The sequence below is a fragment of the Enterobacter sp. BWH64 genome (assembly GCF_001037645.1).
Lineage (GTDB): Bacteria > Pseudomonadota > Gammaproteobacteria > Enterobacterales > Enterobacteriaceae > Enterobacter > Enterobacter hormaechei_C.
On record NZ_KQ089922.1, the window covers coordinates 4,171,075 to 4,228,745 of the forward strand.

Below are 57,671 nucleotides of genomic sequence, written 5' to 3' on the forward strand. Positions count from 1 at the left end.
GGTTGTCTCCCGGCCCGACGGCTGACGATTCACGCAAGATTTTCTGCCAGTCCACCTTATCTCCCAGCAGCGCAAAGCAGGACTGGAGGACAGGCGGCATTTTCTCGTCAACCACCAGACGCGAGAGCGGCAGACACACATGCCCCTCTCCGGCATCTTTACTCAACAGGGCAGCGGCAAGCATCACGGCGGGCTGGTCAGCGGCAATCATCATGGCAAACTGCACGTCCAGCTGACGCAGCACGCGTTGCTCTACCGCATCCAGCAATAAGTCCTGCATCGTCATGCCATCTCCTCCGTGTTTGCTGCAAACAGGTTATCCATTTTATTAATCAATTCCGCATCCGGACGAGTGCTGAAGATCCCGGAGCGCGGATCGGCAGCATCAACCCCGCGCAGGAACAGATAGATGACACCGCCAAAATGATCGTCGTAGCGATAATCCGCAATACGGTGGCGCAAATAGCGGTGCAGCGCCAGGGTATAGAGCTGATATTGCAGATCGTAGCGATGCATTTGCATGGCTGCCGCCATCGCCTGCTGGGTATAGGCTTCGCTGTTCTCGCCCAGCCAGTTCGATTTGTAATCCAGCAGGTAGTACCGTCCTTCGTGACGGAAGACCAGGTCGATAAACCCTTTCAGCATGCCCTGCACCTGACGGAAGTTCAGCGGCGGGCAACCGGCTGACAGCGGATCGTACTGACGGATGAGCGCATCGAGCGCGTCGGCCTTAAGCGGGCCTGCGACGGGCAGATAAAACTCCATCTCAACCTGCTTATTTTTGGCCGTTAACTGGCGAAGAGAGAAGCCCTGCGTCGTCAGCGGCGCCTGCAAAATGGCGTTGATCCAGTCAGTGAGAACGGGCAGCCAGTGCGCGTCATAGCCTCCGCTCTGCAACATCTTCAGCACCCACTCCTCACTGACAGGCTGGGTGAAATCAAGCTCTTCAAAGAGGCTGTGCAAAAAGGTGCCCGGCGACGCGCCGCGTGGGAACTGATGTGGAGTTAACGTCGGTTCAACCGGAACATCGCCCACCCCTGCGGCATCCACGTCCAGCTTCGGCATGAGATCCTGCGCAATACTTTGCCCGTGCTGTTGCAGGCCAGAGTAGCTGGTGACGCGCCAGTCGTCGGCAAGCACCCGTGTGATCTGGCGCGCGTTAAGATCGGTCGCGGGCTCTTGCGCCATTTCCCAGCGGCTGTTGTCTGGCAGAGAAGGGATATGCAGGGCGATATCGTCACCGCAAAGCGACTCAATACAGAGGCGCAACCCCGCCGCATCTTTCGGCTCACCACGCTGGATAAGCCGCCCTAACGCGCTTAAATGGAAATCGCTCTCCCCTGTTTTCTCCCCGCGACGGCGGAAAACCGGCGCGACGCCCAGGCTGCAATGCCAGACAGAGCGGGTCAGCGCCACGTAAAGCAGGCGCAAATCCTCCGCCAGACGCTCCGCTTCCGCCAGCTCAACGCTGGTTTCCGCCTTGCTGAGATCGAGCACCGCATCGAAAGTCTCGCGGTCATGATAATAGGCCTGATCCTGAACGCGGTAGTTGGCGATAAAGGGCAGCCAGACCAGCGGATACTCGAGACCTTTCGATTTGTGAATGGTGACGATTTGCACCAGATGCTTATCGCTCTCAAGACGCATCTGCTGGCTTGAGGCGTTACTGTTTGGATCCGCGATTTGCTGCGCCAGCCAGCGCACGAGGGCATGTTCACTTTCAAGCTGGGTGCCGGCTTCCTGCAACAGTTCGCTGATGTGTAAAATATCGGTAAGACGCCTTTCACCGCCCGATGACGCCAGCATATTTTCGGCAATCTGGCGCCGCGTCATCAATTCGCGCAGCATCGCCATGACGCCGCGTTTTTGCCAGCGTTCACGGTAATGGACAAACTCTTCCACCACCGTATCCCATGCGTTTTCGTCATGGTTGAGCTCATCAATATCGCGCGCGTTCAACCCCAGCATAGAGCTGGCCAGCGCGCTTCGAAGCGTATTTTCGCGCTCCGGGGCCAGCACCGCCTGAAGCAGCCAGAGCATTTCCTGGGCTTCCAGCGTGTCGAACACGCTGTCGCGGTTAGAGAGATACACTGACGGAATATCCAGCAGCGTTAGCGCATCGCGGATTAGCGCCGCTTCCTGACGACTGCGCACCAGCACGGTAATATCAGAGGCTTTAACTGGATTCGCCTGTTCCCCCTTCCACAGCAGCGCCTCGCCGCGCGCGCCTGCGCTCAGCCAGTCACGGATTTGCGCGGCGCAGTGCTGGGCCATCGCCGCCTGATAGTCGGCAACCCCATAGCCTTCCCCTTCCAGCAGCCAGAAGGTCATGGCGGGTTGCACCGCGCTACTGACTTCGAAGCGCAGGGATGCGTTTTTTGGGGCGGATTTCACCGGCAGGAAAGGGATTTCATTGAACATGAACGCCGTCTCCATACGGCTGAACAGCGCATTGACGCTCTCAACCATCCCCGGCGCGGAACGCCAGTTAGTGTCTAACGTGTAATGCGCGACAACCTCACTACGGGCTTTCATATAGGTGAAGATATCTGCCCCACGGAAGGCGTAAATCGCCTGTTTAGGGTCGCCAATCAACAACAGAGCAGTGTCGGGCTGCTGTCGCCAGATGCGGCGAAAAATGCGGTACTGCTGAGGGTCGGTGTCCTGAAATTCGTCAATCATCGCCACCGGAAAACGGGTACGGATCGCGCTGGCGAGCGCTTCACCATTCTCGCTGGACAGCGCCTCGTCCAGGCGGCTCAGCATGTCATCAAACCCCAGCTCGCCCCGGCGACGTTTTTCGCGCGCGACGGCCTGGCGGATCTCCGTCATGGCGCGGGTGATCATCAGGTCATTGAGCGTTAATGGCTCCGCAAGCAGCGCATCAATCGCCACAAACAGGGAATGCTCAGGCACAATGCCGTCGGCTTTGGTTCGCTCGGTCAAAAAGCGCTGCGAAAATTTTTCCAGTGCGTCCGGAAGCTGGTAGCCCCGCGTCTCCTCCTGGGCCCAGACGCTGATCTTTTCGATCCACTTCCCCTGGTTCCCACGGTTGAACTTGCGTCTGTCGATGCCTGAGTTTTCGATGATTGCATCAATTTCACCAACCGACTCATTCCACTTCTGCTTAAGCGTCGCAATTTTGGCGACGATCTTTTCATGGCGCGAGGCCAGCGTTTCATCGGCAGGCGGCGGAGATTTAATGACCGGCGCTTCGCCTTGCAGGTAACGGTCGATGGCGCGAAGAAGCTCTTCCGGACCTTTCCACAGGGCGTGAACCGCTTCGGCAATGTCGCGCTGCAATGGATAACAGTGACGACGCCAGAAATCCGCACAGGCCTGATAGCGAAGCTCGGATTCATCTTCAATAAGCTGCTGCTCAAAGAGCATGCCGGATTCAAACGCATTCAGGCTTAACATGCGCTGACAAAAACCGTGAATGGTGAAGACGGACGCTTCATCCATTTGCCGCTCGGCCAGCAGCAGCCATTGCGCAGCCTGTTGCTTATCCGCAATCTCGTCCAGCAGGCTCGCGTAGAGGGGGTTATCCGTCGTCTGACGCAAACAGGCGATGCGCAGCTCATGAATGTTGCTGCGAATACGGCCACGCAGCTCGGCAGTGGCCGCTTCGGTGAAGGTTACCACCAGCAGCTCTTCCACGCTTAACGGGCGCGAAAAAGCGGCGTTGCCGCCGAGCCCCAACAGCAGACGCAAATAGAGCGCGGCGATGGTATAGGTTTTTCCCGTTCCCGCTGAGGCTTCAATCAGTCGCTCACCCTGTAGAGGTAAACTTAGGGGATCAAGCGGCTCAGCGGTATGGGTCATTCTTTCTTACTCCAGGGCATAGTTTGTTGCAGCGCGCTGACGCTCTTCCAGACGGTCCACTCTTTTGATTTTACGTAGTCCGTTTTCCCGTTCTGGCTGCCAGAAACCTGAGACAGGATGGCCATACCCTGCGGTTTTACTACCGCCTGATGGAAGAAATCGGCAACCTTTTGTGGCGTCAGCTGTTTTATTTCGGCCACTATTTTATCACGCGAATCAAATTTCATATTACCGCGATCAAAATCTTTGCTCAGCTGCGAGGCCTCTTCACCCAGCGTCTGCGGCGGCTGCATCACCTGGGCGATAACCGCCTGCTGGATCTGGGCAAACTCTTCCGGCTTCATGGCGCGCAGTTTTGCTTCCGCCTGCGGGAAGAACGCCTGATAACGCTGCCACAGGTAAGCGGGTTGCTTGTCGCTGCTTTGCAGAAGGAAGCCCAGCCCCCACTGACGGCCCACATTCATAGAGAAAGCGAATACCGCATAGCCCAGCTGCTCTTCGGTGCGCAGCTGGTTGTAAAACCACGGCTGAATAATTTGACCAAGCACCGCACTCTGGGCAGAGCTGGTAAATTCGTCATAACCGACAGGGACAAACACCGCGGCCAGCGCGGAATCCGTGCTGCTTCCAGCTTTTTCGAAGATCACGTTCTGCTTTTTCTCTACCAGCACATCCTGGTTACGGCACCACTCATCGCCTTTTGAACCCAGTTGCGCACGGACGTTTTGCGCCAGCGTTTTAGCCTGATCTTCGCTCATATTCCCTACAACCAGGAACTCCGGACGGGTATTGGTTTTCAGCGCATCACGGTAAGCCAGCACCTCTTTTAAGGTGACTGAGGGCAATAACGCGCGGCGATCTTCGCGCTGGAAGTACGGAATTTGCGACAGCATCTGTGCTGGCATAATCGCCTGATCGTAGGCTTTACCCTTCTCGGCAGAATCCATCATCTGGGCATACCAGGACTTAGCCTGCTCGAGCTGTTCTTCCGTAGGCGTATAGCTGAAATAACCGTCCAGCAGGGCCTGGAACAGCTGCGGCAAACGCTGGGTATAGCCGTTGGCATTCACCATCAGGCCGTTATTGGCGTTGGTGGAGAAACTGATACCACCAACGGCAGCCTGGTTGCTGAGCTGATCGAGAGCAATACCGGCCAGATAATCATTAAGCGCAAACAGCACCTGGTTTCTGGCGCTGTCCATTGCTTTGGGGTTACGCAGCACCACGCTAACATCCGCTTTTGGCTCGTCGGCGAAATAGCGGCTTGGGGTGTAGACCACGCGCAGCGTCGGCTCATCAACAATCAGCTCCGGGTGCGGATACGCCTTTGCGGGTTTGATCAGCGAGAAATCGTCCGGGATGTAGGGGTTAAGTTCCGGTAACGTCAGCGCAATTTCCCCCGCCTTTTTCTGCCAGCCCGCGAAGGTCTGTTCGCTGATTTTTTCAACCTGATACGGGGCATCAACGAAGTAGGCCATTTTGTTATGCGGTTCGTTCGGGCTGATATACCAGACGCGGGCATTCTGCGGAGTCATCATCGCCAGACGCGCTTTGAGCGCTCCGGCGTCATACTGGTCGGCAATATTTACCGCATCCAGCGTATGTTCCACCGGCACGCGGATCATGGTATCTGCCAGCCACTCAACGTAGTCCATATCACGCGTGATAGAGGGATAGCGGAAATCGAGATCCAGCACGTGCGCCAGCTCGTCAAAGTAGCGTTTATCGACGCCTTTATCGCGCAGCAGAGAGAGGTAACTGAAAATGGCCGCAACGACGTCGTCCCGGTGAGCCAGCCCTTTATCGGTCAGCGTCGCGGAGATGGCCAGCACGCCGCTATTCCCATTTACAACGGGATCGGAGTCAGCGCGAATACCTTCCACCAGCCCCTGCTTTTGCAGCCAGTCGGAGAGCGTACCCGGGCTGCGGTTGCCGATAAGATACGTCACCAGCTCGTCGGTTTTGCTGCGGAACTGCGCCGTGTTGTTATCAATACGGAATTCAACGCGTAACACCTTGCGCGGCAAGGCCGGCACATAGTGAATAACAATGCCTTTTTGCGCGTCCGTGACAACCGGCACGTTAATCTGCGGCAGATCGATATTTTTATTTGGCACCCTGCCGTAGGTCTGCGCGGCCATGTTTGCCAGCGTCGGCAACGGTTTATTGCTGTAGATAACCGCTTTCATCAGATTGGCGGAATAGTATTTTTCACGAAACGCATGCAGCGCATCGAGCACCGGGCTACCTGGCTTGTCGCTCAGCGTTTCAAGGTTGCCGCCTGAGAAGCGCGAACCCGGGTGCGCCGGATTGATGGTTTCAGCGCTAACCTGCGCCATGCGCATACCGTCTCGCGTGCGCGCCATCGTCAGTTCGGCGTTCACGGCATTACGTTCACGGTCAGCGTATTTTTTATCCAGCAGCGGTGCGGCGATGGCATCCGCCAGACGGTCCACCGCCCCATCAAGCGCATCATTTTCCACTTCCAGGTAAAACGCGGTGCGATACGGCGCGGTACTGGCGTTGTGGCTGCCGCCATGCATTTTCAGAAATTCGGACAGGCTGTCAGGCTGTGGGTATTTTTTAGAGCCCATCAGCGTCATGTGCTCAAGGTAGTGCGCCAGTCCAGGATGGGCGTCAGGATCTTCCAGCGAACCCACCGGCACAACCAGCGCGGAGAGCGATTTCACCGCCTGAGGATCGGAAACCAGCAGCACGGTCATCCCGTTATCAAGACGAATCGCCTGATACTCACGGGTGTCCTTATCGCTCTTACGGATTGTTTCCTTGACAGGTTGCCAACCGGAATCGGCCTGAGTGACGGGAGCCCAAAGGGCGATAAACAAAACAAACGCTTTGAACAAGGTGCTGCCTGGCATTACGACCTCTTTATCACGGCTACATCATTAACAACGTGCGTGCTGGACACGCCAGCATCTCTTTCTTTGGGTACATCAGTCCGTGATAAGTGGTGCATCATAAATGAACACCTCATACTGCGCAATTTTTATACAGCACTCAGGACTGATTAAATTTGAACAACGGTAACAGGTAGCGTTGCGCCTCATGGGTGATAATGTCGAAATATTCTGGCTCCAGCGTTCGCCATAAACGTTGATACCAGACATCATCACCTTCGCCACGTACCATCATGTTCCCTTCGTAGGCCTGCAAAAACTTGCTGCGCGCTTTCTGGAGCGAAGCCTCATCCGTTAACATGGCATCATTCTGCGCGTCGTAACAGGCTTTTATCCACGCCCCCCCACTTTCAGGCAGCAAAAGCAGAGGTTTGTTCATGCCCTGACGGTAACCTTCAATATAAAGCGACAGATACGTCAACGCCTGCTCAGGCTCCATCGGCGGGAAACGCCATTCGCCGTCCTTACGTACAAACAACCGGCTTTCACCTTCGTGACCACTCGCACTGTAGACAAGATGTTCGAGCCAGAGTTGCAGGCCATGTGAAACGCTGAGCATGGATGGCCGCCAGCGCAGCAGCCCGTCAGACTGCACGTGCGTGAGCCAGCCGCTGAGGTGCATACCGTTACAATCGAGATCGATTTCAATGCTGCTCGCCGGCTGCCGACACGCGATAACGCGGTCAGCAAGTGCTCGCATCTCCTCGCACTGGGCATCCCAGACGATTTCGCCGAATGCACCATACGGAAGTAATCCCGACGCCCTGTAACGTCGGAACAGTTTACTGGCGTCTTCTTCGTCAACCAGCGCATTCAGAAGCTGGGAATTAAGCTTAAAACGCTCCAGCCCATCAAGAATAAACGGTTCCGCATCGGGGATTTCGCTCTCTTCAGAGCGGAAATTCACCTGCAAGCGTTGCTGGAAAAAAGCCCGGACCGGGTGCGCCCAAAAACGCTGTAGCTGATCAAACGAGAGGGTATCTATGACGCGCGGTTCGAGCGTCTGAATAAAATCGGTTTGCGGCGTCCCCGCTTTCTTCGCTGCGGGAAGCCACTCGCGGGCGTAGCTTTGCAGTTCATCAGGAACGTAATTGACAGGATCAAACGGCATACGGCTATGGTGACAGGTGATATGCGCTATCACCCGACGTTCGCTTTCGTCGCAGTTGCAGGCTTCATCGCCCGGCAGATAGTGACTCTGTCCGATGTAATCCACCAGCTCCTGCACCAGCACAGACGGGAAACGCTCGCTGTTGTCCTGAATTGAACGACCGATATAGCTGATATACAGCCTGCTTTGCGCAGACATCAGCGCCTCAAGAAAGAGATAACGGTCATCATCGCGGCGGCTGCGGTCGCCCCGCTTCGGTTGTGCGCTCATGAGATCAAAACCCAGAGGTGGAAGCGCACGCGGATAAATACCGTCGTTCATGCCAAGCAGACAGACCACTTTGAACGGGATTGAACGCATTGGCATCAGGGTACAAATATTCACCGGCCCCGCAAGGAAGCGCTGGCTGATGCGCTCCTGATCGAGACGTTGCGTCAGCTCATCACGCAGAAGCGAAAGAGGAACCGCCTCGTGATAGTGCGAATTAACCCCCTCATCAACGATGGCCTGCCACTGCTTCTCGATAAGCGCCATGGCCGCTTCAGTTTCGCTGTCCGGCAGGAAGAAATCACTCAGCATTTCGCGGCTAATCGGCAGCCACTCTTCGAGCGGGCGGGGCTGCATCAACGCACGGCGCCAGCGGTTGAGCTGCATAAGCAGCGAGGCTAAGTGACCAACCAGTTCCGCGATTAACCCACTGGACTCATCGTACGGCAGCACGTCATTCCATTCGCCGTGGATGCTCTCCATCGCATACCCCAGCAGCATGCGCGTCAGGCCAAACTGCCAGGTATGCTGGCCGGTCGCAGGCAGTTCAAACTCCTGGACGTTATCATCGTCGATACCCCAGCGGACACCGGATTCGTTGACCCACTGGCGCAGATAGCGCAACCCCTCTTCGTTAATGTTGAAACGTGCGGCCAGAACAGGCACATCCAGCAGTGCCAGCACATCCTCAGAGATAAACCGGCTATCAGGCAGCGAAAGCAGGCTGAGAAAGGCCTGTAGCGCCGGGTGTGACTGACGAGCGCGACGGTCAGAGATTGCGTAGGGCAGATAGCGGTCGCCCGTTGCGCTGCCAAATACCGCCTGAATAAACGGGCTGTAGCTGTCGATATCCGCCACCATCACCACGATATCGCGCGGTGTCAGGGTTGGATCGTCCTGTAACATGGCCAGCAGGCGGTCATGAAGAATTTCAACTTCACGCTGTGGGCTGTGGCAAACGTGGATCGCGATACTGCGATCGTCAGGATCCAGTTTTCGCTTATTGTCGCTTCGCGCAAACTCCTCGGCGGTGATCCCGGCAACGGCACGGTTTTCCAAATCCAGAATATCAAGCTGAATATTGTGCAGCAGGCTGTCCGGCGTAATATCCGCAAACGCATCCACATCCCCTTCTCCCGAGGAGGTGATTTCAGAAAGCAGATAAATATAGTCGCGTCCGAGCTTGCCCCACGAGGCAAGCAGCGGGTTCGGCAGGTTCTGAATCCCTTCTTCATCAAAAAGCTGCGCCGCGTTTTCACTGTCTTTAAACAGCGGCACGGCGCGCTCTTCAAAGAGGCGCTTTCTCTGGCGGGTGACCAGCCGTGAAAGCCAGCGCGGATCCTGAATATCCCCCCAATAGTGTCGACACGGGTTGGTAAAGAGGATATGGATATCAGTGTGCTTACCGAGCGCTTTTAGCGCGTTCAGGTAGACAGGCGGCAGCGCGGAGATACCGCAAATGAACACGCGTGACGGCAAACGGGCTGGCCGTTCTGCGCTGTTCTCAAGTATTGAGATAAAGCGATCGTACAGGTTAGCACGGTGCCACTTAGGCTGACCGAGTTTCCCGGTATGCTCGACCAGCGCTTTCCAGAGCGGCGCCTGCCAGATTTGCGCTTCCGGTAACCCATCGACTAATTCTCCCGCTTCCCAGCGAATCAGCCATTCTGCACGGTAAACCAGATACTGGTCATAAAGGTCGGCAGTACGTGAGGCCAGCTGGAAAAGTTTACGCTTGTCGGTGTCGTCATTCAGATAGTGCCGCAGCATGGCAAACTCATCATGCGCCAGCATGTCCGGCAGCAGCGTCATCAGTTTCCAGGCCATGCTTTGTTTGTTGAAGGCGCTCTGCTCAGGAATATCCGGCAGGACGCGAACAAACATCTCCCAGATAAAGCTCGCGGGCAGCGGAAAATCGATGTTCGCCGCAATGCCAAATTTCTGCGAAAGGGACATTTGCAGCCACTGCGCCATACCGGTGCTCTGCACCAGCACCATTTCTGGCTCAAACGGATCGTCAAGACGCTCTTGCTCAACGATATACTCCATCAGTGCTTCCAGCACATCCAGACGATTTGAGTGGTAAACCCTTAGCATAAACGCTCCCGACTAGCGGCTAACCGGGCAATGCAGACGCGTCAACGCGCCCTGCCGCCCCATAGGAGAAATAAGTGTGACCGTGATGCTGACACATCCGGACTGTGTTGTCTGCCCCCGACTGACCTGCCAGCCCGGCGGGAGCGTTAATGTTGAGATCTGCGACTGATTCCACGCATGATGCCATAGCTGACGATACTGGCTAAGCGCCGCATACCGGGCTGCCAGCGCGCGATGATAGCCGGATAACGCCATCACAACCACAACCAGCAACATCATTGCCAGCAAAACCTCAACGATGCTAAATCCTTTTTGTCTGCTCAGGGTAACTGACATAGCGTACTTTCCTTAAGGGGGCAGAAATCACTCCAGCCGTGGGCGGAAAAGCGTATCTGCCCCTCCGAGATGTCCCCGCCTCGCCATAGCAATAGATTGTCATTGCCGGCAATAAGCAACACACGCGCCCCAAACAGCCTTATACAGACCCGCAAACGTTGTGTCTGTTTGCACTGAACCTCTGGCTGTAAAGCCCATTCCTGAACGCGCCCCCACTCCAGTGCAGATTGCACGGCAGCCTGCTGGCGAACAGACAAACTCTCGCCACTTACCAGCGTGCTAAAGGTTTGCAGCTGCTGATTTAATCCGGTGAGGATCAGCGTGCCGAGCACCAGCAACAGCAGGACCAGCGCCAGCGATGACATGCCCCGCTGACGATTCACAGATTAAACCCCGTTACGGTATGGCGAGCCGAAAAGGGTGCGGTCAGTTCACCTTTACGGCGGGCACGCAGCTCGATACTGATAACCGGCGCAAAGCCATCATGATCGGTTTTAGTGACCATAAATTGCTCTATCAGGACCCGATCCGGGTCGGTGAGCTTATCCCATCCCTTACCGTCACAGGATGTGGCGCCCCGCAGCGTTTCAAGCGATCCGGACTCAAGCCGGAATCCCGTACTGTCGTTTTCTGACGCGGTGCTATCCCACTGGCCGTTGCTGTTCGCATCCCATAGCACAATCGCACATCGTCCTTGCCTGCCGATGATCATCCCCTGCCCCTGGCAATGCCCTGCACAATATCCTGCCCTCTGAAACTGTTTACCGATCGCGAACAGACGTTGCCAGACCTCATCCTCCAGCTCCTGCTGTCCGGATTGCAGTAAAACACCCCGCTGTAGCCCCGGTAAAAAACGTGACGTGCTGAGTAACAGAATGCTGCTTATCGTCATCGCAATAAGCACTTCCAGCAGGGAAAACCCTTTTCGATTTACTGGCATGCACCTTCTCCTGCGGCATTACACAGCCTGATACGTCCGCCATTTGAGACAATAACCCACCACCCACCAGCGCGGCTCTGCACGCGGATATGTCCGGCCCATGCGGTATCCCTTAAACCGTAAAATCCCAGCGCAGGGGTTATGTCGCTTATCGTGACCTCGGGCCACATCGGCTTCATCACGAACGGTCCGCCGCTGTCACAACCGGTCACCGCTAAACTGGCCAGACACTCCTTTTCACCGTCGTTATGCAGCGCGATCCTGTGCTCGCTGTTGTGACGGTTGGCGTCATTGCGCAAAAACACCAGGTAATCCCGCACCTGGCAGGCGGTTTGCCAAAGCCGCTGCCGCTGCTGCCAGCTGTCCCAGCCATAGAGCCCTGTGGCGCTGAGGATCACTGTCAGCGAAACGGCGATAAGGGTTTCGATAAGCGTAAAGCCTTGTTCGTTTTTCATGGCGGGAGTGTGGCGGAATAGCAAAAACGGTGCGAGCGTCAAAGCAGAACTTTACGAGCCGCTTTCAGGAGATTTTCACCCGTTGCAACGCGTTGCATCATCTCTGGAAACAGGCTCGAAAAACAAAACGGGCGTGAAAAAAAACCGGCGCTAAAGAGCACCGGTTGTGTCAGGATTTGCCGTATCAGATGGCGACAGGAGCTTTAATGCCGGGATGCGGGTCGTAACCCTCAATCTCGAAATCATCAAAACGGTAATCGAAGATCGATTCCGGTTTACGTTTGATCACCAGCTTCGGCAATGCACGCGGTTCGCGCGTCAGCTGGAGATGCGTCTGTTCCATATGATTGCTGTAGAGGTGGGTATCACCGCCCGTCCAGACAAAATCGCCCACTTCAAGATCGCACTGCTGCGCCATCATGTGCACCAACAGCGCGTAGCTGGCGATGTTAAACGGCAGGCCGAGGAATACGTCGCAGGAGCGTTGATAGAGCTGGCAGGAGAGCTTGCCGTCCGCCACGTAGAACTGGAAAAACGCGTGGCAAGGCGCCAGCGCCATTTTATCCAGTTCCCCCACGTTCCAGGCAGAAACAATAATACGGCGCGAGTCCGGGTCATTTTTCAGCTGGTTCATGACGGTCGTGATCTGGTCGATATGGCGGCCGTCCGGGGTAGGCCACGCGCGCCATTGCTTGCCGTATACCGGGCCCAGGTCGCCGTTCTCATCTGCCCACTCGTCCCAGATGGAGACATTGTTTTCATGCAGATAAGCAACGTTGGTATCGCCTTGCAGGAACCAGAGCAGTTCATGAATGATCGAGCGCAGATGGCAGCGCTTCGTTGTCACCAGAGGAAAGCCTTCTTGCAGATTGAAGCGCATCTGGTGGCCAAAAATGGAGAGCGTACCGGTGCCGGTGCGGTCGTTTTTCGGCGTGCCCTCGTCGAGCACTTTTTTCATCAATTCAAGATACTGTTTCATGATTCCTCAGGAAAGTTGTTGCTGTGGACGACGACGATACGCCCAAATCATCATAATGGCACCCGCGACAATCATCGGGATGGAGAGGATCTGCCCCATGCTGATGTACTGTACCCATTCCCCGGTAAACTGCGCATCCGGCTGGCGGAAGAACTCGACGATGATACGAAACGCGCCGTAGCCAATCAGGAACAGACCAGAGACAGCCCCCATTGGGCGCGGTTTGCGGATATACAGATTCAGGATGATGAACAGCACCACGCCTTCCAGCGCCAGCTCATAGAGCTGTGACATATGGCGCGGCAGAACGCCGTAGGTATCGAAAATGGACTGCCACTCAGGATGTGAAGGCAGCAGCGCGATATCCTCCGCGCGGGAGCCCGGGAACAGCATGGTAAACGGCACGCTCGGATCGACACGCCCCCACAGTTCACCGTTGATGAAGTTGCCCAGACGCCCTGCGCCCAGCCCAAACGGGATTAACGGCGCAATAAAATCAGCCACCTGGAAGAAGTTCCGTTTGGTCCGTCTGGCGAAGATCACCATGACCAGGATCACACCAATCAACCCGCCGTGGAAAGACATGCCGCCGTCCCAGACGCGGAACAGATAGAGCGGGTCGTTCAGGAATACCGGGAAATTATAGAACAGGACATAACCGATGCGACCGCCCAGGAACACGCCGAGGAAGCCGGCATAAAGCAGGTTTTCCACTTCGTTCTTCGTCCAGCCGCTGCCTGGACGACTGGCGCGACGGCCAGCAAGCCACATGGCAAAGACGAAGCCCACCAGGTACATCAGACCGTACCAGTGCAGCGCTACAGGTCCTATTGAGAAAATAACCGGATCGAATTCCGGAAAATGCAGATAACCACTGTTCATCTGTCACCACAAGATGTTGTTATTCCGCTGAAAGTGGACAGCGGGTGAATTGCATTCCCGCCGTTGGCAGGTGCTCCAAAGTTGCGAATCATAGCATAAGGCAGGCGCGGAGGATGCGCCTGAGATGTAAAAGATGTGTATAGGGTTTCATGCGCGCTGTTCCCCCTCACCCTATTCCTCTCCCTCAAGGGAGAGGGGGTCGTCCGAGCCGTCATTATTTTGTGGGGATCAGCGGCCGCCGCGGATCAAACCGCCCATGCCGCGTCGCTCCATAAACGCAGCCACCTGATGGCGCACTTCGGCTGCCAGCTGTGCTTCCAGGCTACGCGCGGCCAGTTCGCGCGCCTCATCTTGTTCGATGTGACGTAACAGGTATTTCACACGCGCAACGGAACGTCCGTTCATTGACAGGTGACGGAAACCGAGACCAATCAGGATCGCCACGCACATTGGATCGCCGGCCATTTCACCGCACAGGCGCAGGTCGATATTATGCTGCTCGGCTTCACGGGCGATCATCGCCAGGGCACGAAGCATCGCCGGATGCAGGCTGTCGTAGATGCTGGCAACGCGCGTATTGTTGCGATCGACCGCCAGAATGTATTGCGTTAAGTCGTTGGTGCCAACGGAGATAAAATCAACGCGGGTCGCCAGCTGCGGCAACATAAAGACCATCGAAGGCACTTCAAGCATCACGCCGATACGGGGTTTAGGGATCGCATAGCCGATCATCTCTTCCACTTCGCGCCCTGCACGTTCTATCAACCGCCGCGCTTCGTCGATCTCGTCAATACTGGTGACCATCGGCAGCAAAATGCTGAGATTCCCCGTGGCCGCGTTGGCACGCAGCATCGCACGAACCTGGATAAGGAAGATTTCCGGCTGATCGAGGGTTATGCGGATCCCACGCCAGCCGAGGCAGGGATTCTCTTCACTGATGGGCATATAGGGCAGTTGCTTATCCGCGCCGACGTCCAGGGTGCGCAACGTGACGGGTTTATCGTTAAACATCTGCAACATGCCCTGATACTGCGCCACCTGCTCCTCTTCTGACGGGAAGCCGCTTTGCAGCATAAACGGTATTTCGGTGCGGTAGAGGCCGATACCATCGATGCGGCTGCCGAGCTTCTCTTCATGCTCGGGGCTTAAGCCAGCGTTGAGCATCACCTTCACCCGCTCACCGCTCTTGAGCTGCGCGGGCAGGTTGACGTCATCTTCCGCCAGCTTGCTTAATTCATTCTCTTCGCTGATGAGACGCTGGTACTCCTGAAGGAGCACCGGCTCAGGATCCACCAGCAACTCACCGCGGTATCCGTCCACCACCAGCGTACGGCGATGCAGTACGGAGGGCTGAATATCCGCCCCCATCACGGTCGGAATACCGAGCGCGCGCACCATAATGGCGGCATGGGAGTTAGCTGCGCCATCGCGCACCACTACGCCCGCCAGCCTGTCCTGCGGTAATTCCGCCAGCGTCGTCGCCGAGAGTTCATCGGCCACCAGTACAAACCGGCTCGGCCAGGCATTCGCCCCCTGAATAGTATCATCAAGGTGGAACAGCAGACGTTGCGCAAGCGCGCGTAAATCGCCGGCGCGCTCTTTCAGATAACCGTCAGTCAGCACCGCAAACTGCTCGGCAAATTTTTCAATGACCTTTTTAACCGCCCACTCTGCCACCGAACCTTTATCGACCTCGGCAAATAACTCACGACGCAAACGCGCATCGGAAAGCAGGTGTGAGTAGAGGTCGAAAATGGCCGCCGTCTCTTTTTGCGCGCCAGCGGCAAAGCGTTTGCTGTAGCGACGAAATTCATTCGCCGCCTCTTCCAGCGCAGCGGTAAGCCGTTCGCGCTCAAGCGCTTCATCCAGCGTCGAGGCTTCGTAGACCTGCTCCATCAACGGGAGCGTGGCATCCATCCAGCCTTCGGCAATCGCGACGCCCGGCGAGGCCGGAAGCGCACGGATGCGGGTATGACGATACTGCCCAAAAAGGGCTGCCAGCTGAGACTGGGAGAGGATCGCAGCCATCTGCGTTGCCAGCGTGACGAGGAAAGACTCCTCGCTTTCATCGTACTGCCGCAACTCTCGTTGTTGGACAACAAGCACGCCAAGCAGTTGACGGCGCTGAATAATCGGCACGCCAAGGAAAGCGCGGAACCGCTCCTCTTTGACGGAAGGGATATATTTGAAGCTGGGGTGTTTTTGCGCGTCGGCAAGGTTGATTGGCTCCGCCAGTCGCCCGACCAGGCCAACAATACCTTCATCAAACGCGAGCGTGACGGTGCGTCCCCGTGGTTTTTTTAAACCGCGGGTTGCCATCAGGTAGTAGCAACGTCGGTCATGGTCGGCCAGGTAGACCGAACAGACCTCGGTTTCCATCGCAAGACAGATGTCCGTCACCAGAATATTCAGCGCCTCGTTGAGGCGAGGCGCACTGGCAACCTTTTCAACTATTTCTCGCAAGCGGGTGAGCATGATTTGCGTAGCTTAACCTCTTTTACGTCGCCAGGCAGGTGCGCTCTGTGGCTTCGGAGGCGTCTCCTGAAGCTGCATCACGACACTTGCGAACTCTTTCATCACCCTACGATATACATCGCGCTTAAATGACACGACCTGACGAACCGGATACCAGTAGCTTACCCAGCGCCAGCCATCAAACTCTGGCGTGCTGCTGGTTTGCATATTGATATCTGAATCGTTGCCCACCAACTGCAAAAGAAACCACTTCTGTTTCTGGCCGATACAAACCGGCTTTGTGTCCCAACGCACCAAACGTTTCGGTAACTTGTAACGCAACCAGTTGCGGGTCGAAGCCAGGATGCGAACATCTTTTCGGCTTAAACCAACCTCTTCAAACAGCTCCCGGTACATCGCTTGTTCTGGGGACTCTCCGGGATTGATCCCGCCTTGCGGGAACTGCCAGGAGTGCTGACCATATCGCCGGGCCCACATCACCTGGCCCTGACGATTACAAATTACTATTCCTACGTTTGGGCGGTAGCCATCGTCATCAATCACCGGACTACCCCAAACTAAATCTGATATATGAATGATTGTTTCACACTACAGGGAGGCGGTAAACCACTCTCTTACAGGCCTGCAACCTAATAACATTTGAATAACTCACAATTTAGTGCGGAGTTATAAACAGATGCGGGCGACAGAGACCATTTTTATTCACCTTTTCTGTGGATATAGTTGTGAAGAAGTGCGGAATTACCGATGAACAACCTTGTAGCCCGACGAGCCGCCAATTTACCCCGCTTATAACAAATCATTTAAATTCATATGATTATATTGAAATTAAGGGTATCCAGGGCGATAAACGTGACGATCATCACATCAAAGATCCTCCTGCTGATGAAAGATCGAACAGCGTCGGTTTTATCCACAGTTTGTGCCAATAAGTTAGGCACAATTTGTGTGAAAATTCGATTTTCATCGCACGTCAAGGCTGTAAATTGAAACAGTAGTGGCAGTTATTCCCAGTTATCCCATTTTTCTGTGGATAACATGGTATAAGATCCTGTTTATTGTCAGTGACCAGAATTGCACAACCTGTTTTTTAGCCGCCGCGGGACGGATTACATTCTAAAAAAGATGATATAAATCATCCACATGGAATAGGTGCACAGAAAAAGGTAAACTCTGTCCACAAGGGATAAAATATCAGCTCATTTTTTAATCAAAAGGTCGTTAGCATGCATTCTCTCGCCCCACTGCTCTCTCCTCCCGTCAGTGAAGCCCAGTTGCTCCAGCAGGCACAACGCCTGGCAGGCTATTCACTGGGCGAGCTGGCCGTGATGGCTGGGTTGACGATACCTAACGATCTAAAGCGTGATAAGGGCTGGATCGGCGTGTTGCTGGAACGCTGGCTGGGCGCAAGCGCGGGCAGTAAACCCGAGCAAGATTTTGCGGCGCTGGGGGTGGAACTGAAGACGATCCCCATCGATAGCCAGGGGCGGCCGCTGGAAACCACCTTTGTCTGCGTTGCGCCGCTCACGGGTAACAGCGGAGTGACATGGGAAACCAGCCACGTCAGGCATAAGCTGAAGCGGGTGTTGTGGGTACCCGTTGAGGGCGACAGGCAGATCCCGCTGGCTGAGCGTCGCGTTGGCGCCCCGCTGCTCTGGAGCCCGAATGAAGAAGAGGAGAGACAGCTTTCCCAGGACTGGGAAGAGCTGATGGACATGATTGTGCTGGGACAGGTTGAGCGTATCACCGCCCGGCATGGCGAAGTGCTACAACTTCGTCCCAAAGCCGCCAACAGCAAAGCGCTCACTGAAGCGGTAGGCGCACAGGGCGAACCGATCCTGACGCTGCCGCGCGGTTTCTATCTTAAAAAGAATTTCACCGGGGCGCTGCTGGCACGCCACTTCCTGTTGAAAACATAGTTTTTTACTAATTTTGCGCTCCGGCTAACATAATCTCCTCCTTTTTAAGATTTCCCCCCTTTCACCTGTCGTAATATCAGGTTATTACTACACTATGATTTGATACGAGCCAGGTGAGGATGAGAACGATGAAAAAATGGGCAGTAATTATCTCAGCAGTCGGTTTAGCGTTTGCGGTATCGGGTTGCAGCAGCGACTATGTCATGTCAACGAAAGATGGTCGTATGATCCTGACCGATGGCAAACCCGAAGTCGACGACGATACCGGTCTGGTGAGTTACCGCGATCGCGAAGGCAATCAAATGCAGATTAATCGCGACGAAGTCTCCCAGATCATCGAGCGTTAAACAGATAAAGGTCAGTAGCTTGCTGGCCTTTTTGATTTTTTCCTTCCCCTTTTGCCTTCCCTCTGCCATGTTTATATTCCTTTGTCGGGAGGTTCCTGACGCAGTCTGTATGTCTAAAAAAGGAAACCGGCTATGCATTATCATCGTATCCCCCACAGCGCTCTGGAGATCAGCCAACTGGGGTTGGGCACCATGACATTTGGTGAACAAAACAGCGAAGCCGATGCCCATGCACAACTCGATTACGCCGTCAGCCAGGGCATTAACCTGATTGACGTTGCGGAGATGTACCCCGTTCCTCCCCGCCCGGAAACACAAGGTCTTACTGAAACGTATGTCGGCAACTGGCTGGCGAAACGCGGCAATCGCGAAAAGCTGGTCATCGCCTCCAAAGTCAGCGGCCCTTCCCGTAATAACGATGCCGGGATCCGCCCTAACCAGATCCTCGATCGCAAGAATATCCGTGCCGCGCTGGATGCCAGCCTCAAGCGCCTGCAAACCGACTATCTCGATCTTTATCAGGTGCACTGGCCGCAGCGTCCGACGAACTGCTTCGGTAAGCTTGGCTACACCTGGAACGAAAGTGCTCCGGCCGTTACCCTGCTGGAAACGCTGGAAGCGCTCACGGAGTGCCAGCGGGCGGGTAAGATCCGCTACATTGGCGTTTCCAACGAGACGGCGTTTGGCGTGATGCGCTATCTGCATCTGGCCGATAAACACGACCTGCCGCGCATCGTGACCATTCAGAACCCGTACAGCCTGCTGAACCGCAGTTATGAAGTGGGTCTGGCGGAGGTGACGCAGTACGAAGAGGTGGAACTGCTCGCCTACTCCTGTCTGGGCTTCGGTACCCTGACGGGCAAATACCTGAACGGCGCGAAACCGGCTGGTGCGCGTAACACGCTTTTCAGCCGCTTCACCCGCTATAGCGGCGAGCAGACGCAAAAAGCCGTTGCGGCCTACGTGGATATCGCGAAACGCTACGGACTCGATCCGGCGCAGATGGCGCTGGCCTTCGTGCGTCGTCAGCCGTTTGTGGCGAGTACCCTGCTCGGCGCAACGACGATGGATCAGTTGAAAACCAATATTGAGAGTTTCCATCTGAACCTGAGTGAAGAGGTATTAGCGGAGATTGAAGCGGTGCATCAGGTTTATACCTACCCGGCACCGTAATAAAAGCAAAACGGCAACGTGCGTTGCCGTTTTTAGGGTTTTCACCTTCTCCCCGTGGGAGAGGGCCGGGGTGAGGGCATCAGGCCGCACAATTCAACGACGACGCTGCCAGACCCACAGCCCGCTAATCGCCAGCGCGAACAGCGCGCCGAATCCTACCCCGATTGCCACGACCGGCGCACCTGCTTTTACCGCCAGCGAGTAAATCCCCAGCATCAGTAACATCGCCATGTTTTCACCAAGGTTTTGCACCGCAATGGCGTTACCCGCCCCAACGGTCTGCTTGCCGCGCTCCTGCAACAGCGCGTTTAGCGGCACCACAAAGAAACCGCCTAACATGCCGATCAGCAACAGCAGGACATAGGCCGGCAATAGGGCATGTTGCAGGGAGAAGAACAGAACGCCGACGCCGATCAGGATCCCCGCAGGCATGCAGCGCGCGACGGTTTCCAGCGTCACCAGTTTTGCCGCAGCCCCGGCCCCGACAACAATCCCGACGGCGACCATGGCATTCAGATAAGTCGGCGTGGCGTTGTCAGTAATGCCCAGCGCCACCGGCACCCACAGCACCAGCAGGAAACGCAGCGTAACGCCGGCCCCCCAGAACATGCTGGTGCCCATCAGCGAGAAGCGTGTTTCACCGTTACGCCACAGTACGCGGCAGGCGTTGAAGAAGCTGCCGGTCATTGGCCCGAAGCGCCAGGATTGCCCCGGACGCGCCACGGCCAGTTTGGGGATAAACAGGTTGGCGATCACCGCGCCACCGTACATCAGGGCGCAGATGCCAAGCGCGGCGAGCACATGCCAGTCTGCCAGTACGCCACCCGCCACCGAACCCAGCAGAATCGCCGCAATGGTGGAGGACTCCATCAGGCCGTTGGCCTTCACCAGCTTATCACCGGTGGTGAGCTCACCCAGAATACCGTACTTCGCCGGGGAGTAGGCTGCCGCACCAATGCCCACCAGCGTGTAGCCGACAAACGGGTTGATACCAAAGCAGATACTTGCCGCGCCCAGAAGCTTAAGGCTGTTGGCAAACATCATGACACGACCTTTCGGGAAGCTGTCCGCCACCTGGCCGACAAACGGCGCAAATACGATGTAAGCACCCACAAACACCATCTGTAGGATCGGCTGGCTCCAGTCGGGATAAAACTCAGCTTTCAGCAATGCCAGCGTGGCAAACAGCAACGCGTTATCGCCGAACGCGGAAAGAAACTGGGCGGCGATAACCGCCATCATGCCTTTCGACCAGATTGAAGTGTTAGTGTGCACTGACTCACGCATTTTGCTGTTCTGCCTCTTCAACCATGCCCTTCATGGTCACGAAATCGGGTTTACCGCTGCCCAGCACCGGTAACTGTTTGAGGTAACGAATATCGCGGGGGACCGCCAGCTCGGGGATACCGTGTTCGCGTGCATACCTGAGCAGCGCGTCACGCTTCAGTTCACCGTCTGTCGTGAAGAGCACCAGCGCCTCGCCTTTACTGGCATCACTTTTCACCACGGTCGCATGCATTTTCTCCGCCGAGACGGCGGTCGCCAGCGTTTCGACCATTTCAAGAGAGACCATCTCCCCGGCGATTTTGGCGAAGCGTTTTGCACGTCCCTGGATCTGCACGAAGCCCTGATCGTCGAAGCGCACGATATCGCCCGTGTCGTACCAGCCCATTTCAACCTCGCCATTGACGTTCTCGGCCGTCGGCGCCTCAAGCACGCCCGGGTTTTCCACACGCAGATAGCCGTTCATGACGTTCGGCCCTTTCAGCTGAAGACGTCCGCCGTCTTCAATACCCGGCACCGCCAGCAGACGTGCGTCCAGCCCCGGCAGAATGCGGCCAACCGTTCCCGGTTTTGCCGCCATCGGAACGTTGATGGAGACCACCGGCGCGCACTCCGTCACGCCATAGCCTTCCAGAATGCGCAGGCCAAACTTGTCCTGCCAGATCTGGCGCGTGCTGTCCTGGAGTTTTTCCGCGCCCGCCACCACGTAGCGTACGCGGAAGAAATCATACGGGTTGGCGAAGCGCGCGTAGTTACCGAGGAAGGTGGACGTCCCGAACAGCACCGTGCAGTTACGGTCATAAACCAGTTCCGGCACAATGCGGTAGTGCAGCGGGCTTGGGTAGAGGAACACCTCGGCACCGGTCAGCAGCGGCGTAAAGAGACCCACGGTCAGACCAAAGGAGTGGAACAGCGGCAGCGCCGACATAAAGCGATCGTTGGCGGTAAAGTCAGCAATAGTTTTAATCTGTTCGACGTTCGCCAGAATGCTTTTGTGGCTGTGAACCACACCTTTCGGGTTGCCTTCAGAGCCGGAGGTAAAGAGGATAATGGCATCATCTTCCGGCTGCTGCTTAACCTGCGCCAGACGCGGCATCAGCAGGTGCGCGAAAATCCACAGCTTGTCGGCGGTCGTGACGTCTGCTTTCAGATCTTCCAGGAACACCCAGCGCACCTGCGTCAGCTGTTCCGGCAGGTGCCACAGCTTGCCTTTATCCAGGAGCTGGCGGGAGGTAAAGACGGTGTTGATTTGCGCCGCGGTAATCGCGCTGGAGAGCCCTTTCACGCCCGCCGTGTAGTTCATCATCGCCGGAATGCGGCCCCGGGAGACGGCACCAAAGATCACCGCCGCGCTGATACCCGCATTTGGCAGCATCAGGCCGATCTTTTCGCCCTGTTTGCTGTACTTTTCCAGAATACGCCCGACAAACAGCGTTTTGGTCAACAGCTTACGGTAGGTATCCGGCGTAAAATTGATGTCTTCGATGCAGTTTTTCTTCGCACCGTAGCGATACTGCGCCGACAGCAACGATTCATACAGCGTTTCGCGCGGGCGAACTGCCATGCGCGCTTCCATCATAATCTGGTGCAGCATTTCCCCGGCGATTTTACGGCGGTCGCGCGCGCGCGGCGCCTCGGGCATCGGCAGTGACGTCGGCGGTAATATATGCAGCGTAATTTTCGGGAACAGACGCTGCTTCACCAGCCCTTTCAGACGGCTGAAAAAGGTCAGCTCAGCCCCGTCGATGCGTAGCGGCACGACGGTGGCCTGAGACTTCGCCGCGACAAAACCGGCCCCGTCGTAAATTTTCATCAGGGAGCCCGTCACTGAAATACGCCCTTCCGGGAAGATAACCACCGGGCGCCCCTGCCCAACCAGACGCACCAGATGTTTAATCATCATCGGTTTAGTTGGGTCGAGCGGGACAAAATCAATCAGCGGTTTGAGCCAGCGCATGTACCATTTTTCACTGATGGAGCTGTAAACCGCGAAGACGGGCCGCACGGGCAAAAACAGCGCCAGCAATACGCCATCAAGAAAAGAGACGTGATTCGGTGTGATAAGCACACGCTCGCCATAGAGTGCCTGCGTATCGCCAGTCACGCGGATGCGAAACAGGACACGAAACAGTGTGCGGAAGAACCCAAAAAGCATTTCAACTCCCTTTGCCAGCCAGTGTGAAAGGTATAAATGGTGGCAGATTACACGAGAAGTAGTGAGGGAGCGATAGCAAAAACAGAGGCGAAAAAAAACCTGCGCATCCGCGCAGGTTGGTGCAAGAGAAGAGTACGAAAACGTACCAGGAATTCTCACCAATCAATACCTCTGGGATCTTGATTGTGGCCTCCGGCGACAGGCTTCGCCAGCGGGAAAACGCAAGGGAATGAGCCGAAGTGCAACCAGGTGTGAATATTCTCTTTTGCTGTTACAGGTTGAACTTACAGGCAAAAAAAAACCTGCGTAAAACGCAGGTTGGTGTAAATCGTGTTAATCAACCGAAGTTGATTCCACCTATCAATACCTCTGGGATCTCGACTCTAGCAATTCACTACGCATCGTTGCTAACGGACAATCGCAACAGCCTGAGGCAAAGTGTAACTAAAGGTTCAGATTGACATTATTCAGACATGACTGGCCGTGTAACGATTACACCGCGAGGGATGTTCTGCTTCACGTTTGCAGAGGACGCTTACCCGCTCCCCTTGAATGCGCGCCGCTTTTCCGCAACACTAGTTAGTGTGTAAACGCTTACCCCTATAAGAAGGTATTGAATGGCGACAATTAAGGATGTGGCTCGTCTGGCCGGTGTTTCCGTCGCGACCGTCTCCCGCGTGATCAACAACTCCCCTAAAGCGAGTGATGCATCGCGCCAGGCCGTGCAGGATGCCATGGAAAACCTGAATTATCACCCTAACGCCAACGCGCGCGCCCTTGCCCAGCAGTCGACAGAAACCATCGGGCTGGTGGTCGGAGATGTATCCGATCCGTTTTTCGGTGCGATGGTCAAAGCCGTAGAACAAGTCTCTTATCACACCGGAAATTTCCTGCTGATTGGTAATGGCTACCACAATGAACAGAAAGAGCGCCAGGCCATTGAGCAGCTGATCCGTCATCGCTGTGCGGCGCTGGTGGTCCATGCAAAAATGATCCCCGACGCCGAGCTGATCCATCTGATGAAACAGATGCCGGGGATGGTGATTATCAACCGCATTATTCCCGGTTTTGAAACCCGCTGCGTGGCGCTCGACGACCGTTACGGCGCATGGCTCGCAACCCGTCATCTGATCCAGCAGGGCCATACCCGAATTGGTTATCTGTGCTCCAACCACCCAATTTCCGATGCGGAAGATCGCCTCCAGGGCTATTACGACGCGCTGCGCGAAGCCGGTCTGCCGTGCAACGATCGTTTTGTGGCGTACGGAGAACCGGATGAGAGTGGCGGCGAGCAGGCGATGACGGAGCTGCTGGGCCGCGGGCGGAATTTCACCGCCGTGGCCAGCTATAACGACTCCATGGCCGCCGGCGCAATGGGCGTGCTGAATGATAACGGGATTGACGTCCCGGCAGAAATTTCGCTGATTGGCTTTGATGATGTGCTGGTGTCGCGCTACGTGCGCCCTCGCCTGACCACCGTGCGCTACCCGATTGTGACCATGGCAACGCAGGCGGCAGAACTGGCGTTAGCGCTGGCCGAGCATCGCCCGCCACCGGAAATTACCCACCTGTTCAGCCCAACCTTAGTGCGCCGTCACTCGGTGGTATCGCCCGCGGAAGCCGTGAGCGAACAGCGATAGAGATGGACGGTTTTATCCGGGTATTCCAGCGCATCGCCAATGTAGTGCCAGCCGTAACGTTCGTAGAAGTCGCGGCAGGCAGACCAGAGATGAAGCTCGTGATACCCGGCGCGTCGCGCGTAGCCGATAACATGCTGCTGAAGTTTTCCCGCCAGCCCGTTTCCCCGGGCGGCTTCATCGACATACAGCGCAGCCAGCCAGGGGTAGAGATCCTGCCGGGAAATTAAATCGCAACGCCACAACCCAACGGTGCCCAGCAGCTGGTCATCCTCAACGGCAATAAAGGTGAGCGGTAACTCGCCCGGCGTCAGGCTGTGCTCAACAATGCTCTGGAAAAAGGCACGCGGCATACCTTCACCAAACGCGTTCCAGATCCAGTCGATCACCCGCTGTGTAAACTGCGGCGCAGCGTGAAGCGGCAGTATATTCACACCAGCTTCCCCTGGAAAAGGGGGACCGATTCAAAGAGATAGCCGTCAAAATCGGGCGCGTCTTCGTCTGACAGCTCAAGCAGGCTCTTTTTGACGTTTTCAAGATGCTGGAACATCGCCTGCCACGCCCCCATCACGTCGCGGCGGCGGAGCGCAGCGAGGATGGTTTGCCTGTCGCCGAGCCATTTCAGCCGCCAGGCGCGGCTGGCGATGTGGCCATTAAACTGCTGCCACAGCGGGCTGCTGTCCATGTGATGCCAGACGCTTTCAACGGTCGCCAGCAGCATCTGGTTTTGTGTGGCCCCCGCCAGCACCAGGTGGAACATTTTGTTGTTGTCCTGGCTGCGATCGTCGGCGGCAATTGCCCGTTGCTCCTGCTCGATGATACGGCGCAGGTTGTCAATATCCGCCCGCGTCGCCATTTTTGCGGCAAAGGCGGCAATGTTGCTTTCAAGCAGCTGACGCGCCTGGAGAATTTCAAACGGACCCACGTCACTGTTCAGAAAACGTTCTTCCTCGTTTTCATGCTCCTCCGGAATGCGCATCACGTACACGCCAGACCCCTGGCGAATATCCACCGTCCCCTGTAGCTCAAGCATCAGCAGCGCCTCGCGCACGATAGTGCGGCTCACGCCATACGTCTCGGCAATGTTGCGCTCCGGCGGCAGACGCGATCCCACGGGATAATGCCCCTGGATAATCTGCGCCCGTAAATCCTCGCCAATCTCCTGGTACTGTTTTTTTTCCGGCAGGATGACAGCCTTATCCACGTTTTCACCTGTGTTTTTCAGTTAATGCGCGGGCCGGACGTCCTCCCGGCCAGTTTGTGCGCTATTTTACCAGAAGGCTTACTTCCATTCATCGTCAACCCTGAGCGTCAGCACATGCTCATCGCGCAGCTGGCGAAACCAGGATGCCGATTTCTTTGCCCGCCGTGCGCGATGGTTTTCAACGTCGATCTCAATAAGCCCGTAGCGGTTTTTAAACGCGTTCATCGGGGAGACGTTGTCGGTGAAGGCCCACAGCATATAGCCGTGGCAGTTAGCCCCCGCCTCCCGCGCCAGCAGCGTGTAATAAAGATGTTCGCTGAGAAACGCAATGCGGTACGCGTCATCGATAATGCCGTCGCGATTGCGAAACTGCGCTTCGTTCTCCACGCCCATCCCGCTTTCCGCTACAAACCAGTCAATGTTGCGATAGTCGTTTTTAATCCGCATCGCCATGTCGTAAATAATGCGCGGGAAGATCTCCCAGCCGCGGGAGGTGTTCATCCTCCGCCCCGGCAGCTCGAACGGCTCGTAGTAGTACGCCGGGTGGAACGGCGTCTCCGGGTGCCAGGCGCGAGACGGGGCTTTGACGCGATGCGGGTAATAGAGGTTAATGCCCAGCTCGTCGACGGTGTTGTCGGCAATCAGCGCCAGCTCGTCAGCCGTGTAATCCCACTGCACCTGATGCTGCGCCAGCAGGGTAAAAAGCGCCTGCGGATAGCGCCCGTGCACCAGCGGGTCAAGAAAGACGCGGTTATAGAACAGATCGTACATCTCTGCCGCCCGCACGTCATGCGGCGCGCGCGAGCGCGGGTAGGTCACCTCCGGGTTGAGAATACAACCCACCGTGCCGTCATACCCTTTCTCGCGAAACAGCTTCACCACTTTCGCCGTCGCCAGCACCTTATGGTGGTTCCACTGCATCCAGGTGCTGGTGTTCTGCTCATAGGGCCAGCGCAGTGCGTCAAGGTAGACGCGCGTCTGGACCACAATCGGCTCGTTGAAGGTAAACCAGCGGGTGACTTTGCCGTGAAAGCGCTCAAACACCTTTTCCGCATAGCGAACGAACAGCCCGACGACGTGCTTCGACGCCCAGCCGCCGTAGGTCTCCAGCAGCACGCCCGGCAATTCATAGTGTTCCAGGCAGATCATCGGCTCAATGCCCTGACGGTGCATTTCATCGAACAGCGCGTCGTAGTACGCGGCGTACTCCTCGTCTACCGTCGCATTTTCATAGTCGGTTAAAAATCGTGACCAGTTGATGGAGGTACGATAGTGCGTCAGGCCCGCCTGCTTCATCAGCGCCACGTCTTCGCGAAAGCGATTGATAAAGTCGGTTGCCACTGCCGGGCCGTAGCCGTTGTGCCAGACGTGACGATCGTTCTTGTACCAGAGATCGATCCACGAATCCTGCCCCGGCTTTTTGCCGCTCCAGCCCTCGGTCTGCCAGGCCGATGCCGCCGCGCCCAGCATAAAATCTGGCGGTATGGTTATCTGTTTTATGCTCATCCTGTCCTCATGCGTTATCGGTGGCTTGTTGCAGTGCGGCCTGATCTGCGCGGCGTGAGGCAATTTTCACAAACGGCAGATAGATAATCACCGCGGTCACGATGCAGATAAACTGGGTGATCACCGCCCCCATGGAGCCCGCGGTGGACAGCCAGGCGTTGATCAGCGGCGGCGTGGTCCAGGGCACCATCACCACGGCTTTCCCGGCAAAACCGGTCACCGTCGCAAAATAACCGATGGAGCCCGTCACCAGCGGCGTGATAATGAACGGGATAGCCAGGATCGGGTTGAGCATGACTGGCATACCGAAAATCACCGGCTCGTTGATGTTAAAAATACCCGGCCCGATGGAGAGCTTAGCGATCTCCTTCATCTCTTTACGTTTTGTGGCAATCATGACGGCTATCAGCAGGCCGATGGTCAGGCCGGAGCCGCCGATGCTCATATAGACGTCCCAGAACGGCATGGTGATGATGTTTGGCACCTCTTTGCCCTGCTCGAACGCGCTCATGTTGACAGTGATCGCCCCCAGCAGCAGCGGCTCGCGGATCGGCTTGATCATCTGGTTGCCGTGAATACCAATCACCCAGAACAGCTGGGCGACAAACATCAGCAGCAGGATCCCCGGCAGGCTTTGCACCACGCGCTCCAGCGGCTGTTGCACCACCTGGTAAACCGCGTCGTAGAGATACATTCCGGTAACCCGATGAAACACGAAGCCAAAGGTGGCGATGGCGGTGGTGGTGATAATGGCCGGGATCAGCGCAGAGAACGACGCGGCGACGTTCGGCGGCACCGTGTCTGGCATCCTGATTTTCAGCCCCTTGCGGTTTTCCAGCCAGCAGTAAATCTCCACTGACAGGATGGCGATAAACATGCCGAGGAACAGGCTGCGGGTATCCGAGAACTGGCGCAGCAGCACGTCTTTCACCACGTGCATCTCGCCGTCCACCAGCATTTCCACCGTGGTCGGCGTCACGCAGATAAAGCAGATCACCGCCAGCAGGCCGGGGAACAGGGACTTAATGCCGTTAATACGCCCCAGCTCAATGCCGATTAAAAACACCGCGCCGATGTTGAGAAAGTTGAGCGTGGCATAGTTCAGCGCACTGGTGATCGGCTTTAACGCCGCCAGAAACGACAGCGACTGAAAGCTCGCCAGGCCGTTTTTCGGATCCAGCACCATATTGGAGATCAGTACCGAGAACGCCCCCACAATGATGACCGGCATTAAGGTAATAAACGCAGACTTAATCGCCTGGATATAGCGATAGCTGTTGAAGGTGGTGGCAAAACTGCCCAGAGCGTCGATCAGTTTTTCCTGAAATGCCATAGGGTAATACCTCAGTAAAAGGGCTTTTATTGAATAAGATGGACAGCTGGATACTATTGGTATGCCAAAAATAGCGTCCACAGGCGCTTTGTTCTGTGATTAAGCTCTCAATGAGGTAAGAGGTATTCCAGATTGCGATTTATCACCATTTTGGCATGCCAATGACAGGCATTTATCCCGCGGGCGAGGATCGTTACCGAAAAGCGTGATCGTTATGGGGTTTTGCCCTTCCCACGTCGCTTATGCGCCGGATGGTCTGTGTTAAACTGCAAACCATTACGTGGAAACAGGAATTTCGAATGGCAACAATGCTGGATGTCTCACTGCGTGCGGGCGTGTCGAAGGCCACCGTTTCGCGCGTGCTGAACGGCACAGGTCAGGTTAAAGAGAGCACGCGTCAGCAGGTATTTCGCGCGATGGAGGAGCTGGGCTATCGTCCGAACTTTCTCGCGCGTTCGCTGGCTAACCAGACCAGCAACAGCATTGGTCTGGTCGTCTCGACGTTCGACGGTTTTTACTTTGGTCGTTTGCTACAGCAGGCGTCACGGCAGACCGAAAAGCACGGAAAACAGCTGATTGTTACCGACGGTCACGACGCCCCTGAACAGGAAGAACAGGCGGTGCAGATGCTCGCCGACCGCAAGTGCGACGCCATCGTGCTGTATACGCGTTACATGAGCGAAAAGACGATCCTGAAGCTGATCAACAGCGTGCAGACGCCGCTGGTGATCATTAACCGTGAAGTGAGCCAGGCGGCGGATCGCTGCGTGTTCTTTGAACAGCAGGACGCAGCCTTCAAAGCGGTGGATTACCTGATAAGCCAGGGCCACCGGGAGATCGCCTGTATCACCGTCCCGATCCACACGCCAACGGGTAAAGCGCGACTGATGGGCTACCGTAAGGCGCTGGAGAAGCACGGTATTCGTCTCGACGAGCGGCGGATTAAATACGGCGATGCAGGCATGACGCGGGGTTACGAGCTGTGCAAGGAGCTGATTGCGGAAAAGACATCGTTCAGCGCCCTGTTTGCCTGTAACGATGATATGGCCCTGGGCGCCTCCAAAGCATTACACCAGGCAGGGCTGAAGATCCCGCAGGATATTTCGCTGTTTGGTTTTGACGATGCCCCCAGCGCAAAGTGGCTGGAGCCTGCCCTGTCGTCGGTGTATCTGCCGATCGACAACATGATCATCACGGCGATCGATCAGGCGATCCGGCTGGCAAAAAACCAGCCGGTTGAAGCGATCCCGCCGTTCACCGGCACCCTGGTGTTACGCGATTCGGTGACAACAGGGCCCTGGTTTAATCAGACCAGCTCTAACGCCAGCAGCTCCTGAATGGTCTGGCGACGGCGAATCAGCCGCGCCACGCCGTTATCAAACAATACTTCCGGCAGCAGCGGGCGGCTATTGTAGTTGGAAGACATAGACGCCCCGTACGCACCGGTATCATGCAGCACCAGATAATCTCCCGGTTTTACCTCTGGCAGCGAACGGGTTTCGACTTTCCCGCCTTCCTGCTGAGTAAAGACGTCACCGGATTCACACAGCGGGCCGGCAACAACGGTCTCGATGCGCGGGGCGTTAACCAGATCGCGGCCATCGGCGGCAAGTGCGGTGATGTGATGATAGCTGCCGTACATGGACGGGCGCATCAGATCGTTGAAGCCAGCATCAATCAGCACAAAGTGACGGCTTCCCATCTCCTTCACGCTCCGCACCTGCGCCACCAGCACGCCGGCCTCGGCAACCAGGAAACGACCCGGCTCAATCTCCAGCTTCACCGCATGGCCCAGATGGGCGGCGATGCTGTCACGCGCGGCGCTCCACAGGCCGTAATAGTGATCCGTGTCGATCGCCTCTTCCCCTTCGCGGTAAGGAATCGAAAGCCCTCCCCCGGCGGAGATCGCCTCCAGATCCTGACCAAAATCGATAACCTGACGCACCATGGCGCCACAGACCTGCTCAAGATGGCCGTAATCCACGCCGGACCCGATATGCATGTGAATGCCCACCAGCTTGAGGTTGTAGCGTTGTAAAACCTCCAGCGCCGCAGGCATATCGGCATACCAGATCCCGTGCTTGCTGTTTTCGCCCCCGGTGTTGGTTTTCTGACTGTGACCGTGACCAAAGCCCGGGTTGATGCGCAGCCAGACGCGATGGCCAGGAGAGACCTGCCCAAGCTGTTCCAGCATATCCACCGAACCGGCATTGACCGGGATTTGCAGCTCATGCACGCGCGCCAGCGTGGCGTCGTCTATCAGGTCAGCGGTAAAGACGATCGCGTCGCTGTCGGCTTTCGGATCAAACCCGGCCGCCAGTGCACGTTCGATCTCACCCAGCGATACGGAGTCAACCTTCACGCCCTGCTCGCGCATCAGGCGCAGAATATGAATATTGGAGCAGGCCTTCTGCGCAAAACGCACCACGTCAAACTGATGCAGCGCGGCGATCTTCTCGCGGACAATCTGTGCATCGTAGACCCACACCGGACAGCCGAATTCGGCAGGCAGGCGCAGCAGGTTATCGGCGTTTAAATCGGTCTCAGTCTGGTTGAGTGGGCGTGGCATGGTCGTCTCCGGAAATCTGTTTTTTATCATTACGCCATAGCCTGAAGAGAATAAAAAATATCGTTTTATCTTGAGTCTATGCAAAAATGATATGGACTACGCTCAGCCATCAGGTGCCCTATGCCCGCCGTTAACCTACGCCATATCGAGATTTTTCATGCGGTAATGACCACCGGCAATCTCACTGAAGCCGCGCACATGCTGCACACTTCGCAGCCGACGGTCAGCCGCGAGCTGGCGCGTTTTGAGAAAGTGCTGGGGCTGAAGCTGTTTGAACGCACCCGCGGCAGGCTGCATCCAACGGTGCAGGGTTTACGTCTGTTTGAGGAGGTTCAGCGCTCCTGGTACGGGCTGGACAGGATCGTGAGCGCGGCAGAGAGCCTGAGGGAGTTCCGCCAGGGCGAGCTGTCCATCGTCTGCCTGCCGGTCTTTTCCCAGTCATTCCTGCCGGTACTGTTACAGCCGTTTCTGGCCCGCTATCCGGAGGTCAGCCTGACCATCGTGCCGCAGGAGTCGCCGCTGCTGGAGGAGTGGCTTTCGGCCCAGCGCCACGATCTGGGTCTGACCGAAACCCTCGTCACGCCAGCGGGAACGGAACGCACGGAGCTGCTGTCGCTGGATGAGGTCTGCGTGCTACCTGCCAGCCACCCGCTTGCCCACAAAGCGGAGCTGACGCCGGCGGATTTTCACGGTGAGAACTATATCAGCCTGTCGCAGACCGACAGCTACCGGCAGCTTCTGGATGGCCTGTTTGCCGAACATCAGGTGAAGCGGCGGATGGTGATGGAAACGCACAGTGCGGCGTCTATTTGCGCGATGGTGCGCGCGGGCGTGGGTATTTCGGTGGTGAACCCGCTCACGGCCATGGACTACGCCAGCAGCGGCGTGGTTCTGCGCCGTTTTAGCGTTTCCGTTCCCTTTACCGTGAGCCTGATCCGCCCGCTGCACCGGCCCGCCTCAGCGCTGGTTGATGCCTTTAGTGAACACCTGATTTCGCACGCGCGTCAGGTGGCGCTTCGCTTACCTGACCTGCAAAAACCACTATGACAGCATGAACTCCACCGCATCCGCGGCATGGATGGCGGCGGTATCGAAGACCGTTATCGGGCTTTGGTCTGCCGGCACCAGCAGGCCAATTTCGGTACAGCCGAAGATAACCCCTTCCGCCCCCTGCTGCGCCAGTTTCTCAATCACGCTGACGTACCATGCGCGCGACGTTTCGCTGAAGGTGCCCAGACACAGCTCATCAAAAATAATCTGGTTAATGCGCGCCCGGTCAGCCTCTTCAGGGATCAGGCTTTCAATCCCGAACTGGCTGTTCAGCCGCCCGCGGTAAAAATCCTGCTCCATGGTGTAGCGCGTCCCCAGCAGCGCCACGCGCGTCATGCCAGCGGCACGTATGGCACGCCCGGTGGCATCCGCGATATGTAAGAACGGCAGCGAACAGCGGTCTTCAATGTGCGACGCCACCTTATGCATGGTATTGGTACACAGCAGAATACCCTGCGCGCCCGCACGCTCCAGCCCAAGCGCGGCGTCCGCCAGCATCTGCCCCGCTTTGTCCCACTCCCCGCTCGACTGGCAGGCTTCTATTTCATGGAAATCCACGCTGTGCAGCAGCAGGCTGGCCGAATGCAGACCGCCCAGACGCTGTTTGACGCCTTCATTAATCAGGCGGTAGTACGGGATTGTTGATTCCCAGCTCATGCCCCCTAACAGACCGATCGTTTTCATCTTTCCTCCTGTGCGTTTCACCCAGTGAAGCAAACTTGTGATCGCCTTTCCAGTTATTTGGCTAAACGTTTCCTTTTCGCCGCGGGTGAGATAAATTAATTGAAACAATGTTTCATTACATAACAGGGCGAAAATATGTTTATTTTCCATAAAGAGACCACGCTTGAGGATCTGGGCAACGGCGTGACGCGTCGTATTCTGGCGCACGACGGCAGGATGATGGCGGTGGAAGTGAATTTCGAGCAAGGCGCGATTGGCCCGATGCATAACCATCCGCATGAGCAGCTCACCTACGTTCTCTCGGGGGAATTTGAGTTCACCATTGGCGAGGAGAAGCATGTGGTGATGGCGGGCGACACCCTCTATAAAGCGCCGCACGTGATGCACGGCTGCGTTTGCCTGAAACCCGGCACCCTGCTGGATACCTTTACGCCGGTTCGCGAAGATTTCCTGAAATAAAAAAAGGCGCTCAGTTGAGCGCCTTTTTTGATGTTATTCCGTAACCGGCTCAGGAAGTTGTTCCGGCAGCGGGTTGCGGGTGTTCATTGCCTCGCGCAGCAGCACGCTGCCACAGGCGAACAGTCCACCCAGAATACACGCCAGCAGTACGATCAGGGCTTTGCCCGGGCCATCTTTTTTCACCGGCATAGAAGGTGAAAGCTGGTATTTGAACGGCTCCAGGCTCACATCTTCGAAGGAAAGTTTTTGCAGCTGTGCCAGATAGTATTCGCGGTTCTGGAAATCGGCGTTCAGCTCAGAAACGTCCTTCAGATTTTTTTCAATCTGCAATTTCTGCGCAATCCCGTCCGCACCGAGGGCGACGGAATAATCCGGATCGTCTTTCACCGCCTGTCCATTGCTGTAGACCGGCTTTTTGATCCCTGCCGCGTTCGCCACTTCCAGCGAGTAGTTCAGGCGTTGCAGGTTGGTATTATGGATATTTGTCAGACGGACCCGATCCAGCTCCAGCTGCTGCTGAACCGTTTTGGTTCTCAGGATAAGCTGATCGCGAATGTTTTGCATGGTCTCCTGCTCGACGATGCGGGAGATGTACTGAATGTAACCCTTCAACACTTTCTGCGCGTCCTCTGCCGTTGGGGCAGTGAAGCTTAACGTCCAGGAGAGGTACGGTGCTTTATCGGCATTTTTTTCCTGCGTGTTATCAACGGCTTTCATCTTTTCGGCAATATTGACCACCGCGCGGTGCAGCTCCAGCGGGTCAACCTGAGCGCCATCGAGCTGAGCCATCACGTAAGGTGAGCTCTTCATGTACTCTTCAAGCAGAGACTGGGACTGAAACTTTTTGATAAACAGATTAAACACATCCGCACGGGTAATTTTCACGTCGACATCAAGCACCTGGAGCGCCACCATCATCTGGCGTAGCGAACTCCACTGCGTCTGTTCCGCGGGCGTAATGACCGCTTTACTGGTCCATTTTTGCGGTATCAGAAAGGCGATTGCCAGGCCGACCAGTGCAAATGCAAAGACAATGGTGATGATGCGTTTTTTTGCTGCCAGCAGGACGTCCAGCAGACCCAGAAGATCTATTTCTTTAGCGCTGACCGCCGGGGGAGCATAGTGAGGAAAGTTGAGATCCGTATGTTTTTTGAAATCCATCGCTGACATAACTGTTCTTCTTTTAAGGATGCAGTGAAATTCTGCCTGACTGGTTCCGGTGTAACAAATCATACAAGAATGTAAGAATTATCTGAATGACGAATTGGTACATCTTTAGACCTGCTATCAGATCTGGTAGTTAGCCACGCTGCGTGACTATTCTTATTCCCGCTCCCTTTTTGCTTCGTTATCTCTTCCTCATGGCCGGCGGCAAAGCTTCGTGAAAAGTCAAAAATGCCACCTCCCTCACTATATTGAAACAGCGTTTCGACGCCGATCACATTTCCACCATTAAGCGAATGACGCAGAAATAAATCGCAATAATATAAAATAAAACGATGTTTTAGTATCCAAGAACGCCGGTTCAGCTCTTTTGAAACCAGAAGCGCTTACAGCACAAAGAAAGACAAAAAAGCGTTAAAAAACAAACGTAGATTTCGCCGTTGCCAGACGTTGCACCCTGAATTTCAGCTCTCATGCCGCGCATCGCAGGCCTGGGAAAATGTAACAAAGCAGATTTCGTATTAAACCATTGATTGCCAGGTAGGTATGTATGAATGAAAACAAGCTGCTGGGGCTCGCATGGATATCACCCTACATCATCGGGCTGATACTCTTTACGGCATTCCCCTTCGTCTCATCGTTTTTCCTCAGCTTTACGGATTACGATTTGATGAGTCCGCCGGTGTTTAACGGCATTGAAAACTATCGCTACATGTTTACCGAAGACACGCTCTTCTGGAAATCCATGGGCGTGACCTTTGCCTATGTATTTTTAACCATCCCGTTAAAGCTCGCCTTTGCATTAGGAATTGCCTTTGTCCTGAACTTTAAATTACGCGGCATCGGCTTTTTCCGAACGGCCTACTATATTCCGTCGATCCTCGGCAGTTCCGTCGCCATTGCCGTATTGTGGCGCGCCTTATTTGCCATTGATGGTCTGCTGAACAGCTTTATCGGCGTATTTGGCTTTGATCCGGTGAACTGGCTGGGCGAGCCGTCGCTGGCGCTGATGTCCGTTACCCTGCTACGTGTCTGGCAGTTCGGTTCCGCGATGGTCATCTTCCTGGCCGCGCTGCAAAACGTTCCGCAGTCCCAGTATGAAGCGGCAATGATCGATGGCGCATCGAAATGGCAGATGTTCATGAAGGTGACCGTGCCGCTGATTACGCCGGTGATCTTCTTCAACTTCATCATGCAGACCACGCAGGCGTTCCAGGAATTTACCGGGCCGTACGTCATTACCGGCGGCGGGCCAACCTATTCGACCTATCTGTTCTCGCTCTACATCTACGACACCGCGTTCAAGTATTTCGATATGGGCTATGGCGCGGCGCTGGCGTGGATCCTGTTCCTGGTGGTGGCCGTCTTCGCCGGTATCGCCTTTAAGTCGTCGAAATACTGGGTGTTTTACTCCGCCGATAAAGGAGGCAAAAATGGCTGATATTCAACAACTCTCCACGGCAAGAAGCGTCGCCGAACGCGAAGTGGCCCGCACACTGCGCAGAGAGAAAATCAACGCCTCCGTTCGCTATGTGATCCTGCTGGCTGTCGGCCTGCTGATGCTTTACCCGCTGGTGTGGATGTTCTCCGCGTCGTTCAAACCGAACCACGAGATCTTCACCACCCTGAGCCTGTGGCCAGCCCACGCCACCTGGGATGGTTTCGTAAACGGCTGGAAAACCGGCACCGAGTACAACTTCGGCCATTACATGCTGAATACCTTTAAGTATGTGATCCCGAAAGTGATCCTGACCATTATCTCCTCCACCATCGTGGCGTACGGCTTTGCCCGCTTCGAGATCCCGTGGAAGAAGTTCTGGTTCGCTACGCTCATCACCACCATGCTGCTGCCCAGCACCGTGCTGCTGATCCCGCAGTACCTGATGTTCCGTGAAATGGGCATGCTCAACAGCTATATGCCGCTGTACCTGCCGCTGGCCTTCGCCACTCAGGGGTTCTTCGTCTTCATGCTGATCCAGTTCCTGCGCGGCGTCCCGCGTGACATGGAAGAGGCGGCGCAGATAGACGGCTGTAACTCCATTCAGGTGCTGTGGTACGTGGTGGTGCCGATCCTGAAACCGGCCATTATCTCCGTCGCCCTGTTCCAGTTCATGTGGTCCATGAACGACTTTATCGGGCCGCTGATTTACGTCTACAGCGTGGATAAATACCCCATCGCACTGGCGCTGAAAATGTCCATCGACGTCACCGAAGGCGCGCCGTGGAACGAAATTCTGGCAATGGCGAGCATCTCCATTCTGCCATCCATCATTGTCTTCTTCCTGGCACAGCGCTACTTCGTACAGGGCGTCACCAGCAGCGGAATTAAAGGTTAAGAGGGAAATACCATGGCTGAAGTTATTTTCAACAAGCTGGAAAAGGTCTACTCCAACGGCTTTAAAGCGGTACACGCTATCGATCTTAAAATTGCTGAAGGGGAATTCATGGTGATCGTCGGCCCATCCGGCTGCGCCAAATCCACGACCCTGCGCATGCTGGCGGGGCTGGAAACCATCAGCGGCGGCGAGGTGCGCATCGGCGACAAGATCGTGAACAACCTCGCGCCGAAAGAGCGCGGTATTGCAATGGTGTTCCAGAACTACGCCCTCTATCCGCACATGACGGTGCGCGAGAATCTGGCCTTTGGTCTCAAGCTGAGCAAACTGCCGAAAGATCAGATTGAGTCTCAGGTGAATGAAGCCGCCAAAATTCTTGAGCTGGAAGAGCTGCTCGACCGCCTGCCGCGCCAGCTTTCCGGCGGCCAGGCGCAGCGCGTGGCGGTAGGCCGTGCGATTGTGAAAAAGCCGGATGTGTTCCTGTTCGATGAGCCGCTTTCAAACCTCGACGCCAAACTGCGCGCTTCGATGCGTATCCGTATTTCTGACCTGCACAAGCAGTTGAAGAAGTCAGGAAAACCGGCGACCACCGTTTACGTGACCCACGACCAGACCGAAGCGATGACCATGGGCGACCGCATCTGCGTGATGAAGCTCGGCCATATCATGCAGGTGGACACGCCGGACAACCTCTACCACAAGCCGAAGAACATGTTCGTGGCGGGCTTTATAGGCGCGCCGGAGATGAATATACGCAAAAGCGTGCTGGTCGAAAAAGCGGGCCAGCTGCACATCGCCATTGGCGATGAAACCATGCCGCTGCACGCGGAGAAGCAGGAGAAAGTCGCGGCTTACGCGGGTCAGGAGATCTTCTACGGCGTGCGCCCGGAATTTGTGTCGCTCTCTGATGAGCCCTTCCCGGACGGCGGCTGTAGCGGGGAGATGGTGCGCGTTGAGAACATGGGCCACGAATTCTTTGTGTACCTGAAGGTCGCGGACTACGAACTGACCGCCCGAATCCCGTCCGATGAAGCTAAGCCAATGATTGATAAAGGGCTTCATCGTAAGGTGTATTTCACGTTTGAGATGAACAAGTGTCATATTTTTGACGCAAAAACTGAACAGAACCTCTCTCTCTGATGGAGTGATAAAAATGAAAAAAGTGCTTTTAAGCGCAGCAATCTCCGCGACCCTGGGCCTTACCGCTTTGCCATCGATGGCGCAGAATGTGGATTTACGGATGTCCTGGTGGGGCGGCAATGGCCGTCACCAGGTCACTCTGAAAGCGCTGGAAGAGTTCCATAAGCAGAACCCGGACATCAACGTAAAAGCGGAATACACCGGCTGGGACGGTCACCTTTCCCGTCTGACCACCCAGATTGCGGGCGGCACCGAGCCGGACGTAATGCAGACGAACTGGAACTGGCTGCCGATCTTCTCCAAAACCGGTGACGGCTTCTACGATCTGAACAAGATGAAGGACGTGATCGACCTGTCGCAGTTCGATCCCAAAGAGCTACAAACCACCACCGTGGACGGCAAGCTGAACGGCATTCCGATCTCGGTAACGGCGCGCGTGTTCTACTTCAATGACGAAATCTGGAAAAAAGCGGGTATTGCGTACCCGAAAACCTGGGACGAGCTGATGGCGGCCGGTAAAACCTTCGAGAGCAAGCTCGGCAAGCAATACTACCCGGTGATCCTGGAGCACCAGGATACGCTGGCGCTGCTGAATTCGTACATGATCCAGAAGTACAACATTCCTGCGGTGGATGAGAAAACCAAAAAGTTCAGCTACACAAAGGAACAGTGGGTGGAGTTTTTCCAGACCTACAAAAAGCTGATCGACAGCCACGTCATGCCGGACACCAAATACTATGCCTCGTTCGGTAAGAGCAACATGTATGAGATGAAGCCGTGGATCCAGGGTGAATGGGGCGGCACCTACATGTGGAACTCCACCATCAACAAATATTCCGACAACCTGAAGCCACCGGCGAAACTGGAGCTGGGCAGCTACCCAATGCTACCGGGCGCCACCGACGCGGGTCTGTTCTTCAAACCGGCGCAGATGCTGTCGATTGGTAAGACGACCAAAAACCCGGAAGCGGCAGCGAAGCTGATTAACTTCCTGCTCAACAGCAAAGAAGGGGTTGATACGCTGGGTCTTGAGCGCGGCGTGCCGTTGAGCAAAGTGGCGGTGCAGTATCTGACCGAAGACGGCACCATTAAAGAGGACGATCCATCCGTGGCGGGCCTGCGCCTGGCGCAGTCGCTGCCGGCGAAACTCACCGTCTCGCCATACTTTGACGACCCACAGATTGTGGCGCAGTTCGGTACCTCTTTGCAGTATATCGACTACGGGCAGAAAACCGTGGAAGAGACGGCCGCTGACTTCCAGCGTCAGGCGGAGCGTATTTTGAGACGTGCGATGCGGTAAACACAAAGCCGGGTGGCGGCTACGCCTTACCCGGCCTACAGGCTATCGTAGGCCCGGTAAGCGAAGCGCCACCGGGCAATGACATTACACGCCGATATTACGTAGTTTCTCCCCTCTCATCAGCTTGCGTTCAATATGCTCCAGGGTCACGCCTTTGGTTTCCGGAATCAGCCAGAAGGTCACGCCGATAAATGCCACGTTCAGCACCGTATAGAGCCAGAAGGTGCCTGCCGCGCCAATCGCATCCAGCAGCGTCAGGAAGGTCGCGCCAATGATCATGTTCGACACCCAGTTGGTGGTGGTGGAACAGGTGATACCAAAGTCACGGCATTTCAGCGGCTGAATTTCAGAGCACAGGATCCACACCACCGGCGCGGCGCTCATCGCGTAACCGGCGATGCACATCATGGTCATGCCGACGGAGAGCCAGGAGAGGCCGCTGGACGCCGTGCCGTTATCGAACTGCATCAGGCAGTAGCCGAGTATTAAGGTGCCGAGCGCCATCACGCTAAAGCCAATTTTCAGGGCGGGTTTACGTCCGGCCTTATCAACGGTGAACACCGCGATAAAGGTGGCGAACATAAAGGTCAGCCCTACCACCAGCGTGGCGATCATCTGCTGTTCGGTGGTGGTAAAACCGGCCATTTTAAAGATGCGTGGGGCGTAATACATGATGATGTTCATCCCCGTGAACTGCTGCATCGCCTGTAACAGCATGCCGAGGAACACCGCGCGGCGCACGTTGCGGTTTGCCTTAAACAGCGACCAGCCGCCCTGCTTCAGCTTCAGGCTCTCGCGGATTTCGTTCAGCTCTTCACGCGCTTTTTCAGACGTGTCGCGCAGCATGCGCAGCACCTCTTCCGCCTCCACGTGACGCCCTTTTTGCGCCAGCCAGCGCGGGCTGTTCGGCAGGAAAATGACTAACACAATCAGCAGCACCGCAGGCAGCGCCAACACGCCAAGCATTGCCCGCCAGTTGCCGCTGTAGCTGAAGTATGTATCCGACAGGAACGCCAGCACGATACCGAGCGTCACCATCAGCTGGTACATGCTGATCATCTTCCCGCGCACGTTTTCACTCGCCATTTCGGAGAGGTAAAGCGGCGCGGTGTAGGACGCGATACCCACCGCCACGCCCAGCAGCACGCGGGAGAGCAGCAGCACTTCAACGTTGGTTGCAAACGCTGAACCAAGAGAGCCGGCAACAAACAGGATCGCCCCGACCATCAGGCTGTATTTGCGCCCGAGACGGAACGACAGCCAGCCGTTAAAGAGCGCGCCGATGGCCGCGCCGAGCATCATGCTGCTCACCACCCACTCTTGCAGGCGGTTGCTTAACGTAAAGTGGTCGGTAATAAAGGGCAGTGCGCCAGCGATAACGCCGATATCCAGACCAAACAGTAAACCGGCTACGGCGGCCGCAACAGAAACAAACTGGTTCATGCGTCGGGTATCGCGCAGCGCAGCGGGCATAAGGGTAGAGTCATTTACAGATGTCATAGTTTCCTGCCTCAACAGCGAAATTCGTTAAGTGAAATTACGAGATACCGGAAGAAAGTGTCAGGCCGGAACTGGTGAAGATATGGATTATTTCGCTACGACATACCGATCTGTGATGGACATTACAATTTCAAATCAGGGTGGTTTAACCTTATTTTTTATTAATTAGTTAATATTTAAGCAATAAATGTGTGACACCCGTCATTCATTCCTTTTCAGTATGGATTTTTCATCTTTAAGGATATGGATAAAGCCAATTTTGGCGCAAAAAAAACCTCCACCCGAGGGCAGAGGTTCTTTATTCGGGGTGAATTATCGTGCCAGCCAGCCGCCGTCAACGGCAACGGTGTAGCCGTTAATATAATCCGAAGCCGGGGACGCCAGGAACACAACCGGGCCCATCAGATCGCTCGGCAGACCCCAGCGACCCGCTGGAATACGCTCCAGGATTGCCGCGCTGCGCTCTTCATCCGCACGCAGCTGCTGGGTATTGTTGGTGGCCATGTAGCCCGGCGCAATCGCGTTGACGTTGATGTTGTGCTGCGCCCACTCGTTCGCCAGCAGACGGGTCACGCCCATCACGGCACTCTTCGATGCGGTGTAAGACGGCACGCGGATGCCGCCCTGGAAAGAGAGCATGGAGGCAATATTGATGATCTTGCCCCCTTTCCCCTGGGCGATGAAGTGCTTCGCAGCCGCCTGGGACATAAAGAACACGCTCTTGATGTTCAGATTCATCACGTCGTCCCAGTCCGTTTCGCTGAAGTTAATCGCGTCTTCACGACGGATCAGGCCGGCGTTGTTGACCAGAATATCGATATGCCCAAACTCCGCCACCGCGCGATCCAGCAGCTCAGGGATCGCATCGATTTTGCGCAGGTCCGCGGTCAGGCTCAGGAAACGGCGGCCCAGTGCGGTAACGCGCTCGATGGTTTCCGTTGGCTCAACGATGTTAATCCCGACGATATCGCAGCCCGCTTCAGCCAGACCTAACGCCATACCCTGCCCCAGCCCGGTGTCACAACCGGAAACCACAGCCACTTTACCTTGCAGAGAAAATGCATCCAGAATCATGTTTATTCCTTAATCGTTCAGCGCCTGTCAGCAACAGGCAGATATATACTTAACTGCCTGCGACTAGCGCAGATCCTTAACAGCGACGTGGTCCATGTCATCGAAGACCTGGTTTTCACCGACCATACCCCAGATAAAGGTATAGGCTTTCGTTCCCACGCCAGAGTGGATGGACCAGCTCGGCGAAATGACCGCCTGCTCGTTGTGCATAACGATATGGCGCGTCTCCTGCGGCTGTCCCATCATGTGGAACACGCAGGCGTCTTCATCCATGTTGAAATAGAAGTAGACCTCCATGCGGCGCTCGTGGGTATGGCACGGCATGGTGTTCCACAGGTTGCCCGGCGCAAGTTCGGTCAGCCCCATGCTGAGCTGACAGGTTTCCAGCACATCCGGAACAAAGTATTTGTTGATGGTGCGACGGTTGCTGGTGAGGTTATCGCCAAGGGTCACCGGGGCAACATCCGCTGGCGTGACTTTTTTGGTAGGGTAAGTCGTATGAGCCGGGGCGCAGTTGTAGTAAAACTTCGCCGGTTTGCTGCCATCAATGCTGGCGAACACCACTTCTTTCGCCCCTTTGCCGACGTACAGCGCGTCGCGGTGACCAATTTCGTAGCACTGGCCATCGACGGTAATGGTGCCCGGCCCGCCGATGTTAATCACGCCCAGTTCACGGCGTTCGAGGAAGTAGCTCACGCCCAGCTGTTTGCCCACTTCACCGCCCACGGAGACGGTTTTCGCTACCGGCATAATCCCGCCCACAATAATGCGGTCAATATGGCTGTAGACCATGGTGTACTTGTCGGCTTCGAACACTTGCTCAACTAAAAACTCACTGCGCAGCCCCTGAGTATCCAGCGTTTTAGCGTGCGCACTGTGGATGCTTTGTCTGACGTCCACGTAAACCTCCAGAATTGATCGTGCCCGAAGGCAAAGATAAATAACGAAACAACGTTCCGTTTTCGTGATGAACACATATTATCCCCTGACCACGGGGTTTTCAATTGCATTTAAAACAACGTTTCATTTTTTCTGCTTGTTTATGCCAGAAATGGTGTTTCGATCACGATAAATCTTTAAGACCCTCAATCTGGTTAATGAAACTGAGAAAGTGCGCTGTCAGTCACACATAATGAAACAACGTTTTGATAATTTAACACCCAGTTTTCAACCTACATTACGCGTTCAAAGGAGTGCATTATGGCTAAAGGTATGCGGGTCAAGCTGAACTACGAGGTCAGCCGCGATCCGGATACAGGCGTGGAAGTCACCCGCCTGACCCCACCGGAAGTAACCTGTCATCGCAACTACTTTTACCAGAAGTGCTTCTTTAACGATGGCAGCCACCTGCTGTTCGCCGGGGAGTTCGACGGTCACTGGAACTATTACCTGTTGGATCTGAAAAAAGCCGAAGCGGTACAGTTGACCGAAGGCGCGGGCGATAACACCTTTGGCGGTTTTCTCTCTCCGGACGATAAATCCCTCTACTATGTGAAGAACGATCGCACCCTGCTGGAGGTGGATTTACAGACGCTGGCAGAGCGCGAAGTGTACCGCGTTCCGGAAGAGTGGGTCGGCTACGGCACCTGGGTCGCGAACAGCGACTGCACCAAACTGGTGGGTATTGAGGTTGCCAGACGCGACTGGACGCCACTCAACGACTGGAAAATTTTCCACGACTTCTTCCACAAAGGGCCGCACTGCCGCCTGCTGCGCGTTGATCTGAAAACGGGTGAAAGCACCACCATTCATGACGAGAAGATCTGGCTGGGACATCCGATTTATCGCCCGTTCGATGACAATACCGTGGCCTTCTGTCATGAAGGGCCGCACGACCTGGTCGACGCCCGCATGTGGCTGGTGAACGAAGATGGCAGCAACGTGCGGAAAGTGAAAACGCACGCGGAAGGTGAAAGCTGTACACATGAATTTTGGGTGCCGGACGGGTCCGCGCTGATCTACGTTTCTTACCTGAAAGGTCAGCAAGGGCGCACCATCTCCCGCTTCAACCCGGACACCGGCGTGAATGAAGCGGTAATGAACATGCCCGCCTGTTCGCATCTGATGAGCAACGTCGACGGCACCCTGCTGGTTGGCGACGGCTCCGGTACGCCTGTCGATGTGAAAGACACCGGCGGCTACACCATTGATAACGATCCTTATCTGTATGCCTTTGACGTGGCGAAGAAAGCCTGTTACCGCATCGCCCGTCATGACACCTCATGGGCTACGGTGGCGAACAGCCGCCAGGTAACCCACCCGCATCCGTCCTTCACGCCGGACGAAAAAGCGGTGCTGTACAGTTCCGATAAAGACGGCAAACCGGCCCTCTATATCGCGAAACTCCCTGAGCAACCTGAAATGTTGCATGTCTGATTTGAGTTAGTGTTTCTGTAACTGGCCTTGCCCTCCGATTCGGAGGGCTTTTTTTTAGGTGATTGCGCGGCGCTTTTTGCCGGGTGGCGCTTCGCTTACCCGGCCTACGAAACGACGGATTGGAAGGAAGGTGTAGGTCGGATAAGAAGGTGTAGGCCGGGTAAGCGTTAGCGCCACCCGGCGGTTTTAGCGAAGAAGATAAATTATCAGAAGGCGTACGCCACGCCTAAACGGAAACGGGTCTGGCGTTCGTCCGTGTCTTTAACCCCCACGTTGCCCACCTCCACATACGGCGCCCAGTTTTTATCCCATTTGTAGGCCAGCTTGGCGTTATATTCGTTGGAATAATCTTTATTGTTATTTCGGGCCACGCCTTCAGAACTTTTCGCGTAAACATAGTTCAGCTCGGTACGCCAGTCACCTAATACCCAACCGACCCACGCATCGCCACGGTTAACTTTATCATCGTCCTTATTTGAGCTTGACGGGTAGCGGGTATATTCGTAACGGTAACGCGCAGCCACGTAGAAGCCATTATCGAAACTATATTGCACATGCAGATTCGGTTTATAAATGGTGCGACTGTCTGTGCTTTCAATCGTAAACGCAGGGGTCAGGGCGATATTGTCTGTCGCTTTCCAGCGCCAGCTAATCTGATCTTCGTGACCGTTCCCCACTACATCCGCGAATGGCTGATCTGCCTTGTCCCCGCCTGATTTCCACTTCGCCTCGACTGAAAAACCAAAGCCATTATCAAAGCGGTGCGAGACGGCAACACGGTCGGCATTCGAGCCGCTGTCAATATATTCGTGACGCAGATCGACGGTAACGGCGCTAGCCGCAAAAGAGGCACTAATAAGGGAAGCAAGGAGCAGAGATTTCTTAAACATGAAAAAACCCTCAATTAAAATAACGTTTCGTTTTTATGAAACCTAAGTTTATTTTTTATGCACCGTTATTTTAGTGACAAGGATCGAAATTATTTGTTTCATTTTTTTTGGCAAAGATTGACGTGAACCCCATCAACAAAAAAAGGGTATTAACCGTAAATTTCAGGCGTGAGATCACATTAAGCACTTCACAAAGCCAATAATTAACCGCGCAATAATTATTGCGGGCTTCAGAAAGAACGCATAAGTGTTAAAAAAGGATTCTGCGGACACAAAAAAACCTCCCGTGGGAGGTTTTCTGTGCGCAGAGGGAGAAATTACCGTTCGATAGCCAGGGCCACCCCCTGCCCCCCGCCAATACAGAGCGTTGCGATCCCTTTTCGGGCGTTACGCTTTTTCATTTCGTGGACCAGCGACACCAGAATGCGGCAGCCGGAGGCGCCAATGGGATGGCCCAGCGCGATGGCTCCGCCGTTGACGTTGACCCGCAGCGGATCCCATTCCAGCATTTTCCCGACCGAGATCGCCTGTGCAGCAAAAGCTTCGTTGACCTCAATCAGATCCACATCGTTCAACTCCCAGCCCGCCCGCTCCAGGCAGCGGCGCGTGGCATAGACCGGGGCGATCCCCATTAACGCGGGATCAACGCCCACGCTGGCAAACGCTTTAATCCGCGCCAGCACCGGCAGCGCCAGCTCCTGGGCTTTGCTTTCACTCATCATCATCACCGCCGCCGCACCGTCGTTAATGGATGAGGCGTTGCCTGCCGTTACGGAACCGAGCGTTTCAAAGGCCGGATCGAGTTTTGCCAGCCCTTCTGCGCTGGCATCGGTGCGCGGCTGCTCGTCGGTATCGACGATGAGCGCTTCGCCGTTCTGGCGCTGGGTACTGACCGGGACAATTTCATCGCGAAAACGCCCGGAGTCGATCGCTGCACGCGCTTTTTGCTGTGAGCTGAGGGCATATGCATCCTGAAGCTCGCGGCTGATACCGTATTCCCGCGCCAGGTTTTCCGCCGTTACGCCCATATGGTAGTCGTTGAAGGCGTCCCACAGCCCGTCGTGAACCAGGCTGTCAAGCAGCTGACTATTCCCGAGCTGCGCGCCGGTCCGGCTGTCGGTCAGGACATGCGGGGCGCGGCTCATATTCTCCTGCCCGCCAGCAATGACCACGTCCGCTTCACCGCACTGGATGGCCTGCGTCGCAAGATGGAGCGCTTTCAAACCTGAACCACAGACGTCGTTGATGGTAATTGCCGAAACGGTATTAGGCAGGCCGCCCTTCAGCGCCGCCTGGCGCGCAGGGTTTTGTCCCGCGCCAGCGGTCAGCACCTGGCCCAGGATCACCTCATCAATTTCATGTGCGGCAATCCCGCTGCGTTCCACCAGCGCTCTTACCACCACGCTGCCAAGATCAACCGCAGAGTGACGCGCAAGCGCTCCCTGAAAACAGCCGATAGCCGTACGTAACGCACCCACTATAACGACATCTTTCATCACGACCTCTGTGCAAAATGACATGACGATAGTAGAGGATTGTTATCAACAATTGACGCAAATGTTTAAAAATAGTGAGTTTAGTCACAGGATTATCGTGCGTCCTGTAAGTACTGGCGCAGCCAGCTTCCGGCGACGCCGGGCGGGGTTCGTTTGTTCCATACCAGATCGATGGCAATCGACCTCGGCCAGCCCGGCACGTTCAGCTGAACCAGCGATTTCGACGCGGCAAATTCGTCGACCAGCGCGCAGGGTAACGCGCACCAGCCAAAGCCCTGTACCGCCATGCTCAGCAGTAACAGATAATTCGGCGCAGACCAGACCGGCCCGCGCGAAAGGGGCGCTTCCCGTTCAAGATAGGTGCTCAACCGCAGCTCGCGCCAGCCATGCAGCTCGTCCGCCTGCGTCTCATGTTGCCCTGCCAGAGGATGTCCGGCAGAAACGTAGATGGCCATCCGCGTCTGCATAGGCAGACGGGTCGCGCCAATATCGGTCGGGTAGCTGTCGCGCGCTTCCGTCAGGCCAATTTGCGCCCGCTCCTTTTGCAGCAGATCGATCACGTCCTCCTCTTCTCCAATCAGGCACTCAAATTCCGTGTGCGGAAAACGCTGGTCGAACTGGCTCATCATCTCTTCCAGCACGGCCGGGTTAAGCGTATCGGAGAGAACAAAGGTAAAACGCGCCTCCGTTTGCGCGGTTAACGATACGGCCAGCTCATCCAGGCGCGCGCTGGCGGCGAGTATCGACTGGACATAGCCCAGCACCTGTTCACCCTGGGCGGTTAATACCGGGTGACGCGCCGAGCGATCGAACAGCTCAAAGCCAAGGTCAGCTTCAAGGTTGGCGATGGAGGTGCTGATGGTGGACTGGCTTTTACGCAGCCGCCGTGCCGCAGCAGAAAACGAACCTGCGGCGACTGTTTCAACAAACGCGGTCAGTGCTTCGGGAGAGTAACGCATGATGTATCCACTTTATCGATGGATACCATCTTTTATATATCACCTTAAACGATAAGAATAGGCCGCATCAACGCCCATACTGGCGTCAATATGAGGTAAATATGCAACATCAGGATGCACTCCAACGTAAATTGCCGGAGCGGATCTTCCATGCCGTCTGTTTTGAAGGCATTGCTACGGCGATCCTCGCCCCGACGGCCGCGTGGCTAATGCAGCGCTCGGTGGTTGAAATGGGGGGTCTCACCATTATTCTGGCGACCACGGCAATGCTCTGGAACATTATCTATAACTTTGGCTTCGACCGTTTCTGGCCCGTCCAGCGGGTGAAGCGCACGGCGAAAGTGCGCGCCCTGCATGCCCTGGGTTTTGAATGCGGCTTTATTGTGATTGGCGTAACCATCGTTGCCGCCGTGCTGGGCGTGACGCTGCTCCAGGCTTTTACCCTGGAATTTGGTTTCTTTCTGTTCTTCCTGCCGTACACCATGCTCTACAACTGGGCGTACGACACCCTGCGGGAGAAAATCATCAAGCGCCGCCAGCAACGACGCGCCCTGGCAAGCGAATAACCTTCCGGCCGGAGACCTGCTCCGGCCCACCCCCTGCGAAGCAACGGCGACCTCAACGCATAATTATGGTAAATTGCACTCCTTTTTGTTCGTTTTATAGTTGATACGTTGCTCTAATGTCGAAAATTTGGTCAAAAGAAGAGACTCTCTGGAGTTTCGCCCTCTACGGCACTGCCGTGGGCGCAGGAACCCTGTTCTTGCCCATTCAGCTCGGCTCTGCTGGCGCGATTGTCCTGCTGATCACCGCCCTTGTGGCGTATCCCTTAACCTACTGGCCGCATAAAGCGCTGGCGCAATTTATTCTGTCGTCGAAGACGAAAGGCAACGAAGGGATCACCGGTGCCGTTTCGCATTACTACGGCAAAAAGATCGGCAATCTGATCACCACACTCTATTTTGTGGCCTTCTTTGTGGTAGTTCTGATTTACGCGGTGGCGATAACCAACTCACTCACTGAACAGCTGGCGAAACGGATGACGGTGGATACCGGCATGCGGATGCTGGTGAGCTTTGGCGTAGTGCTGATTTTGAATCTGATCTTCCTGATGGGGCGGCACATCACCATTAAGGTGATGGGTTTCCTTGTCTTTCCGCTGATCGCCTATTTCCTGTTTGTCTCGCTGTATCTGACGGGCAGCTGGCAGCCGTCGCTGCTGACCAGCCAGATGGCCTTCGACCAGCATACGCTGCACCAGGTGTGGATTTCGATCCCGGTGATGGTTTTCGCTTTTAGCCATACTCCGATCATCTCGACCTTCGCCGTAGACCGTCGCGAGAAATACGGTGAAGAGGCGATGGGTAAATGCAAAAAAATCATGAAAGTGGCGTACCTGATCATCTGCCTCAGCGTGCTGTTCTTTGTGTTCAGCTGCCTGCTTTCGATTCCACCGTCGTATATCGTGGCGGCAAAAGAGGAAGGGGTGACGATCCTGTCCGCGCTGTCGATGATGCCATCGTCCCCGGCATGGCTGGGCATTTCCGGCATTATCGTGGCGATTATTGCGATGTCGAAATCGTTCCTCGGCACCTATTTTGGCGTGATTGAAGGGGCAACGGAAATTGTGAAGTCGTCGCTGAATCAGGTGGGGGTCAAGAAAAGCCGCGCCTTTAACCGTGCGGTTTCGATTCTCGGCGTGTCGCTGATTACCTTTGTGGTCTGCTGCATCAACCCGAATGCCATCTCGATGATTTACGCCATCAGCGGTCCGCTTATCGCCATGATCCTGTTCATCATGCCGACGCTGTCAACGTACCTGATCCCGTCGTTAAAACCGTACCGCTCCATCGGTAACCTGCTGACGCTGATTGTGGGTGTGCTGTGTGTGTCGGTGATGTTTGTGGGTTGAGTGTGCTGCCCGGCGCAATGCCGGGCATCTGTTTTACGCCCGAATATCGTCATACTCCCGCGTATTATCAAACTCATGCTTCGCAAACGGACACAGCGGGATAATTTTACGGTTCTCCCCGCGCATCTTCTCTACCACCTTCGCCACCAGCTGTTTACCCACACCCTGCCCTTTCAGGCTCGGATCCACATCGGTGTGCTCGATGATGCTCAGATGCTCGCCGGTTGGGACAAAGACGATCTCCGCGACCTGATTGCCTTCGGCGTCATTCACGTAAAACTTGTTATGGCCTTCAAGAATATCCATGGTTCCTCGCTTATTTTTGACGGTACTTCAGCGCACCGCTCGGGCAGGTATCAATTACGCGTATAACCGTTTCTGTATCCACTTCATCCGGGGCGATCCACGGTTTACGCTTCAGGTCGAACAGCGCCGCGCTGCCGCGCACGCAGTTGCCTGAGTGTTTGCAGATCCCGGTGTTGAAGTAAACATCGATTTTCTCACCGGTATAGGCCCGGTAGCCCGCATCCAGTAGCTCCTGATCCATGACATTGCCTCTGTAATTATTGTGGTGACAAAAGAAGCATACCCTCACCCGATCCGCCTTACCACGTCAAAAAAGAGGTTCGTTCACACGCTTTTCAACGCGTTATTTTGTCACGCTCATAAGATTATTCCGAATACAGAGCCACCCGTTGCGAAGATATATTTTTGCGCTGCGTCAATTCTTGTAATTATTCCCGCCACGTTCATATTAGGATTATTAGCTAAGCGCAATCTTAACTTTCTGCTTTATTTTCTCCTAACCGATGGATTTAGCGTCCATTTTTAAAATTCATAACGAAGCGGTATTTCATCGCTCCCTGCACAAATACCGCAAAACAACCGAGACAAGAAATTTGACTCTTCTCACATAACGACTAATGTTAATTCCTGAACGACAAATGATACGAATTACTTATCGTATCTCCTGACATAAACGCAACATGAGGGTTGATATATGGCAGAGCAACATCGTGGTGGTTCCGGTAATTTCGCTGAAGACCGTGATAAAGCATCAGAAGCTGGACGTAAAGGTGGCCAGCACAGCGGTGGTAATTTCAAAAACGACCCACAACGCGCATCTGAAGCGGGTAAGAAAGGGGGACAGAACAGTCACGGCGGAGGCCGTAAATCTGATAACTCCTGATCTTATTTAAAGCTCTTATAAATATACCAAGAGCATGCTGCGGGCCTGGCGGCTCGCAGTACCCTTACTTTATTTTACTGGAGCGTAGAAATATGAATATGAAAAGTGTCGAAGATGTGTTTATTCACCTTCTGTCCGATACCTACAGCGCTGAGAAGCAGCTGACCCGCGCGCTAGGCAAACTCGCCCGCGCCGCCTCCAGCGAGAAGCTGAGTGCCGCGTTCACGGCTCACCTCGAAGAGACGCAGGGACAGATCGAACGTATCGATCAGATTATTGAGCAGGAATCCGGTCTCAAACTGAAGCGCATGAAATGCGTTGCGATGGAAGGCTTAATTGAAGAAGCCAACGAAGTTATTGAGAGCACTGAGAAAAATGAAGTGCGTGACGCTGCATTAATTGCCGCAGCTCAGAAAGTTGAACATTACGAAATTGCCAGCTACGGCACCCTGGCCACCCTGGCTGAACAATTAGGCTATAAAAAAGCCGTTAAACTTCTTGCCGAAACGCTGGAAGAAGAAAAAGAAACCGATCTCAAATTAACCGATCTGGCTGTCGGTAATATTAATCAAAAAGCCCAGAAAGGATAATTAATATCTGATGAGCATCAGCACCAAAAATTAACCAGAAAATAAATCACAGGAGTTAATTATGAATCATGTAGAACACTACCATGATTGGCTACGCGATGCCCATGCGATGGAAAAGCAAGCCGAATCCATGCTGGAATCAATGGCCAGCCGTATTGATAATTATCCCGACTTACGTGCACGAATTGAACAACACGTTAATGAAACTAAACACCAAATTACCGTGCTGGAAGAAATTCTCGACCGCAATGATATTTCCCGTTCGGTCATAAAAGATTCCATGAGTAAAATGGCGGCGCTCGGCCAGTCCATTGGCGGCATGTTCCCTTCCGACGAAATTGTTAAAGGCTCTATCAGCGGCTACGTTTTTGAGCAGTTTGAAATTGCCTGCTACACCTCTCTGCTGGCTGCGGCCAAACAAGCGGGCGATACCGCCTCCATTCCAGCCCTTGAATCCATTCTGGAAGAAGAGCGCCAGATGGCAGACTGGCTGCTCCAGCATATTCCACAGACGACGGAACAGTTCCTGCTGCGCTCCGACGCGGATGGCGTTGAAGCTAAAAAATAACAAAAGAGGGAGAATGTATGTTTCGACACGTAAAACAGCTGCAATACACGGTACGCGTAGCCGAACCGAATCCGGGCCTGGCCAATCTTCTGCTTGAGCAGTTTGGCGGGCCACAGGGCGAACTTGCCGCGGCATGTCGTTACTTTACGCAAGGATTGAGCGACGACGATCCCGGTCGTAAAGATATGCTGATGGATATCGCGACCGAGGAGTTAAGTCACCTGGAAATTATCGGCACCCTGGTGGGTATGCTCAATAAGGGTGCGAAAGGCGAACTGGCGGAAGGCGTTGAAAATGAAGCGGAACTGTACCGCTCCATGACCGAGAACGGCAACGACAGTCATATCACCTCGCTGCTCTACGGCGGCGGTACTCCGCTTACTAACTCCGCAGGCGTACCGTGGACGGCGGCGTACGTGGATACCATTGGCGAACCGACCGCGGATCTGCGCTCTAACATAGCGGCCGAGGCGCGCGCCAAAATTATCTACGAACGGCTTATTAACGTAACGGACGATCCGGGTGTTAAAGATGCGCTGGCGTTTTTAATGACGCGTGAGGCAGCACACCAGCTCTCGTTTGAGAAGGCGCTCCAGTCGATCCGTAACAATTTCCCACCGGGTAAATTGCCGCCAATCGAAGAGTACACCAACAAGTACTACAATATGTCTGAGGGGGGAGAAGTTCGCGGCAGCTGGAACAGCGATAAGCACTTCGACTACGTGGAATCTCCTCAGCCAGCGGTCGATGGCGGTGACGGCGGCGCAAGCGTAACGCTCACTACAGAGCAGGAAACGCTGGTCAAAGCGATGTGCGCACGCACGAAATCCGACCCCAATGCCGATCCGCTTACCGGTGCCGAGCTTGGTGCAGGTAAGAAAAAACCGTAACCGGTTTTGCCAGGCAGCCTGAGGCTGTCTGGCAATGCCTTGTGCGCTATCAGTTCCAGAGGTACGGAGCATGTTCGAGCTTGATGCGTTTCATCTGGCCAGGATACAGTTCGCCTTTACCGTCTCTTTTCATATTCTCTTCCCGGCGATCACCATCGGGCTTGCGAGCTATCTGGTGGTTCTCGAAGGCATGTGGCTTCGCACCAAAAATGATGTCTGGCGCTCGCTATACCATTTCTGGCTGAAAATTTTCGCCGTCAACTTTGGTATGGGCGTGGTTTCCGGGCTGGTCATGGCTTACCAGTTTGGGACTAACTGGAGCGGCTTTTCCCAGTTCGCAGGCAGCATAACCGGCCCTCTGCTCACCTATGAAGTCTTAACCGCCTTCTTCCTGGAAGCTGGTTTCTTAGGCGTGATGCTGTTCGGCTGGAACAAGGTCGGCCCCGGCCTGCACTTCTTTGCCACCTGCATGGTGGCGCTGGGCACGCTGATGTCCACCTTCTGGATCCTCGCCTCCAACAGCTGGATGCACACCCCGCAGGGCTTCAGTATTCAGAACGGTCAGGTCATTCCCGAAGACTGGCTGGCCATTATCTTTAACCCCTCATTCCCTTACCGCCTGATCCATATGTCCATCGCCGCCTTCCTGTGCAGCGCCTTGTTTGTGGGCGCATCCGGGGCATGGCATCTGCTGCGCGGTAACGATACGCCCGCTATTCGCACAATGTTCTCCATGGCCATGTGGATGGCGCTGCTGGTCGCGCCCATTCAGGCCGTGGTTGGGGATATGCACGGCCTGAATACGCTTGAGCACCAGCCTGCCAAAATCGCCGCGATTGAAGGCCACTGGGAAAACCCGCCCGGCGAGGCCACCCCGCTGCTGCTGTTTGGCGTACCGGATATGGAAGAGGAGCGCACCAAATACGGGCTTGAAATTCCCGCGCTCGGCAGCCTGATCCTGACGCACAGCCTGGATAAACAGGTCCCGGCGCTGAAGGATTTCCCGAAAGAGGACCGCCCTAACTCGCTCATCGTCTTCTGGTCCTTCCGCATTATGGTCGGCATGGGGCTGCTGATGATTACCCTTGGCGTGCTGAGCGTCTGGCTGCGCTATCGCCGTCGACTCTATCACTCGCGGCCATTCCACTGGTTTGCCCTCTGTATGGGGCCTGCCGGACTGCTCGCGCTGCTCGCCGGGTGGGTCACCACCGAAGTGGGCCGCCAGCCGTGGGTCGTTTACGGCTATCTGCGCACGATAGATGCGGTGTCTCTGCACAGTACGTTGCAGATGAGCATCAGCCTGCTGGCCTTTATCGTGGTCTACTGTTCGGTATTTGGCGTGGGTTATGTGTATCTCGCCCGGTTGATTAAGAAAGGTCCGCAGCCTGTGGGCACGCTAACGTCTAATACATCGGGCACCCCTGCCCGTCCGCTGTCCGCCGCCGAGTCTGTTCCGGAAGAGGAGAAGATCTGATGGGCGTCGATATCCCGGTCATCTGGTTTGCCATTATTGTCTTCGCCACGCTGATGTACATCATCATGGACGGTTTCGATCTCGGTATCGGCATGCTGTTCAGCTTTGTGGGCGATGCCAAAGAGCGCGACGTGATGGTGAACAGCGTCGCCCCGGTCTGGGACGGAAATGAAACCTGGCTGGTCCTCGGCGGCGCAGGGTTGTTCGGCGCGTTTCCGCTGGCCTACGCGGTAATAATCGATGCCCTGACCATCCCGCTGACGGCCATGCTGATCGGGCTTATTTTCCGCGGCGTGGCGTTTGAGTTTCGCTTTAAGGCGACCCCTTCACACCGCAAATTCTGGGACTACTCCTTTGCCGGCGGTTCCCTGCTGGCAACCTTCAGCCAGGGGATCGTGGTTGGCGCGATGATCAACGGCTTTGACGTGGAAGGGCGTCGCTTTGTGGGCTCCTCGCTGGACTGGTTCACCCCGTTTAATCTGTTCTGCGGGCTGGGCTTAATTGTCGCCTATACCCTGCTGGCTACCACGTGGCTGATCATGAAAAGCGAAGGCGCGCTGCAATATCGGATGCGCGAGCTGACCCGCCACGTGCTGCTGGCGCTGATTGCCGTTATTGCGGTGGTAAGTATCTGGACCCCGCTCGGCTGGCAGTTTGTCGCCGAGCGCTGGTTTACTCTGCCTAACTTCTTCTGGTTCCTGCCAGTTCCGGTTCTGGTGGCGGTATTCAGCCTGTGGATCTGGCGGCTGACGCGCAATCCCGACAGCCATGCCCGTCCGTTCCTGTTAACGCTGGGCCTGATCTTCCTCGGCTTTAGCGGCCTGGGCATCAGCCTGTGGCCACACATTATTCCGCCGCACATCACCCTGTGGGAAGCCGCCGCGCCGCCTGCCAGCCAGCTGTTTATGCTGATTGGTACACTGTTAATCATCCCGGTGATCTTGGTTTATACCGCCTGGAGCTACTACGTCTTCCGGGGCAAAGTGTCTGATACCGAAGGTTATCATTAAGGATTGCTATGGCAGGCTGGCATACACGCGCCATTATTTACCAGATTGATACCGCCCTGTTTTACGATCTTAACGGCGATGGCTGTGGCGACATCGCCGGAATCACCGCGAAGCTGCGCTACATCCGCCGGATGGGCGCGACGGTTATCTGGATCACCCCGTTTTACCTCACGCCTTTTCTCGATGAAGGTTATGACGTGAGCGACCATTTGCAGGTCGATCCCCGCTTCGGCAAGCTCAACGATATCATCGCCTTTATTGAACAGGCGCGGGAGCTGGGGATGCAGGTCATTATTGAGCTGCTGATCCAGCATACCTCGGATGCGCATCCCTGGTTTCAACAGGCCCGCCGCAACCCCCAGTCACCCTACCGTGACTATTACCTGTGGTCCGACACGGACGACGACGATACGCCACCGATGTTCCCCGGCGTGGAGAAGAGCATCTGGACATGGGACGACGAGGCGGGGCAATACTACCGGCATATGTTTTATCACCACGAGCCGGATCTCAATCTGGCCTCCCCTGCGGTGCTAAAGGAGATTGAGAACATCATCATCTTCTGGCTAAAGCTCGGGGTGTCGGGCTTTCGCCTGGATGCGGCATCGCACCTGACAAAACAGGCCGGACGTGGGGATGAAAAACGCGGCCTGTGGATCCTGGAGCATCTGCGCCGTCTTATCGGGCAGCGTAACCCGGACGCGATCCTGCTCGGCGAAGTCGACGTGGAGGTCGAGGCCTACAAAGATTATTTTGGTCAGAACGACCGGCTCAACCTGGTGCTGAATTTCTGGCTCAATAAGTACTTTTACGTCAGCCTGGCAGAGAAGAGCGCACGACCGCTGCGCAACGCGGTGAAGAAGATGATTGTGCCGCCGGACTCCTGCTGCTTCGCCAACTGGCTGCGCAATCATGATGAGCTGGATCTGGAAGGGATAGGAAAAAAAGCGAAGCAGACCGTCATCGATACCTTTGCCCCTGATGAAGAGATGAGTGTGTATCAGCGAGGTATCCGCCGCCGTCTGGCACCGATGCTTAATGGCGATCGAAAGCGGCTGGCCTTTTGCCATGCGGTCTTGTTTTCGCTACCGGGCGTACCGGTCATGCGCTACGGGGATGAGATTGGTATGGGGGATGATTTGGATCTTGAGGAGCGTTACGCCGTACGCACCCCGATGCAGTGGGCCGGATCGCAAGGCGGCGGTTTCTCAGATGCCGACCCGGAAACTTTTGTCGCCCCGATGATTGACCACGGCCCGTACCGCTATCAAAAAATCAACGTGGCGGATTCGCTGTTGCACCGCAACTCACTCCTGCACTGCATTATCGATATCGCCAATACGCGCTCGGAGTTCCCTGAGATCGGCGTCGCGCCGTTTCGTCTTATTAATATCGACAGCGATGCGGTACTGGGGATCTATTACGAAACCGACACGCGCAGCATTCTGACCTTCGTAAACTTCAGCGATAAGCCCGTTAATTTTACCGCCAGAGGGATCCGGCATGCGACCTGGACCGCCTGCCTGGCGGACAAACGCTACAACGACGCGCTGGTGTGCGGCAAAACCGTCGCGCTTAACCTCAGCGGCTATGGCTACCGCTGGTTCTGGACCGATCGTACCGCACTGCGCTGATTATCGTCTACGCGAGAGCAGCAGACGGGCCACGATCGCGCCCGTGACGGCAAGGGAGCCGAGCAGCACTTTCCCCGGCATGCCGGAGGTGACGCTGATAGCGCGCTCTTTTGCTTCGTCGGTGAAGTGCCCGTGGATTTTATGCAGGTCGTTAACCGGCTGATCCAGATAGTCCTGACGGTCATCCGCATTTAACGTATCGGTCATCTGCCCTTCCCAGGCCTTTTTAACCATCAGCCGATCCAGAAAGCCGGGGAAAAGAAATTGCCCGACAATCGACTGGACGGTGCTGCTGCCCACCCACAGTTCCCGCACCGGTTTCTGCGCCACCTTAAAAATAGCGCTGGCAGCTACTTCCGGCTGAAAAACGGGAGGAACCGGGCGCATCGCCCAGGCAAATTTATTCCTCGCCCACTCGAACTGCGGCGTATTGAGGCCCGGCATCTGTACCATTGCGATCTGCACCCGGCTGTTTTCATGCATCAGTTCGGTGCGCACAGCATCGGTAAATCCGCGGATTGCGGCTTTCGCCCCGCAGTAGGCTGACTGCAAGGGAATGGAACG

51 protein-coding genes (2 of these 51 only partly in view) are annotated in these 57,671 nt (G+C 55.4%); 21 read left to right on the forward strand and 30 right to left on the reverse strand.

The window, feature by feature from the left end; all coding sequences use genetic code 11:
• The 12 genes from recD to rppH all read right to left on the reverse strand — a co-directional run.
• Positions 1 to 286, reverse strand: the start of a protein-coding gene (gene recD, locus SK50_RS19835) for an exodeoxyribonuclease V subunit alpha (RefSeq protein ID WP_045344622.1). Its footprint begins 1,535 nt before the window's first position; only the first 286 of its 1,821 coding nucleotides appear in the window; its start codon is at positions 284 to 286; its stop codon lies beyond the left edge, outside the window.
• Positions 283 to 3,825, reverse strand: a complete 3,543-nt coding sequence (gene recB, locus SK50_RS19840) for an exodeoxyribonuclease V subunit beta (RefSeq protein ID WP_045344623.1) — start codon at positions 3,823 to 3,825, stop codon at positions 283 to 285. The genes recD and recB overlap by 4 nt, the downstream gene beginning before the upstream one ends.
• Positions 3,822 to 6,704, reverse strand: a complete 2,883-nt coding sequence (gene ptrA, locus SK50_RS19845) for a pitrilysin (RefSeq protein WP_032619114.1) — start codon at positions 6,702 to 6,704, stop codon at positions 3,822 to 3,824. The genes recB and ptrA overlap by 4 nt, the downstream gene beginning before the upstream one ends.
• Before the next feature lie 139 nt (positions 6,705 to 6,843).
• Complete coding sequence (recC, locus tag SK50_RS19850; protein ID WP_048229849.1) at positions 6,844 to 10,218, reverse strand: exodeoxyribonuclease V subunit gamma; 3,375 nt, start codon at positions 10,216 to 10,218, stop codon at positions 6,844 to 6,846.
• Between the two features lie 12 nt (positions 10,219 to 10,230).
• Positions 10,231 to 10,554, reverse strand: coding sequence for a prepilin-type N-terminal cleavage/methylation domain-containing protein (locus tag SK50_RS19855; protein WP_045344625.1), 324 nt, complete (start codon positions 10,552 to 10,554; stop codon positions 10,231 to 10,233).
• Complete coding sequence (locus SK50_RS19860; RefSeq protein WP_017382846.1) at positions 10,539 to 10,937, reverse strand: DUF2509 family protein; 399 nt, start codon at positions 10,935 to 10,937, stop codon at positions 10,539 to 10,541. Before SK50_RS19860 ends, SK50_RS19855 begins: the two co-directional genes overlap by 16 nt.
• Entirely contained in the window at positions 10,934 to 11,494 is a 561-nt protein-coding gene (locus SK50_RS19865; protein WP_032619109.1) for a prepilin peptidase-dependent protein, read from the reverse strand. The genes SK50_RS19860 and SK50_RS19865 overlap by 4 nt, the downstream gene beginning before the upstream one ends.
• A complete protein-coding gene (locus tag SK50_RS19870; protein ID WP_045344626.1) occupies positions 11,485 to 11,949 on the reverse strand; it encodes a prepilin peptidase-dependent protein in 465 nt (154 codons plus the stop codon). The genes SK50_RS19865 and SK50_RS19870 overlap by 10 nt, the downstream gene beginning before the upstream one ends.
• 184 nt (positions 11,950 to 12,133) lie before the next feature.
• Positions 12,134 to 12,928 (reverse strand): thymidylate synthase, encoded by a 795-nt coding sequence (gene thyA / locus SK50_RS19875; RefSeq protein WP_015571751.1) that lies wholly within the window; start codon positions 12,926 to 12,928, stop codon positions 12,134 to 12,136.
• Between the two features lie 6 nt (positions 12,929 to 12,934).
• Complete coding sequence (gene lgt / locus SK50_RS19880; protein ID WP_003862787.1) at positions 12,935 to 13,810, reverse strand: prolipoprotein diacylglyceryl transferase; 876 nt, start codon at positions 13,808 to 13,810, stop codon at positions 12,935 to 12,937.
• A 228-nt stretch (positions 13,811 to 14,038) separates the two neighbouring features.
• Positions 14,039 to 16,285: a phosphoenolpyruvate--protein phosphotransferase gene (gene ptsP / locus SK50_RS19885; protein WP_032669294.1), complete on the reverse strand. Its 2,247-nt coding sequence runs from the start codon at positions 16,283 to 16,285 to the stop codon at positions 14,039 to 14,041.
• Between the two features lie 12 nt (positions 16,286 to 16,297).
• Positions 16,298 to 16,828, reverse strand: coding sequence for an RNA pyrophosphohydrolase (rppH, locus tag SK50_RS19890; RefSeq protein WP_003862791.1), 531 nt, complete (start codon positions 16,826 to 16,828; stop codon positions 16,298 to 16,300).
• A gap of 683 nt (positions 16,829 to 17,511) precedes the next feature.
• On the opposite strand from rppH, the gene mutH reads away from it, so the two are divergent.
• The 3 genes from mutH to SK50_RS19905 all read left to right on the forward strand — a co-directional run bounded on the left by mutH (position 17,512) and on the right by SK50_RS19905 (position 19,724).
• Positions 17,512 to 18,204 (forward strand): DNA mismatch repair endonuclease MutH, encoded by a 693-nt coding sequence (mutH, locus tag SK50_RS19895; RefSeq protein ID WP_017692735.1) that lies wholly within the window; start codon positions 17,512 to 17,514, stop codon positions 18,202 to 18,204.
• A 128-nt stretch (positions 18,205 to 18,332) separates the two neighbouring features.
• Complete coding sequence (locus SK50_RS19900; RefSeq protein ID WP_003862794.1) at positions 18,333 to 18,551, forward strand: YgdI/YgdR family lipoprotein; 219 nt, start codon at positions 18,333 to 18,335, stop codon at positions 18,549 to 18,551.
• A gap of 132 nt (positions 18,552 to 18,683) precedes the next feature.
• The gene (locus tag SK50_RS19905) at positions 18,684 to 19,724 is read left to right on the forward strand and encodes an NADP(H)-dependent aldo-keto reductase (RefSeq protein WP_023295360.1); all 1,041 of its coding nucleotides are present in this window, start codon (positions 18,684 to 18,686) and stop codon (positions 19,722 to 19,724) included.
• 93 nt (positions 19,725 to 19,817) lie between these two features.
• On the opposite strand, the gene lplT is transcribed toward SK50_RS19905, so the two are convergent.
• A complete protein-coding gene (gene lplT, locus SK50_RS19910) occupies positions 19,818 to 21,011 on the reverse strand; it encodes a lysophospholipid transporter LplT (RefSeq protein WP_045333553.1) in 1,194 nt (397 codons plus the stop codon).
• Positions 21,004 to 23,163: a bifunctional acyl-ACP--phospholipid O-acyltransferase/long-chain-fatty-acid--ACP ligase gene (gene aas / locus SK50_RS19915; RefSeq protein WP_047642212.1), complete on the reverse strand. Its 2,160-nt coding sequence runs from the start codon at positions 23,161 to 23,163 to the stop codon at positions 21,004 to 21,006. Before aas ends, lplT begins: the two co-directional genes overlap by 8 nt.
• Before the next feature lie 617 nt (positions 23,164 to 23,780).
• Between aas and galR the strand changes: the two genes are divergently transcribed.
• Entirely contained in the window at positions 23,781 to 24,803 is a 1,023-nt protein-coding gene (gene galR, locus SK50_RS19920; RefSeq protein WP_048229856.1) for an HTH-type transcriptional regulator GalR, read from the forward strand.
• Here galR and SK50_RS19925 read toward each other — a convergent pair.
• The 4 genes from SK50_RS19925 to SK50_RS19940 all read right to left on the reverse strand — a co-directional run bounded on the left by SK50_RS19925 (position 24,758) and on the right by SK50_RS19940 (position 28,843).
• A complete protein-coding gene (locus SK50_RS19925; RefSeq protein ID WP_017692731.1) occupies positions 24,758 to 25,234 on the reverse strand; it encodes a GNAT family N-acetyltransferase in 477 nt (158 codons plus the stop codon). The two genes, galR and SK50_RS19925, sit on opposite strands and share 46 nt — an antisense overlap.
• The gene (locus SK50_RS19930; RefSeq protein WP_003862809.1) at positions 25,231 to 26,004 is read right to left on the reverse strand and encodes a GntR family transcriptional regulator; all 774 of its coding nucleotides are present in this window, start codon (positions 26,002 to 26,004) and stop codon (positions 25,231 to 25,233) included. Before SK50_RS19930 ends, SK50_RS19925 begins: the two co-directional genes overlap by 4 nt.
• Positions 26,005 to 26,082: 78 nt before the next feature.
• Positions 26,083 to 27,510, reverse strand: a complete 1,428-nt coding sequence (locus SK50_RS19935) for a glycoside hydrolase family 1 protein (protein WP_047642213.1) — start codon at positions 27,508 to 27,510, stop codon at positions 26,083 to 26,085.
• A gap of 7 nt (positions 27,511 to 27,517) precedes the next feature.
• Entirely contained in the window at positions 27,518 to 28,843 is a 1,326-nt protein-coding gene (locus SK50_RS19940; RefSeq protein ID WP_032649375.1) for a PTS sugar transporter subunit IIC, read from the reverse strand.
• 299 nt (positions 28,844 to 29,142) lie between these two features.
• Here SK50_RS19940 and SK50_RS19945 point away from each other — a divergent pair, with 299 nt between their 5' ends.
• Entirely contained in the window at positions 29,143 to 30,180 is a 1,038-nt protein-coding gene (locus tag SK50_RS19945) for a LacI family DNA-binding transcriptional regulator (protein WP_017692728.1), read from the forward strand.
• Here the strand turns inward: SK50_RS19945 and lysA are convergent.
• Positions 30,150 to 31,412, reverse strand: coding sequence for a diaminopimelate decarboxylase (lysA, locus tag SK50_RS19950; protein ID WP_017692727.1), 1,263 nt, complete (start codon positions 31,410 to 31,412; stop codon positions 30,150 to 30,152). The two genes, SK50_RS19945 and lysA, sit on opposite strands and share 31 nt — an antisense overlap.
• Before the next feature lie 120 nt (positions 31,413 to 31,532).
• On the opposite strand from lysA, the gene SK50_RS19955 reads away from it, so the two are divergent.
• On the forward strand, positions 31,533 to 32,459 hold the full coding sequence (locus tag SK50_RS19955; protein WP_048229858.1) for a LysR family transcriptional regulator: 927 nt from the start codon (positions 31,533 to 31,535) through the stop codon (positions 32,457 to 32,459).
• Here the strand turns inward: SK50_RS19955 and SK50_RS19960 are convergent.
• Entirely contained in the window at positions 32,454 to 33,146 is a 693-nt protein-coding gene (locus SK50_RS19960) for an aspartate/glutamate racemase (RefSeq protein WP_015571762.1), read from the reverse strand. The genes SK50_RS19955 and SK50_RS19960 overlap by 6 nt on opposite strands.
• 135 nt (positions 33,147 to 33,281) lie before the next feature.
• Here SK50_RS19960 and SK50_RS19965 point away from each other — a divergent pair, with 135 nt between their 5' ends.
• The gene (locus SK50_RS19965) at positions 33,282 to 33,605 is read left to right on the forward strand and encodes a cupin domain-containing protein (protein ID WP_015571763.1); all 324 of its coding nucleotides are present in this window, start codon (positions 33,282 to 33,284) and stop codon (positions 33,603 to 33,605) included.
• A gap of 33 nt (positions 33,606 to 33,638) precedes the next feature.
• On the opposite strand, the gene wzz(fepE) is transcribed toward SK50_RS19965, so the two are convergent.
• Complete coding sequence (gene wzz(fepE), locus SK50_RS19970; protein ID WP_045344632.1) at positions 33,639 to 34,775, reverse strand: LPS O-antigen length regulator Wzz(fepE); 1,137 nt, start codon at positions 34,773 to 34,775, stop codon at positions 33,639 to 33,641.
• Positions 34,776 to 35,319: 544 nt separating this feature from the next.
• On the opposite strand from wzz(fepE), the gene SK50_RS19975 reads away from it, so the two are divergent.
• The 4 genes from SK50_RS19975 to SK50_RS19990 are packed head-to-tail and all read left to right on the forward strand — an operon-like array spanning position 35,320 to position 39,545.
• Positions 35,320 to 36,210, forward strand: a complete 891-nt coding sequence (locus tag SK50_RS19975; protein WP_003862825.1) for a carbohydrate ABC transporter permease — start codon at positions 35,320 to 35,322, stop codon at positions 36,208 to 36,210.
• The gene (locus SK50_RS19980; protein WP_045344634.1) at positions 36,203 to 37,105 is read left to right on the forward strand and encodes a carbohydrate ABC transporter permease; all 903 of its coding nucleotides are present in this window, start codon (positions 36,203 to 36,205) and stop codon (positions 37,103 to 37,105) included. The genes SK50_RS19975 and SK50_RS19980 overlap by 8 nt, the downstream gene beginning before the upstream one ends.
• A gap of 12 nt (positions 37,106 to 37,117) precedes the next feature.
• The gene (locus SK50_RS19985) at positions 37,118 to 38,245 is read left to right on the forward strand and encodes an ABC transporter ATP-binding protein (RefSeq protein WP_045344635.1); all 1,128 of its coding nucleotides are present in this window, start codon (positions 37,118 to 37,120) and stop codon (positions 38,243 to 38,245) included.
• 13 nt (positions 38,246 to 38,258) lie between these two features.
• On the forward strand, positions 38,259 to 39,545 hold the full coding sequence (locus SK50_RS19990) for an ABC transporter substrate-binding protein (protein WP_045344636.1): 1,287 nt from the start codon (positions 38,259 to 38,261) through the stop codon (positions 39,543 to 39,545).
• 84 nt (positions 39,546 to 39,629) lie between these two features.
• Here SK50_RS19990 and SK50_RS19995 read toward each other — a convergent pair whose 3' ends face one another.
• The 3 genes from SK50_RS19995 to kduI form a co-directional block, all read right to left on the reverse strand.
• Positions 39,630 to 41,045, reverse strand: coding sequence for an arabinose-proton symporter AraE (locus SK50_RS19995; RefSeq protein ID WP_023304357.1), 1,416 nt, complete (start codon positions 41,043 to 41,045; stop codon positions 39,630 to 39,632).
• A 312-nt stretch (positions 41,046 to 41,357) separates the two neighbouring features.
• Positions 41,358 to 42,119 (reverse strand): 2-dehydro-3-deoxy-D-gluconate 5-dehydrogenase KduD, encoded by a 762-nt coding sequence (gene kduD, locus SK50_RS20000; protein WP_003862835.1) that lies wholly within the window; start codon positions 42,117 to 42,119, stop codon positions 41,358 to 41,360.
• Positions 42,120 to 42,182: 63 nt separating this feature from the next.
• A complete protein-coding gene (gene kduI, locus SK50_RS20005; protein ID WP_017382863.1) occupies positions 42,183 to 43,019 on the reverse strand; it encodes a 5-dehydro-4-deoxy-D-glucuronate isomerase in 837 nt (278 codons plus the stop codon).
• A 300-nt stretch (positions 43,020 to 43,319) separates the two neighbouring features.
• On the opposite strand from kduI, the gene SK50_RS20010 reads away from it, so the two are divergent.
• The gene (locus SK50_RS20010) at positions 43,320 to 44,495 is read left to right on the forward strand and encodes an oligogalacturonate lyase family protein (protein ID WP_048229861.1); all 1,176 of its coding nucleotides are present in this window, start codon (positions 43,320 to 43,322) and stop codon (positions 44,493 to 44,495) included.
• A gap of 206 nt (positions 44,496 to 44,701) precedes the next feature.
• Here the strand turns inward: SK50_RS20010 and SK50_RS20015 are convergent, their stop codons facing one another.
• The 3 genes from SK50_RS20015 to SK50_RS20025 all read right to left on the reverse strand — a co-directional run bounded on the left by SK50_RS20015 (position 44,702) and on the right by SK50_RS20025 (position 47,840).
• Positions 44,702 to 45,385 (reverse strand): oligogalacturonate-specific porin KdgM family protein, encoded by a 684-nt coding sequence (locus SK50_RS20015; protein ID WP_045344637.1) that lies wholly within the window; start codon positions 45,383 to 45,385, stop codon positions 44,702 to 44,704.
• 317 nt (positions 45,386 to 45,702) lie between these two features.
• On the reverse strand, positions 45,703 to 46,881 hold the full coding sequence (locus SK50_RS20020; RefSeq protein WP_015571770.1) for an acetyl-CoA C-acetyltransferase: 1,179 nt from the start codon (positions 46,879 to 46,881) through the stop codon (positions 45,703 to 45,705).
• 92 nt (positions 46,882 to 46,973) lie between these two features.
• Entirely contained in the window at positions 46,974 to 47,840 is an 867-nt protein-coding gene (locus tag SK50_RS20025) for a LysR family transcriptional regulator (protein ID WP_015571771.1), read from the reverse strand.
• A 101-nt stretch (positions 47,841 to 47,941) separates the two neighbouring features.
• Between SK50_RS20025 and SK50_RS20030 the strand changes: the two genes are divergently transcribed.
• Together SK50_RS20030 and SK50_RS20035 are read left to right on the forward strand one after the other, a co-directional pair.
• Positions 47,942 to 48,406: a multidrug/biocide efflux PACE transporter gene (locus SK50_RS20030; RefSeq protein ID WP_045344638.1), complete on the forward strand. Its 465-nt coding sequence runs from the start codon at positions 47,942 to 47,944 to the stop codon at positions 48,404 to 48,406.
• Positions 48,407 to 48,522: 116 nt separating this feature from the next.
• Positions 48,523 to 49,752: an amino acid permease gene (locus SK50_RS20035; protein WP_045344639.1), complete on the forward strand. Its 1,230-nt coding sequence runs from the start codon at positions 48,523 to 48,525 to the stop codon at positions 49,750 to 49,752.
• 33 nt (positions 49,753 to 49,785) lie between these two features.
• On the opposite strand, the gene SK50_RS20040 is transcribed toward SK50_RS20035, so the two are convergent.
• Both SK50_RS20040 and yjdI read right to left on the reverse strand, forming a co-directional pair.
• Positions 49,786 to 50,058, reverse strand: coding sequence for a GNAT family N-acetyltransferase (locus tag SK50_RS20040; RefSeq protein WP_006811846.1), 273 nt, complete (start codon positions 50,056 to 50,058; stop codon positions 49,786 to 49,788).
• A 10-nt stretch (positions 50,059 to 50,068) separates the two neighbouring features.
• Positions 50,069 to 50,299 carry a 4Fe-4S mono-cluster protein YjdI gene (yjdI, locus tag SK50_RS20045; RefSeq protein WP_006811847.1) on the reverse strand — a complete coding sequence of 77 codons (231 nt, stop codon included), beginning with the start codon at positions 50,297 to 50,299 and terminating at the stop codon, positions 50,069 to 50,071.
• Positions 50,300 to 50,752: 453 nt separating this feature from the next.
• On the opposite strand from yjdI, the gene SK50_RS20050 reads away from it, so the two are divergent.
• The 7 genes from SK50_RS20050 (at position 50,753) to SK50_RS20080 (ending at position 57,107) form a co-directional block, all read left to right on the forward strand.
• Positions 50,753 to 50,941 (forward strand): con-10 family general stress protein, encoded by a 189-nt coding sequence (locus SK50_RS20050; RefSeq protein WP_000840442.1) that lies wholly within the window; start codon positions 50,753 to 50,755, stop codon positions 50,939 to 50,941.
• Positions 50,942 to 51,033: 92 nt separating this feature from the next.
• Positions 51,034 to 51,531: a YciE/YciF ferroxidase family protein gene (locus SK50_RS20055; RefSeq protein WP_045344640.1), complete on the forward strand. Its 498-nt coding sequence runs from the start codon at positions 51,034 to 51,036 to the stop codon at positions 51,529 to 51,531.
• Positions 51,532 to 51,592: 61 nt separating this feature from the next.
• Positions 51,593 to 52,099, forward strand: a complete 507-nt coding sequence (locus tag SK50_RS20060; protein WP_017382870.1) for a ferritin-like domain-containing protein — start codon at positions 51,593 to 51,595, stop codon at positions 52,097 to 52,099.
• Between the two features lie 17 nt (positions 52,100 to 52,116).
• Positions 52,117 to 52,989 carry a manganese catalase family protein gene (locus SK50_RS20065; protein ID WP_015571777.1) on the forward strand — a complete coding sequence of 291 codons (873 nt, stop codon included), beginning with the start codon at positions 52,117 to 52,119 and terminating at the stop codon, positions 52,987 to 52,989.
• 70 nt (positions 52,990 to 53,059) lie between these two features.
• Complete coding sequence (locus SK50_RS20070) at positions 53,060 to 54,463, forward strand: cytochrome ubiquinol oxidase subunit I (RefSeq protein ID WP_017382872.1); 1,404 nt, start codon at positions 53,060 to 53,062, stop codon at positions 54,461 to 54,463.
• Positions 54,463 to 55,473 (forward strand): cytochrome d ubiquinol oxidase subunit II, encoded by a 1,011-nt coding sequence (gene cydB / locus SK50_RS20075; RefSeq protein WP_032619095.1) that lies wholly within the window; start codon positions 54,463 to 54,465, stop codon positions 55,471 to 55,473. Before SK50_RS20070 ends, cydB begins: the two co-directional genes overlap by 1 nt.
• Positions 55,474 to 55,481: 8 nt before the next feature.
• Positions 55,482 to 57,107 (forward strand): alpha-amylase family protein, encoded by a 1,626-nt coding sequence (locus tag SK50_RS20080; RefSeq protein ID WP_048229863.1) that lies wholly within the window; start codon positions 55,482 to 55,484, stop codon positions 57,105 to 57,107.
• Here SK50_RS20080 and SK50_RS20085 read toward each other — a convergent pair whose 3' ends face one another.
• Positions 57,108 to 57,671 carry the 3' portion of an SDR family oxidoreductase gene (locus SK50_RS20085; RefSeq protein ID WP_015571781.1) on the reverse strand. It continues 423 nt past the right edge of the window, so the window shows 564 of its 987 coding nt (coding positions 424–987); the start codon falls outside the window, past its right edge; its stop codon occupies positions 57,108 to 57,110. It abuts the gene before it with no gap.

Bases quoted from the DNA above. Each gene is read 5' to 3' on its own strand.
- SK50_RS19995 (WP_023304357.1), bottom strand. From the start codon at position 41,045: ATGACATCTGTAAATGACTCTACCCTTATGCCCGCTGCGCTGCGCGAT.
- cydB (WP_032619095.1), top strand. From the start codon at position 54,463: ATGGGCGTCGATATCCCGGTCATCTGGTTTGCCATTATTGTCTTCGCC.
- SK50_RS19960 (WP_015571762.1), bottom strand. From the start codon at position 33,146: ATGAAAACGATCGGTCTGTTAGGGGGCATGAGCTGGGAATCAACAATC.
- SK50_RS20055 (WP_045344640.1), top strand. From the start codon at position 51,034: ATGAATATGAAAAGTGTCGAAGATGTGTTTATTCACCTTCTGTCCGAT.
- SK50_RS19945 (WP_017692728.1), top strand. From the start codon at position 29,143: ATGGCAACAATGCTGGATGTCTCACTGCGTGCGGGCGTGTCGAAGGCC.
- mutH (WP_017692735.1), top strand. From the start codon at position 17,512: ATGCATTCTCTCGCCCCACTGCTCTCTCCTCCCGTCAGTGAAGCCCAG.
- SK50_RS20080 (WP_048229863.1), top strand. From the start codon at position 55,482: ATGGCAGGCTGGCATACACGCGCCATTATTTACCAGATTGATACCGCC.
- SK50_RS20025 (WP_015571771.1), bottom strand. From the start codon at position 47,840: ATGCGTTACTCTCCCGAAGCACTGACCGCGTTTGTTGAAACAGTCGCC.
- SK50_RS20060 (WP_017382870.1), top strand. From the start codon at position 51,593: ATGAATCATGTAGAACACTACCATGATTGGCTACGCGATGCCCATGCG.
- SK50_RS20015 (WP_045344637.1), bottom strand. From the start codon at position 45,385: ATGTTTAAGAAATCTCTGCTCCTTGCTTCCCTTATTAGTGCCTCTTTT.
- thyA (WP_015571751.1), bottom strand. From the start codon at position 12,928: ATGAAACAGTATCTTGAATTGATGAAAAAAGTGCTCGACGAGGGCACG.
- SK50_RS19955 (WP_048229858.1), top strand. From the start codon at position 31,533: ATGCCCGCCGTTAACCTACGCCATATCGAGATTTTTCATGCGGTAATG.
- galR (WP_048229856.1), top strand. From the start codon at position 23,781: ATGGCGACAATTAAGGATGTGGCTCGTCTGGCCGGTGTTTCCGTCGCG.
- SK50_RS19855 (WP_045344625.1), bottom strand. From the start codon at position 10,554: ATGTCAGTTACCCTGAGCAGACAAAAAGGATTTAGCATCGTTGAGGTT.
- SK50_RS19935 (WP_047642213.1), bottom strand. From the start codon at position 27,510: ATGAGCATAAAACAGATAACCATACCGCCAGATTTTATGCTGGGCGCG.
- recB (WP_045344623.1), bottom strand. From the start codon at position 3,825: ATGACCCATACCGCTGAGCCGCTTGATCCCCTAAGTTTACCTCTACAG.
- recC (WP_048229849.1), bottom strand. From the start codon at position 10,218: ATGCTAAGGGTTTACCACTCAAATCGTCTGGATGTGCTGGAAGCACTG.
- SK50_RS19900 (WP_003862794.1), top strand. From the start codon at position 18,333: ATGAAAAAATGGGCAGTAATTATCTCAGCAGTCGGTTTAGCGTTTGCG.
- kduD (WP_003862835.1), bottom strand. From the start codon at position 42,119: ATGATTCTGGATGCATTTTCTCTGCAAGGTAAAGTGGCTGTGGTTTCC.
- SK50_RS19965 (WP_015571763.1), top strand. From the start codon at position 33,282: ATGTTTATTTTCCATAAAGAGACCACGCTTGAGGATCTGGGCAACGGC.
- SK50_RS19940 (WP_032649375.1), bottom strand. From the start codon at position 28,843: ATGGCATTTCAGGAAAAACTGATCGACGCTCTGGGCAGTTTTGCCACC.
- SK50_RS20030 (WP_045344638.1), top strand. From the start codon at position 47,942: ATGCAACATCAGGATGCACTCCAACGTAAATTGCCGGAGCGGATCTTC.
- SK50_RS19870 (WP_045344626.1), bottom strand. From the start codon at position 11,949: ATGAAAAACGAACAAGGCTTTACGCTTATCGAAACCCTTATCGCCGTT.
- SK50_RS19980 (WP_045344634.1), top strand. From the start codon at position 36,203: ATGGCTGATATTCAACAACTCTCCACGGCAAGAAGCGTCGCCGAACGC.
- SK50_RS19865 (WP_032619109.1), bottom strand. From the start codon at position 11,494: ATGCCAGTAAATCGAAAAGGGTTTTCCCTGCTGGAAGTGCTTATTGCG.
- yjdI (WP_006811847.1), bottom strand. From the start codon at position 50,299: ATGGATCAGGAGCTACTGGATGCGGGCTACCGGGCCTATACCGGTGAG.
- lysA (WP_017692727.1), bottom strand. From the start codon at position 31,412: ATGCCACGCCCACTCAACCAGACTGAGACCGATTTAAACGCCGATAAC.
- SK50_RS20065 (WP_015571777.1), top strand. From the start codon at position 52,117: ATGTTTCGACACGTAAAACAGCTGCAATACACGGTACGCGTAGCCGAA.
- SK50_RS19905 (WP_023295360.1), top strand. From the start codon at position 18,684: ATGCATTATCATCGTATCCCCCACAGCGCTCTGGAGATCAGCCAACTG.
- SK50_RS19985 (WP_045344635.1), top strand. From the start codon at position 37,118: ATGGCTGAAGTTATTTTCAACAAGCTGGAAAAGGTCTACTCCAACGGC.
- SK50_RS20070 (WP_017382872.1), top strand. From the start codon at position 53,060: ATGTTCGAGCTTGATGCGTTTCATCTGGCCAGGATACAGTTCGCCTTT.
- aas (WP_047642212.1), bottom strand. From the start codon at position 23,163: ATGCTTTTTGGGTTCTTCCGCACACTGTTTCGTGTCCTGTTTCGCATC.
- lplT (WP_045333553.1), bottom strand. From the start codon at position 21,011: ATGCGTGAGTCAGTGCACACTAACACTTCAATCTGGTCGAAAGGCATG.
- ptsP (WP_032669294.1), bottom strand. From the start codon at position 16,285: ATGCTCACCCGCTTGCGAGAAATAGTTGAAAAGGTTGCCAGTGCGCCT.
- SK50_RS19975 (WP_003862825.1), top strand. From the start codon at position 35,320: ATGAATGAAAACAAGCTGCTGGGGCTCGCATGGATATCACCCTACATC.
- SK50_RS20010 (WP_048229861.1), top strand. From the start codon at position 43,320: ATGGCTAAAGGTATGCGGGTCAAGCTGAACTACGAGGTCAGCCGCGAT.
- lgt (WP_003862787.1), bottom strand. From the start codon at position 13,810: ATGAACAGTGGTTATCTGCATTTTCCGGAATTCGATCCGGTTATTTTC.
- SK50_RS19990 (WP_045344636.1), top strand. From the start codon at position 38,259: ATGAAAAAAGTGCTTTTAAGCGCAGCAATCTCCGCGACCCTGGGCCTT.
- SK50_RS20040 (WP_006811846.1), bottom strand. From the start codon at position 50,058: ATGGATATTCTTGAAGGCCATAACAAGTTTTACGTGAATGACGCCGAA.
- SK50_RS20035 (WP_045344639.1), top strand. From the start codon at position 48,523: ATGTCGAAAATTTGGTCAAAAGAAGAGACTCTCTGGAGTTTCGCCCTC.
- SK50_RS20050 (WP_000840442.1), top strand. From the start codon at position 50,753: ATGGCAGAGCAACATCGTGGTGGTTCCGGTAATTTCGCTGAAGACCGT.
- ptrA (WP_032619114.1), bottom strand. From the start codon at position 6,704: ATGCCAGGCAGCACCTTGTTCAAAGCGTTTGTTTTGTTTATCGCCCTT.
- SK50_RS20020 (WP_015571770.1), bottom strand. From the start codon at position 46,881: ATGAAAGATGTCGTTATAGTGGGTGCGTTACGTACGGCTATCGGCTGT.